Raw genomic sequence first — 56,774 nt, 5'->3', positions numbered from 1 at the left:
GAGCTCGCGGACGGCCGCCTCGAGCCCCCGGTCGGACAGCACCGTGGGGTGGATGCCGGAGACCGTCTCGCGCAGGGCGGCGAGCGCCCGGTCGGCGTCGTCCTGCGCGGCGGACAGCAGCCGGGCCGCCTCCGCGAGGCGGTCGGCACCGGGCGTGGCGGCGTCGTCGTCGGGGGCGTGGTCGTGACCCGGAGAGGTACCGGCCTGCTGCTCGACGAGCATCGCCGCCTCCCCCAGCTTCATGCCGGCGGTGACGAGGTGCTGCTGGGCTCCGTCGTGGAGGTCGCGCTCGATGCGGCGCCGCTCGAGCTCGAAGGCCGCGACGATCTCCCGGCGCGAGGTGCGCAGGTCGGCAACGCGCTGCGCCCACTCCGGCACGTCCGGGACGTCCTCCGCGAACGGCTTGCGGCGCTCGAGGGCGAGCAGCGCACCGACGAGGACGCCGAGGCAGACCAGCGCAAGGACGGCCGCGTAGGCCCACCACGGGCCGGCGCTGAGAGAGGCGAGGACCGTGCCGAACAGGACGATCCCACCGACGAGGCCGACGCCGACCTGCAGCCAGAACAGGCGACGCGCGCGGCGCTCGGGCCTGCTCAGGGACGACACCCCGCTACCGTACCGAGGCCCGGCCCACCGGCCCGGAGTGCCGGCGCCCGCACGGCGGTGGTGCCAGCACCACCCCAGGTCGGCACCGGGCACCATGGGAAACCCGTCCGGCACGCAGTGAGGTGGAGGCATGACACAGAGCAACGGCCCAGCAGCCCTCATCGCCAGCGACCTCACCACCACGTACGGGCAGGTCCGCGCCCTGGCCGGCGTCAGTCTCGCCGTCCCGGCCGGCCAGTCCCTCGCCGTCATGGGGCCCTCCGGCTCCGGCAAGACCACCCTCCTGCACTGCCTCGCCGGCATCCGCGTGCCGGACTCCGGCGAGGTCCGCCTCGGCGACGTCCCCGTCTCCTCTCTCGGCGACGCCGCCCGGTCCCGGCTGCGGCGCGAGCGCCTCGGCTTCGTCTTCCAGGACGGCCAGCTCGTCCCCGAGCTCTCGGCGCGGGAGAACGTGGCACTGCCGCTCATGCTGGGCGGCACCTCGCGCGGCCCCGCGCTCAAGGAGGCCGAGTCCTGGCTCGAGCGCCTCGGCATCGGGCACGCCGCCGGGCGCCGGCCGGGCGAGATGTCCGGGGGGCAGGCGCAGCGCGTGGCGGTGGCGCGGGCGATGGTCCACGGCCCGTCGGTCGTGTTCGCCGACGAGCCCACGGGGGCGCTCGACCAGGCCACCGGCCACGAGGTCATGCAGGTGCTGACGACGACGACACGCATGACCGGCGCGACCCTCGTCGTCGTCACCCACGACACGCAGGTGGCCAGCTGGTGCGAGCGGCTCGTCGAGCTCCGCGACGCCATGATCCACGCCGACACGAAGATGGAGGCCGCGCGATGAACCAGGTCCTCTCGCTCGCCCCCAGGCTCGCCCTGGCCCGCATGCGCGGCGGGAAGGCCGGCGCGACGCTCGACGTGCTCGCCGTCATCACCTTCGCCGTCAGCTCCTTCCTCACGCTCACGGTGGTCGGCGGCACGTGGATGTTCGTCACCCGCTTCCGGGAGACACCGCAGTCCGTCGTCACCGCCATGGGGTTCGACAGCCCCGACGTCCCCGCCGCCATGGTCGACGGGCAGATGCAGATGTACGTGGTGCTCGCCGCCATCGCGTGTGCGCTCCTCGTCCTGCCGGTCCTCGGTCTCGGGGCCGCGGCCTCCCGGCTCGGAGCGCGGGGCCGGTCCCGCCGGCTCGCCTCGCTGCGCCTCGTCGGCATGACCGGCGGCGAGATCGTCACCCTGTCCGTGCTCGAGACGCTCGTCCAGGCCGCGCTCGGCACGCTGGCCGGCGGCGTCCTGTGGCTGCTCTCCCTCCCGCTGTGGCAGGCCGTGTCCTTCCAGGGCGTCCCGATCGGCGCGACGGAGATGCTCGTGCCGATCTGGCTCGGGCTCGCCACCGTGGTGGTCCTCATCGCGCTCGCCGCGCTGTCCACCGTGGTCGGCCTGCAGCGCGTGCGGATCAGCCCGCTCGGCGTGGCCGCGCAGCAGGTCCCACCGCGGCTCAAGATGTGGCGGCTCGTCATCATGGTCGCCGCCGTGCTCGCGTTCGGCCTGGTCTCCCAGTCGTTCACCGACCTCATCCAGATCTCGGAACTCATCGGCTACGCGTTCCTCGTCGGCATGATGCTGCTGGTCATCGGGGCGCTCAACCTCGTGGGCCCGTGGGTCCTCCAGCTCGTGGCCCGCCCGCTCGCCCACACCTCCTCGGTGCCGCAGCTGCTCGCGGCGCGCCGGATCGTCGACGACCCGCGGGCCGCCTGGCGCAACGTCTCGAGCGTGGCCCTGCTCGGCATGATCGCCACGTTCACCGCGCTGCTGCCCTCGGACGCCGACACCCTCGGGTCGCAGCCGAGCGACATCATCATGGCGACCGACATGCGCACCGGCGTGGTCATCACCCTGGCCGTCGGACTGGTGGTGGCCGCGACGTCGACGCTCGTCAACCAGGCCTCCACCGTGGTCGACCGGGCTGACGAGTCGGTGGCGATGGACCGCGCGGGGACGCCTCGGACGATGTTCGCGGCGCTGCGCCGGCACCAGGTGCTCGTGCCGCTCGTCGTCACGCTCGCCATCTCGATCGGCGTGGGGCTGCTGCTCTCGGTGCCGTTCCTCGCGTTCGCCACGCCGAGCACGACCGGGATCCTCGTCATGGCGGCGACCGTGGCGCTGGGGCTGGTCCTCACGCTGCTGGCCGCGGAGGCCTGCCGGCCGCTGCAGTCGACGGTGCTCGGCGATCAGCGCCGCCGCAACGACTGACCGCTCCCCCACCTGACCGGATCGCCGAGTGTGCGGTTCGGGATCGTCGAGAGTGCGGTCGGGGCCCTCCCCGACCGCACTCTCGGCGTGGGGTCTGCAGAACAGATGAGCGACACCTGATCTGCGCACCTGCACCCTCAGTCTCGGGGTTCGACCGACTTCCGTTCTGGGGCCAGGGGCGGGTCCTGACGGGACCGGGCGGCGATCCGCTCGGCCTCGTCGGCCACGTGAGGATGCAGCTCGCGCAGCACCGCGAGGACCTCGACGGGCAGCGGCTCCCTGGCCAGCACTGCGGACGCGAAGTACATCGAGTCGTCCCGAGCGATCTCGAGGAGACGGGCAAGGGGCGTGGCCGGGTCCACCACTTCCTTGTGCAGACGATTCATGTGCCAGTTCTCGTCCTGCATGGCGCGATGCCTCGCGGTGGCCGCGCGGTGCGCGACCTCGTCGCGCTCATGCCGGATCCGATACTCGCGAGTGATCTCACCGAGCGGGGGGCCACCGGTCGGCGGGTGCGCGCGCTGGGCGGAAACGAATCGACGCCACAGGTCGTCGTCGGCCCCGATCCGCCACATGTAGTTGACGATCGCCGCACCGATGCGGTTCACCGGCTGTGCCTCGATCACCTCCAGCGGCGCATTCTTCTTCCTCGCGATCGACTCGGCCATGTCCGGGCGCGCCTCAACGAGACTGCGGAGCACGGCTTCGCTGAGACTCGGGTTCATGAGGACGGAGACGACGACGTTCATCGAGTCGGACCGGGTGAGCTCCAGGAGACGCCACTCGGGCGTCTCCCCGCTGCTCGCCTCCAGGGCATCGCGGTCGCTATCGGAAATCCTCATCATCTCAACGACAGGAGTGTCGTTGCCAACGCGTAGTCATAAGTTCTCGAGGTTACCTCTCGCGATCGCGCAGGGAGGCCGTCAGACCCACGAGGTAGGTGGACAGCGCGGGCGGCAGCCCTGCCTCGGCGGCCTCCAGGGCCTGCCCGAGCAGGGCGTCGACCTGCTCGAGGACGGCGGCCCGCGCGCCGGTGGAGACGATGATCGTGCGCAAGACCTCTGCCCCGTCGTCATCGAGGTCGGGATCGCCCAGCAGCCGGTCGAGGTCCCTGCGCTGGTCCGGGTCCGCCCGCTGAGCCGCCAGCCGGACGTGCTCGGTGCGCTTGCCGTCGCGCAGGTCGGAGACGACGGACTTGCCCGTCGTCGCCGGCTCGCCGAACAGCCCGAGGTCGTCGTCCCTCAGCTGGTAGGCCACGCCGAGCGGCTCGCCCACCTCGGCGAGGACCGCTCGGACGGGCTGGTCGTCCATGCCGGCGGCCACCGCACCCAGCACGAGCGGCAGCGTGATGCTGTACGACGCCGTCTTCAGCGCCGCCACCACGAGCGGCCGGGACGTCGCGGGCTCCGCGGTCTCGGACCAGACGTCGAGCGTCTCGCCGGCGATCGCCTGCTCGAGCGCCGCCAGCGCGGCCTCCGCGAGCCGCAGCCGGACAGCCGTCGGCGCAGGGGCCGAGACGAGCGCCGAGACGGCCGTGCTCATCGCGAGGTCCCCGGCCAGCACGCCGGCCGCCATGCCCCGGCGCCCCGCGTCGCCGGTGTCCTCGCCCGCCTCGCGGGCCGCGTCCTCCACCCGGGCGACGACGCCGACGCGGCCATGGCGCACGCGGTCACCGTCGATGAGGTCGTCGTGGACGCAGAGCCCGACGTGCAGGAGCTGCTGGGCGGCCGCGACCCGGCGCAGCAGCTCCGGGCCCGTCCCGCCGAACGCGTAGTAGGCCGCGGCCACGAGCCGAGGCCGGAGGTACTTGCCGCCGTCGGCGGCGCGTGCGGCCTCGACCAGCTCGGTGAGGGCGTCCGACGCCGAGGGGCCGCCCGCCACGCCGGCCCACAGCTCGTCGGTCAAGGTGTGCGCGCCGGTCATGAACTCCTCGACGCGCGCCATCACCTCCTCGAGGCCGATGACAGTCTCCGGCGACGCCGGCGCCGTCGCGGGCGAGGCGGCGCTACCCATGTGCGGGCCGCACGCCTCGGGCACGCATCTGCTCGACCTGCAGCACCGACCACGGGCTGAACACCATCGGCGCGGCCCCGATCGCCGTCACGAGCTCGTCGACCTCGAGCCAGGCCCACTCCTCGACCTCGTCGGGCGCGGGCGCCGGGTCCCCGGCCACCTCGCCGACGAACACAGGGCAGATCTCGTTCTCGACGATCCCGTCCGCCGCGACCGCCCGGTAGCGGAAGTCCGGCAGCACCGGCCGGATCCCCGTGACCTCGAGCCCGAGCTCGTCGCGCATCCGTCGGGCGATCGCGTCCTCGACCCGCTCCCCCGGCGCCGGGTGCCCGCAGCACGCGTTCGTCCACACGCCCGGCCACGTCTGCTTGGACAGCGCGCGCCGGGTGATGAGCGTCCGCCCCCGCGCGTCGAGCACGTAGCAGGAGAACGCCAGGTGCAGCGGCGTCTCGGTCGTATGCACCTCGGCCTTCGGCGCGCTGCCCACGGGCGTCCCGTCCTCGTCGAGCAGCACGACCAGCTCGGGGGCCGTCACCGCGCCCCTTCCGGCGTGCCGAGGGCGGTGAGCACGAGGTCCCGCACGTCCGTCGCGGCGACCGAATCCACCGCGTCCCCGAGCAGCGACGCGTCCGACGTCAGCAGCATCGGCGCATCGGCCCTCGAGTCCGGGATCCGCCCGTGGGTCCCGCCCACGAGTCTCGGGTCGAGCGGCACCGTGCTCATCGCGTACCGCAGCCCGGCCTTCTTCTTCACGAGATTGAGCCCGGCCTTGGCCTTGGCGAGCCGGTCGGCGGGGTTGAAGAACAGCTCGGCCGGGTCGTAGCCGGGCTTGCGGTGGATGTCGACGCCGCGCGCGTACTCGGGCGCGCGATCGTCGTCGAGCCAGAAGTAGTACGTGAACCAGGAGCCGGGCTCGGCGACCGCCACGAGGTCGCCGGCGCGCTCGTGGTCGATGCCGTAGCGGGCCTGCTCGGTCCGGTCGAGCACCTCGTCCACCCCCGCGAGCCCCTGCACGATCGCCTTGACGCGCGGCAGATCCGCCGGGTCCGGCACGTACACGTGCGCCACCTGGTGGTCCGCGACGGCGAACGCCCGCGACGTCCACGGGTCGAGCTGCTCGAGCCCCTGCTGGACGTAGACCTCGAGGAGGCCCTCACGGCGCAGCGCCCGGTTGAGGTCGACGGGCCGGTCGGCGTTCTCGATCCCGTACTCGCTGAGCACGATGACCGAGTACCCCAGCTCGAGCGCGTCGTCGAGCAGCGGGGCGAGCTCCCGGTCGAGCTCGGCGGCGGCCGCATCGGCCTCGGGCGCATCGGGACCGAAGCGCTGGAGGTCGTAGTCGAGGTGCGGCAGGTAGGTCATCACCAGGTCCGACTCCGGCTGACCGAACCGGCCCCGCAGCTGCCCGCGCGTGGCGTCGATGAGCCAGCGCGAGGAGACGATCGACGCGGTCGGCCCCCAGTACTGGAACAGCGGGAACTCCCCCAGCTCGCCGACGAGCCGGTCGTGCAGCTCGGGCGGGCGCACGTAGGCGTCGGGGCTCTTGCGGCCGTCGGCGTGGTAGATCGGGCGCGGCGTGACAGTGATGTCCGAGGTCGCGCCCATGGCGTACCACCAGCCCATGTTGGCCACGTGGAGATCGGGCGCGCTCCGCCGCGCGGTCTCCCACACCTTCTCCGCCTCGACGAGCCGGTTGTGCTGGCGCCACAGGAGCGGGTCGCCGATGCCGCGGAAGTACCAGCCGTTGCCGACGATCCCGTGCTCGCGCGGCAGGCGGCCGGTGAGGATCGTCGACTGCACGGAGCACGTGACGGCGGGCAGGATCGTCTCCAGCCCCACGGCCCGGCCCTGCTCGCCGAGGGCGCGCAGTCGGGGCATGGCGGCCAGGGTCTTCGGGGTGAGTCCGACGACGTCGAGGAGCAGGACGCGGTTCATCGGGCCACCTCCTCTCTCATGCGGGTGGTGCCGGCGGCCGCGAGATCGGCCGCATCGGCGGTCGGGTGGACGGCGGTCGGGTGGACGGCGGCGCCGAGGTGCTCGGTCGCCCAGCGGAGCTCGGCGGCGATGCCCTCGACCAGCGAGGTCGGCTGCAGCTGGTCCGGGAGGACGTGCCACGTGTACGTCTCGACGTCGAGGTGCGCCGCGTCGCCGTACGGGGCGTCGAGGACGGCAGCGACGGCGGCGGTGAGCACCTCGCTGGTCGCGCGCAGGGGCTCGTCCGGCCGGGCGTGCAGGGGGATGTGGACGTGGACGCGCCACGGGCGGTCGACGGGCCACGGCGGATCGGCGCGCAGGACGTCGACCAGGTCGTCGGCAGCAAGCGGCCGCTCGGCGTCGGCCGCGTCTCCCGCGTCCGGCCACACGCCGGCGGCCTGGGGCACGTCGCCGAAGTCCTCGGCGCCCGCGCCCGCACCTCCCACCGGCTGCGCCCGCACCTGGTGGACGTAGCGTGCCTCGGCGAACGGCTCGAGCGCGGCCGTCGCCCCTGGCGCGCCCGGGTCCGGCACCTCGAGCGCGACGGAGGCCTGGACCTTGACGACCCGCACGCCCGCCGCCGTCGCCTCGGCCACCGCACCGGCGGGGTCCGCGAACGAGACCGCGAGGTGGCAGGTGTCGAGACACAGCCCCACGTATCCGTCCTCGACGAGCGAGGGTCGGGCGCCGAGCCAGGCGACGACGTCGGACACGTTGTCGAGGATGCAGCCCGGCTCGGGCTCGATCGCGACTCGCACCGTCCGCCCGGTCCGGGCCTCGAGGTCACGCAGGTGCCCGACGACGGCGCGCAGGTTCTCCTCCGCGGCCTGATCGGCACTCGAGTCCCAGCCGGTGCGCCAGCCGAGCGGCAGCGTGGAGATGCTCCCCGTCCCGCCCTCCGGCAGGAGCTCCGCGAGCGCCGTCGCACAGTCCGTCGTGTAGGCCAGCCGCTCGGGCGTGGTCCAGTCGGGGCGGTAGACGGCGAGCTTGACGACGTCGTCGTGGAAGCCCGTGTACGGGAACGCGTTGACGGTGCGCAGGGTGAGCCCCTCGCTCGTGAGCGCGTCCCTCAGCCGGTCGCGCGCCGCGGCGTCGCCGGCGAGCTCGGCCGCCGCGCCGACGGGCAGCCAGAGCCCGACCCCGAGCGTGTCGAGCCCGGCGGCCTCCCGCACCGGGCCGGCATGAAGGTGGAGCTGGTCGATGATCCCGTCGAGGTCCTCGGCGGGGTGGACGTTGGTGCAGTAGGAGAGCTCCATCAGTCCTCCCGCCGCGACTTCATGCCGCGTAGCACCGAGTTGCCCTCGAACAGGTCGGGGCCCTGCTTCTCCGGCTCGAACCCGGGGATCGGCTCGAGCTCGAGGCGCCCGGACTGGCCGTAGAACTCGACGGGGTTGCGCCACAGCACGCGGTCGACGTCGTCGTCCGTGAACCCGGCCGCGAGCATCGCGCGGCCGGTCTTGACGGTCTTCAGCGGGTCGGAGCGGCCCCAGTCGGCGGCGGAGTTGACGATGACGCGCTCGATGCCGATGCGCTGCATGATCGCCACCACGCGGTCCTCGTCCATCTTCGTGTCCGGGTAGATGGAGAAGCCCATCCACGCCCCGGAGTCGGCCACCATGTCGACGCAGGTCTCGTTGAGGTGGTCGACGAGCACCCGGTCGACCCCGATCCCCGCGTCCGCCACGGCGTCGAGCGTGCGGCGCGTGCCGGGCGCCTTGTCGCGGTGCGGCGTGTGGACGAGGGCGGGGAGCTCGAACTCGATGGCGAGGGCGAGGTGCCGGGCGAGGATGTCGTCCTCCTCGGGCGTCATCGAGTCGTACCCGGTCTCCCCGACGGCGACGACCCCGTCCTTGCCGAGGTAGCGCGGCAGCACGTCCATGACCTCGGCCAGGCGCGGGTCGCCGGCCTCCTTCGGGTTGAGGGCGATCGTGCAGTGGTGGCGGATCCCGAACTGGGCGGCGCGGAACCGCTCCCAGCCGATGAGCGAGTCGAAGTAGTCGACGAAGGACCCGACGTTGCTGCGAGGCTGGCCGAGCCAGAACGCCGGCTCGACGAGCGCCCGCACGCCCGCCGCGTACATCGCCTCGTAGTCGTCGGTGGTCCGCGACGTCATGTGGATGTGGGGGTCGAAGATGCGCATGTCACGCCTCCTGGCGGGTCTCGTCGATGAGGTGCAGGTCGTCGGGGACGGTGCGGCCGGCGGCGCGGCGCTCCTCGGCGAACCGGGAGGCCATCGCGGCGAGCTCGGCGTCCCTTCGTCGGTCGAGGTCGGTGACGACGGCGAGCGGGACGCCCATGAACACGAGCTTGAGCACGCCGTGGCGCCACGCGTGGTCGTCGAGGCAGGCGGCGGCGAACGGGCCCATCGCGGCGGCGACGAGTCGGGGGTCGTTCGTGCGCAGCGCGTCGGCGGTGAGGTCGAGGCCGGTGGCGCGCCAGTCCTCGGGCAGCTCGCCGGCCGCCGTCACGGCGCCGAGGCCGCGGATCACCCCGCGTCGTTCGGCGTCGTCGCCGTGCTCGTAGAGGGCACGCAGATGCCCGACGTCGGCGCCTGCGGCGCGCAGTGCGCGGACGAGCGCGGCGCGGGCGGCGTCGTCGGCGGTGCCGGCGAACCCGCCCGTGTCGGCCTCGTCGAGCGGTACCCGGCCCACCTTGCGGCCGGCCTCGGCGAAGAAGCGGGTCACGCGCGCGGGGTCCGCGGTGACCGCCGCGACGGCGTCCGCCGTCCAGGGGTGCTGCCCGGCCGCCGAGCGGGGGTCGCCGGCCCCGGAATCGGATCGCATTCCCGCGCCGGACGGACCACTGCTCCCGGACCGGTCGGTCGCGCCGCCGGCGCGGTCAGCCCCTGCCGCCGGCGCTCCACCCGCCTCGGCCGCCGCGGCCCGCCACGCGTCGGCGGACGTGCGCGCGAGGCGCGGGGCGTCGTGGGAGTGCCGCGGGAGCTCGACCGCCGCGACGCCCGCGTAGCCGATCTCCCGCAGGGTCGCGATCGCGGCCGTGAGGTCGAGCTCGCCGTCGCCGAGCTCGAGGTGCTCGTGGACGCCGGGGAGCATGTCGTCGACCTGGACGTTGCGCAGCAGGTCGCCGGCCGCGCGCAGGGCGCCGACCACGCCCTCGGGCTCGACGGCGACGCAGTGCCCGAGGTCGACCGTGATCCCGACCCCGGGCGGGTTCCCGAGGTCGGCGCGCAGGCGCAGGGCGTCCGCGACGGTCTCGACGAGCATGCCCGGCTCCGGCTCGACGGACAGGACGACGCCGCGCTCGGCGGCGAACCCGACGAGGTCGGCGAGCCGCCCCACCATGAGGTCCCACCCCTCGGCCGCGTCGACGTCGCCCGGCAGGACCCCGCTCCACAGCGAGACGCAGTCGGAGCCGAGGATCTCGGCGATATCGACCGCGCGGCGCAGGAACGCCACGCGCGTGTCCGCCTCGCGGTCCACGAGGGTCGGGCGGTGCTTGACGCGGGGGTCGAGGAGGTAGCGGGTACCGGTCTCGACGACGGAGCGGAAGCCCCGGCGCTCGAGGTCCGCGGCGAGCGCCTCGGTGGCCGCCCGCCAGTCGTCGGCGAACGGGTCGAGGTGGGGGTGGCCGATCGTCAGGGCGACGGCGCCGTAGCCGGCCTCCGCCATGACGTCGAGCGCGTCGGACAGGCGGTGGTCGACGAACCCGTTGGTCCCGTAGCCGAGCACGAACGCGTCGGTGGTCATGTCACGTCTCCCTTGGTGCGTGCGCGGGCGATGAGGCGGCTCACGCCCTGGACGGCGAGGAGCACGGCGGTCGCGGCGGCGTGGCCCGTGCGTGCGACGAGCGCGGTCTGCAGCGGGACCATCCCGCGGATCCCCTGCCGGGTGGCCGTGCGGGCGTTGGCGGCGGTCGGCTCGCGGGCGGCGTCGAGCTGCGGGGGCAGGACGGAGCCGGCGTAGACGGCGGCGCCGACGATCGCCCCGGCGGTGGCGCCCTCGCGCGCGCCGAACGGGATCGTCGCGGCCGTGCCGACCGTGACGGCCGCGGCACCCGACGCGAGCGCGCTGGTCGTGCCGTGCACCTCCCCCATCGACACAGTGGTGACGGCCCCGGTGTGGACGGCGAGGAGACCGGCCGGCAGCAGGGCGCGGCGCCAGCCCGGACCCGCGGCCCCCATGAGGACGTCGAGCCCGCGGCACACCGCCATGACCGGCGGACCGGCGGGCGTCGACTTCGCGAGCAGGCCGTACGCCCACACCGAGGCGGCGAGCGCGAGCGAGACGCGGCCGTGCGCGCGGCCGGCGCCGAACGCCAGGCCGATCCCCGCGGCCGTCAGCCCCGCGCCCACGCCCAGCGCCGTCTCCCGGCTCACTCGCCCGGACGGGATGGGCCGCTCGGGCCGCTCGACGGTGTCGAGGTCGGCGTCGGCGTAGTCGTTGAGCGCCATCCCGGCCAGGTAGATGCAGGCCGAGGACGCCGATAGCGCGACCCCCCGCGCGCCCACGGTCCCGCGGGCCGACGCCGCGCCGACGAGGGTGTCGCCGAGCACCGTGAGCGCGGCAGGCGCCCGGACGAGCTCGGCCAGGTCCCCCGGGGTCGTCATCGCCCGGCGGAGACGCGGGAGTCGTCGGCCGGCTCGCCCGTGCCGTTCGCGGAGTCGGCAGCCGGTGAGCCGGCCGCGTCGCCGGTCGGGGCCGAGCCACTCGCCACCCGGTTGGCCGCGAACAGCGAGGTCTGCTCGACCCATGCGGCGTACCGCCGGGTCTGCTCGGCGAACGCGTGGACGTCGCTGCCCCACGGGTCCTTGAAGAAGCAGCCGAGCTCGGGGACCACGCCGGACAGGCCGGCGTCGGAGGCGAGGGAGAGCGAGCGGACGAGGTCGATGACGAGCGGGGCCGCGAGCGCCGAGTCGTGAGCACTCCACGTGGTCTGCAGCGTGATCCGGCTGCCGAGGAACCCGACGGCGTGCACGTGGTCCCACGCCGTCTTGAGGTTGCCCATGTCCGGCACGTTGTCGATGTGCAGCGGGGTGGCCACGTCCTCGCCGACGAGCGAGTGGAGGCCACGGGTCTTCGAGGCGAGCTTGGAGCGCACGGCCTGCGGGTCCGCGAGGGTGGCGCCGTCGCCGCCGCCGAGGATGTTCGTCCCGGCCCAGGACAGCACCTTGAGGTTGCGGCCCGTGAACATCGGCGCGAGGACGGTGCGCAGCAGCGTCTCGCCGGTCTTGCCGTCCTGTCCGGCGAACGGGATGCCGGCCGCCTCGGCCCGGGCGCGCAGCACCGGGAGGCTCAGGCCGGCCGACGGCGTGAAGCAGGCGTAGGGCGCGCCCGCCTGGATCGCCGCGGCGGCGCCGATCGCGCTCGACGGCAGGACCGCGCCGCCCGGGGTGTCGAGTGCCTCGCGCAGCGCCTCCTCGGAGTGGAACGCCGGGTGGTCCTCGGGCAGCGCCTCGGTCGAGGAGATGTCGACGACGACGACCGTGCGCAGCCCGTTGTTCGTCCGGAAGGCCGCGATGTCGGCGGCCATCTGGTCGATGTCGTGCTGCTGCGTGGGGCCGTCCGTCGGGGCGATCCGCACCTCGGGGTCGATGCGAGCGAGGTCCGAGGCGACCATCGAGACGATCTCGGCGGGGAAGACGCCCCCGGCGGCGATCTCGGCGGCCTTCTTCTCCAGGGGCGTCCCCTCGACGTCGTGCCCGCCGACGACGATGTCGTCGAAGTCGGGGAACGGGGCGTCGGCGAGGTCGGCCGCGGCGGTGGTGACGCCGTAGGGCTCGGCGAGGCCGCGGGCGAGGGCACGCAGGCCGACGGTGGCGGTGGTGGCCAGCGATCCGCGCGCACCGATGAACCAGGCACCGACCTTCGCCGGCTGCGTGGTGGATGACGTCCTGTCAGACATGGGAAATACCCTCTCGACGACCTACCTGAGCGTCTGCACCGGGGGGAGGTACGGGAGCGCTCGTTGATCCCGTTCCTCGCACCCTATGTCAGTCGATCGGCGAATCAAATCCAGGACGGCGCACTTATGTTCACGTCGATAAGAAGGTTCTCAGCGGCGCTCGTCCCGGACCGATAAGAGGGCTCTCACCTGGTCCTACTCCGACCTCTCACGTCCCGGCCGCACCATGGAGCCATGACGACGAACCGACTCACCACCGCCATCTCCACGACGACCGTGGCCCTCGCCCTCGTGCTCGCCGGGTGCTCCTCCTCGACCGAGGACGACGCGACCACCGACGACCAGGGCACGACCTCCGACTCCGACACCGGGGCCGGTTCCGACGACCAGAACGACGACGCGGACGACGCCGGCGAGACCGGGTCCGACGACGCCGACGACCAGGGCGAGACCGGTTCCGATGCCGCAGGTGCGGGCTCCGGCTCGGGCGACGACGACGCGGACGACGCCGGCGAGACCGGGACCGACGACGCAGACGACGCCGACGACCAGGACGACGACGCGGGCGCGGCCGCCGACCTGCCCGGCGTGGCCGACCTGGCCGCCGCCATCACCGCGGCCCTCGAGCTCGCCCCCGAGGGCGACGTCGTCATGATCGAGCGCGACGACGACGGCTTCGAGGTCGACGTCGTCGACGGCCAGACCCTCATCGAGGTCTCGCTGCGCCCCGACCACTCGATCGTCGAGCAGGAGTCCGACGACGTGGACGACGACACGATCGCCGAGCTCGAGTCCGCCGAGCTGACGATGATCGACGCCATCACGGCCGCCGCCGAGGAGGGTGCGATCAGCGACGACCCGATGGTCGAGGAGATCGAGCTCGACACCGAGGACGGCACCGTCTACTGGGAGTTCGACTTCGACGAGGACGACGACGTGGACGTGTACGTCGACGCCGCCACCGGCGAGGTCCGCGTCGGCTGACACTGATCGGCCGACACCGATCGACCGACACCGACGGGCACGGCTCCCCAGGCACCACGTCCCGGGGAGCCGTGCCCGTCCTGCTCCACACCCCTGGCCCACCCGCAGGCCGGTCACTCCCCGGACGCCCACGCCGGGCAGGACCCCCCCCGCCCGACCCGATCACGACCGATACGGTCCTCAATACCCTGGGCGGCATGCGCCCCCGCACGCGATCCCTTGCCCTCCCACTCACCCTCCTGGCTCTCGGACTCGGCGCCGCGGCGTGCGCCGGCGACGAGGTCGCCCCGTCCGCCGAGAACCCGAGCACCACCGCCCCGGCACCCGAGCCCGACGCCTTGCCGGACGAGCCGACCGAGGACTCGACGGAGGAGTCGCCCGAGCAGGGGTCCGAGGAGGCACCCGAGGAGTCCCCGGAGCCGGACACGACTCCGGAGAGCGACCCGGGCACCGACGCCGCACGGACCGAGGACCTCCCGGTCACGGACGACGTGCTCGACATCCCGGGCAGCCCGTTCAGCGACGACGTCCAGACCGACCTCGTCGCGCCGCTCACACTCGACCAGGTCGAACAGCTCGAGGCGGCCGCGCTGGCGGACCCGGAGGCCGAGGGGCAGCTCGCCGTCGTCGTCGGGATCTCGACCGTGACGACCGAGACCACGGAGAACGGGACCACCGTCGAGACCGTCTCCCACCGGCGCACGGTCGGCACCACGGACGGCGTCGGCCTCGTGTGGGTCTCGTTCGACGACGTCGCAGCGCCGCCCGTCGGCACCGCCGCCTTCCCCGTCGGGCCGGACCACATCTGGGCCGCCGCGCTCCCGGAGCTCGAGATCGGCGCGTCCGAGGCCGCCGCGAGCGCGCTCGAGCACCGCGACGGCGGGATACACACGATCACCCCCGCGGAGGGCGCCCCGCTCCTCGGCGTCATCGTCGAGGAGGCCGACGGCGGCCACGTCCGCGTGACCGTCGACGGCGTCACCGGGGAGGTGCTCAATGCGGTCGACCTCTGACATGCGACAGCGCCCGACGACGCACCCCCTCCGCGCTCGGGCCCTGCCCGCCGTGGCGGTGCTCTCCGCCGCCCTCGCGCTGGGTGCCTGCGGCGGTGACCCGACCATCCCGACCACGGAGCCGGACACGGGGTCCGCCCCCGCCCCCGCCCCTGCCCCCGACGTGCCGACCACCGACGCGGACGCCGGCCTCGATCCCGCCGACTTCACCAACATCGACCGCGACACGGCAGGCGCCCCCGCGGACGCGCCGAGCCTGACGGCCGAGGAGGTCGCCGAGCTCGAGGCGAGCGCGCTCGAGGAGACCGGTCACGACGTCGTGATGTCGATGTACCCGACGACCGTCTCCGTCAGCGACGTCGACACGTTCGCCTGGGAGATCTCGACGTTCGGGGCGGACGAGGTCGCCTTCGCCCACGTCGAGGGGCCGGGCGAGGCGCCGCTCGGCTCGCAGTCGGGTCCGATGTCGAACGCGTCGGAGGGCCTCCAGGGCGCGACGCAGCGGTGGACGGTCGGCATCTCGGAGGCCGTGACCAGCGCCCTCGAGGTGCGACCGGGGGAGGTCCTCGGCACCGGCACGACGAACGACATCGTGGACCCGCTCATGGCGATCGGCATCCGCCAGGACGACGGCACGCTCGTCCGGGTGACCGTCGACGGCGAGTCGGGCGACGTCCTCAACGCCGTCGAGCTCGGCGGGACCGCGCAGGCCGAGGGCGGCAGCGAGGGGCCGCTCGACGGCTCCGACATCCCGACCGACCAGCACGACTCCTGACGAACGCGCGGCGGGTCCGCCCACCCCGCGCAGGACACCCCGCCGGGGACCTCTGACCGGGGAGCCGTGCCCCGTTCGTGCCGCCCCGCGGCACCGCTCGCACGCCTACCTTGACGCCATGTCCCCCACGACCCGCCTCAGCCGTAGCGCCCCCGCCCTCCTCCTCGTCGCCGCGCTCGCCGGGGCCTGCGCCGGCGGGGACCCCGTCGGCACCGTCCCGCCGGACGCCCCGACCGCGGGCCCCGACGGTCCGACGCAGTCGTACCCCGACACCGACGACGTCCTCGACCTCGGCCCCACCGCGCTCGACACGATCGACGCGCTGCTCCTCGAGACCGAGGAGACCGTCCCGTCCCTGACGCTCGACGAGCTCCGGGCGATCGAGGAGCAGGTGCTCGACCACACCGGGCACGACATCCACCTCGGCATCAACCCTGACGACACGGGCTCCCACGATGCCTTCGACGCCTGGACCGCGTCCGACGACGAGATGGGCCTGACCGCGATCGTCGACGGACGGGTCGACCCCGCCGACGCGGAGACCTACCCGCTGACCGAGGAGGAGGCCGGTGGGACCGAGGCCCTCGACGTCGTCCAGGGCTGGCGGGTCCAGGCCTCCGAGGCGGCCGAGACCGCGCTCGCCATCCACCCGGGCGAGGTGCTCGTCGTCATGCCGCCGGAGGAGCCCGCGTCGGTCGTTCTCGTCGGCATCCACGCCGACGACGGCAGCGTCGTGCGCGTGGGGATCGACGCGGTGACCGGCGAGGTCCTCAACGTCGTCACCCCCGAGCACGACCCGGGGCAGGTGCACCCCGACGGGCCGGTGGACGGGGAGCAGGACAAGGGCGCTGTCCCGGCCCCGCACGCGCCGGACGACGCCCCCGACGCTCCGACGGCCTGACCTCGGCGCCCTGACCGGGCTGCTCCGTTCCGACCTGCGAACACACGGGCTGAAGTACCCGTTCGACGATGGTGACCCCCGACACCGTTCTTTCTACCGTCGTCGCATGAGCTCGTCGACGCGCACCCGCGTGACCACCCGCCCGATCCGGACATTGACCGCGCTCGTCCTCGCCTCCGCCCTCGGCGTCGCCGCCTGCTCCGGGGGCGAGGACGACCCGATCGCGGCCGAGCCCGACGCCCCCGAGTCGACACCGATGGCGCCCGCCGAGCCCGAGGGGTCACCGTCCGCGGACGCACCCGAGGACGGAGGTGCGGCCGGCAGCACGGAGGAGGACGCCCCGGGTGCCACGGACGGGTCCGAGGACGGCGACGACGGGGGCACCGACGACGGCGCCGCGGATGATGCACCGTCCGCCGAGGAGCCCGACGACACCGGCGGCGACCCGGCCGCCGAGCTCGGCATCGACCCGAGCACCCTGTCGGCCATCGACCTCGCGCTGGGCCAGGCGGGCAGCCGCCCCCTCTCGGTCGACGACGTCGCCTCCATCGAAGCATCCGCGCTCGAGGCGACCGGCCAGGTCGCCGTCCTGACGATCGCGCCGCAGGCCGGCGAGCCGCCGACGTGGTACGTCCGCACCGTCGGCGACCCCGCGGCCGGGCAGCTCGAGATCGGCGTGCTTCACCTGTCGGAGTCGCACGAGCCTTCATGGGGGCCGGAGATCGAGCCGAGCGACGACGCGATCCTCGCCGGGTGGGGCCTGACCGCCACGGATGCCGCGACCACCGCGACCGAGACGGTCCCGGGCCAGATCTCGGGCATCGAGCAGGTCATCGCCGACCGACCGATCCTCGCCGTCGGCGTCCTGCGGGAGGACGGCGGCCTGTGGCGCGTGCTCCTGGACGGGACGACCGGCGAGGTGCTCGCGTCCAACCCCATCGAGCCGGACCTGTCGCCGACGCAGTGATCGGACCCGCTCAGAGCTCCCGGTGCACGAGCGTGTGGGTCGCCTGCGCGCGCGGCCGGATGACGATCGAGTCGAGGTTGACGTGCGCCGGCCGGGTGAGGGCGAACGTGATGACGTCGGCGACGTCGTCGGCGGTGAGCGGCTCGGCCACACCCTCGTAGACCTTGGCGGCGGCCGCCGCGTCGCCCCGGTAACGGTTGACGGAGAACTCCGGAGTGGCGACCATCCCCGGCTGGATGTCGAGGACGCGGATCGGCTCGCCCATGAGCTCGAGCCGGAGCGTGTCGACGATCATCCGGGCCGCGTGCTTGGCGCCGGTGTACCCGGCGCCGCCGGGGTAGGTGCCGGTCGCGGCCGTCGAGGTGACGACGAGGACGTCCCCGCCGCCGTCCGCGCGCAGGTGCGGCAGCAGCGCCCGGGTCACCCGCAGGGTGGTGAGCACGTTGAGGTCGTACATCCGCGCCCAGTCCGCCGGGTCGCCGTCCTCGACCCGGTCGGCGCCGACGGCCCCGCCGGCGTTGTTGACGAGCGAGGTGAGCGGGCCGCCGGCGATGACGTGGGCGGCGAGCGCGTCGACGTCGGCCTGGACGGTGAGGTCGGCGACGAACGTGTCGCAGCCGATCTCCTCGGCGAGGGCGGCGAGGCGGTCGGCGCGGCGGGCGGTGGCGACCACGCGGTAGCCGGCGCGTGCGAGGTGGACGGCCGTGGCCCGGCCGATGCCGGAGGAGGCCCCGGTGACGAGGGCGCGCGGGCTGTCGGGGGTGGTCGGCGCTGAGATCGGCGTGCTCATGGGTCCATCATGGAGCCCTCGGCAGCGCGCGGGGACCAGCGAAGGAGAGACGGACATGCGGATCGGTTTCATCGGCTCGGGGGCCATGGCCTCGGCCATCGCCCACGGGGTCGCCGCATCGGGCGGCGAGCGGGACATCGTCGTCACCGACGTGGTCCCCGCCGCGGCGGAACGCCTCGCCTCCGGGGTGGGCGGCACGGCCGTGCCCGACGCCGCAGCCCTCGTTCGCGAGGTCGGTCCCGGCGGGCTCGTGGTCGTCTCGGTCAAGCCGCACGTCGTCCTCGGTGTGCTCGACCAGGTCCGCGAGGCACTGGCCGAGACGGGGGCTCCGGTCGTCTCGATCGCGGCCGGCCTCCAGCTGTCCACCCTCACCGCCGCCGTCCCGGACGGCCACCCGGTGGTGCGCGTGATGCCGAACGTCGCGGCCCAGGTCGGGGTCGGCGCCGCGGCCGTCTGCGGGAACGAGGCGACCACCGAGGAGCAGGTGTCCGCCGTCGTCGACCTGTTCGAGGCCGTCGGCACCGCCGAGGTGCTCGAGGAGCACCTGTTCGGCGCGTTCACCGCGATCGCCGGGTCCTCCCCCGCGTTCGTGTTCCAGCTGATCGACTCCCTCGCCCGCGCGGCGGTGGCGGCCGGGATGCCGAAGGCCCAGGCCGTGCGGATCGCCGCCCAGGCCGCCGCGGGCGCCGGCACGCTGGCGCGCGAGCTCGCCGCCGAGGGCACGAGCCCGCAGGACCTCGTCGACCGGGTGTGCTCGCCCGGCGGCACGACGGTCGCCGGGATGGTCGCACTCGACGCCGCCGGCTTCCCCGCCGCCGTCGTGTCCGGCGCGAACGCGGTGATGACCCGCGACGCCGAGCTGTCCGGGGACTGACCCTCAGGCCTCGACCAGCTCCTGCTGGGCGCCCGCGAGCGCCGCGAACGCGCCGCCGGCGGAGACGAGCTCGGCGTGTGTGCCGCGCTCGACGACCCGCCCGTGGTCGAGCACGGCGATCTGGTCGGCGTCGGCGATCGTCGAGAGCCGGTGGGCGATCGTGATCGTCGTCCGTCCCTGCGCGAGCATGTCGAGCGCCTCCTGGACGGCCCGCTCCGTGCCCGTGTCGAGCGCGGAGGTCGCCTCGTCGAGGACGAGGACGCGGGGATCGCGCAGGATCGTGCGGGCGATCGCGATGCGCTGCTTCTCGCCGCCGGAGAACCGGTGGCCGCGCGAGCCGACCACGGTGTCGTAGCCGTCGGGCAGCCCGGCGATGAGGTCATGGACCTGGGCGGCGCGGGCGGCGGACTCGATCTCGGAATCCGTGGCGTCCGGACGGGCGTAGCGCAGGTTCTCGCGGATCGTCGTGTGCAGGAGGTAGGTCTCCTGCGAGACGACGCCGACCACGGAGGCGAGGTCGGCGAGCGCCATGTCCCTCAGGTCCACGCCGTCGATGGTCACGCGGCCCTCGCTCGGGTCCGCGAGGCGCGCGACGAGCGAGCCGAGTGTCGACTTGCCGGAGCCCGTGTGCCCGACCAGGGCGAGGGACGACCCGGCGGGCACGTCGAGGTCGATGCCCGTGAGCGCCGGGGTCTCGGAGCCGGGGTACCGGTACTCGACGCCCTCGAGGCGGACGTGGCCCGCGACGGCGCCGGGGTCGATCTCGACCGGCTCGGCGGGGTCGTCGATCTCGACGACGAGGTCGAGGTACTCGAACACGCGGCTGAACAGCGCGAGCGAGGTGACGACCTGGACGCCGACGTTGAGCACGCCCATGAGCGGGCGGAACAGCTGCGACTGCAGGGCCGTGAAGGCGACGAGCGTACCGATCGTCATCCCGCCCGACGTGGCCGGGAGACCCGCGACGAGGTAGATGAGCGCGGGGATCGCGGCGAAGACGACGCTCAGGCTCGCCATGCGCCAGCGGCCCGCGAGCTGCGAGCGCACCTCGAGGTCCGCGAGCTGCTGCGACGTGGTCGCGAAGGTCGCCGACGCGGCCGGGCCGGTGCCGAGGATCTTGCCGAGCGTGATGCCGCTGACGGACAGCGACTCGTCGACCTGGCTCTGCAGGTCGGCCATCGCCCGCTGGCGACGCGTGGTGATCTCGCGGCGCAGGATCGCGACCCGGCGCGTGAGCCAGATCGCGGGCGGGAGCACCGCGAGCGAGAGGAGCGAGAGCTGCCAGGACAGGGCGACCATCGCGACGGCGGTGCCGATCGCGGTCGTCACGTTGGTCGCCATCGACGTGGCGGTCGAGGTGACGACGGACTGCATGCCCTGGATGTCCTGGGTGAGCCGGGCCTGGACCTCGCCGCCGCGCGTGCGGGTGAAGAAGTCGACCGACTGCCGCTGCAGGTGGCTGAAGACGTCCGTGCGCAGCCCGTGCATCACTCGCTGCCCCACCGTGGTGGACATCCAGGTCTGCACGACGCCGAGGATCGCGGTGACGACCGTGACCGCCAGGAGCCCGCCCACCAGCCAGAGCAGGAGGGGGACGTCCTGGTGCGGGATCGCGTCGTCGATGAGGCTCCGGGTGATGAACGGGGTCGCGAGGCCCACGAGCGAGGTCGCGACGATGAGCACCATGACCGTGGCGATCGTGCCGCGGTAGGGCGAGAAGAGGGCGCCGATGCGGCGCAGGCTGACCGGGTGCTCGTCGAGCTGGGCCTTGTCGGCGGGGTCGAGCTGGGCGACCCTGCCCCCGGGGCCACCGAGCCCGGTCGAGCCGCCGGGCGCACCGTGGCCGCCGGGGCCGCCCGGGCCACCGGGCATCTCGGGGCCGTCGGCGCCGCGGGATCCGCGGGTGCCGCCGCGGCGGCCGGTCGAGGTGGACGTGGACGTATGGGTGGAGAAGTTCTGGGGTGCTGCCATGGCGCACCACCTCCTGTGCTGTAGGAGACGTCGGGCTCGACGGCGGGGTGACGGCCACGCCGGAGCCATATGGTGAGGTTACCTCACGATGAGGGTAACTCGCCAGGGGGCTACGATATTCCCGTGAACCGCCGAACGTCCCCCAAGGAGCCCGCGAGCCCGGCTGAGCGAGCACCTGGTGGGCACGCGCACCCGCCCGCCCACAAGCACCCGGGCGGCCACACCCACGATGCCGAGCACGGGCACGGCGCCGGCCACGCGCACTCCCACGAGCCCGACACCTACGAGCTCATCGTCCGGGCCGCCCGCCAGGTCCGCCGCCGGTGGATGGAGACGCTCGAGCCGCACGGCCCCTCGCCCCACGAGTTCCGTGCGCTGAGGGCCGCGATCTCCGCCGACGGGGGCGCCCGCCTCGCCGACGTCGCTGCCCGGCTGCGCATCGCCCCGCGCTCGGCGACCGAGGTCGTCGACTCCCTCGAGGACAAGGGCCTCGTCCGCCGCACGCCGAGCCCGACCGACCGTCGCGCGATCCTCGTCGTGCCCACCGACGCCGGGCTGAGTCTCGCCGACGAGGTCGCCGCCGCACGTGCCACGCACGGCGCCGAGCTGCTCGCCCCCCTCGACGAGGCGGAGTCAGCCCAGCTGCACGCGCTGCTCGCCAAGGTCGTCGACGCGGCCGGCGCCTGAGCCGCACGCTCGACCAGTAGTGACCGGCGCCTGAGCCGCACTCTCGACAGATGGCGGCCGTCGCCGCGGGGCACACCGGGGACCTCTGACCGGGGAGGGAGGCCCACCGGGACCCGGGCGCCGCGCACCGCCTCGTCGCTAGGTTGCGGGCATGGACACCGACCTCGCGCTCGCGGCCCTCGGGGCGCTGTCCACGTTCCTCGCCTGCACCCTGCTCCTGACGGCGATCCTCTCGATCGGGAAGGACCCGTCGCACGACGGGCTCGCACGGCTCGGCGTCCCCGGCTGGGCGCGTCGCCGGTCCGTCACCGAGCTCCGTGCCGCGGCGGCCGTGGCGCTCGCCGCAGGAATCCTCCTCGCCTCCGGTTGGGGCCTCGCCCTCGCGGGTGGGATCAGCACCGTCGTCTCCCTCGCCGCGCTGTGCGCCGTCGTCCGCGCGCGCCGCGCGCCCGAGCTGGGAGCCGCCTACCTCGTGGGCTGGAGGGACGACCGCCCGGCCGACCGGCGCCACATGCTCCTCGCGGTGGCCATGCTGATCTGCTCGGTCGCGACCGTCGCGGCGGGGATCGGCGGATGGTCGTTCACCGCGGACTCCTCCGTGCGCTGGGGGTTCGTCATGTTCCTCGTCGCCGGAGAGGTCGCCGTCCTCGTCCACCGGGGCCGCCTTCCCGCGATGGCCGCCGCGAGCGGCCGGACGTACCGGCGCTGGGAGAACCCCGTCGGCGCGCCCACCATCGACGGCCGGCCCGCCACGATCGACGGCAAGGAGATCGATCCGGGCGACCTCCTCCGCGGCCGCGACGTCCTCCTCGTCCAGGCGCCCCGCGACCCGGAGAACCAGCGCCACCTGAGCCGGGTCCTCCCCGAGTGGCGCACCCGGCTCCCGCATCTCGACATCCACGTCCTCGACGAGCCCCGGCCCTCGCGCCTCGGGCTGCCTCGCCGGGACCGCCCGTTCGCCGTCGTCCTCGGAACCGACGGACGCACGGCCGGCGGACCGGTGCGCGGCCCGCGCGAGATCGCACAGCTCGTCGAGGACCTCGCGGCCGCCGCACCCTCCCCGTACGCGCCCGCCCCGCCGAACTAGGGTGCCCCCATGCCCGCGGCCGCCGTCGACCACCTCCTCGGGGCCGCGGTCGTCGTGCTCGCGGTCGTCCTGCTCGCGGCCGGCACCGGCAAGGTCGCCCGTCCTCCGGCGCCCGCCCAGCTGGCGGCACTGAGCCTTCCCCGCTGGACCCACCGCCCGGCGACGATCCGGCTGCACGCCGTCGCCGAGATCGTCGTCGGCCTCGCCCTCGTCACCGTCCCCGGTCCGTGGCTGGTCGTCCCGGCGCTCGCCGCCGCGGTCCTCACGGCCACCTACCTCGTCGTCTCGTGGCGCGCCTGGCGCTCCCCGGAGCCGCTCGGCTGCCACTGCTTCGGCTGGGACGACGACCGCGTCGTCGGGCCGGCGCACCTCACCCTCAACGTCGCGCTAGTCGTCGCGGCGGTGGTCGCCGTCGGCGCGGGGGTCCGCGGGTGGTGGGCCATCGACGACCTCCCACCGATCGTGCTGGGCATGGCCGGCGCCGTCGCCCTCGTGGCCCACCTGTGGGGTCTGTCCGGCAACGGCGGGGACACCGACCGCGGCGGGCGCCCCTACCTGCGCCGCCCGATCCCCAAGGGTCAGATCGTCGTCGACGGCCGCGCCGTCGAGCTGACCGACCTCGCGCGCGAGCGCGCCCAGCTCCTCGTACGGATGCCACTGATCGGCCGGGAGCGCGAGTACCTGCTCGCCGCGCTGCCCGAGTGGCGCCGGCGACTCCCCCACGTCGACGTCCGCGTCACCGAGGGTGACGCCCGCGGCGGGTACCGCCGACTCGGGATCCTCGGCGCGCCGTCGGCGGTGGTCCTCGGCGCCGACGGGCTGCTAGCGGGAGGACCGGTCTCCGGCGGGGATCGGATCCGGGAGCTGGTCGAGGAGCTCGCGGGTATCGCGCCCACCACCTCCTGACCCACCCGGGCACGGCTCGCCGCGTGGAACAATCGACCACCATGAGCACTGCGTCCGCCACCCCGCCGCCTGCCCGCCTTCCCGCACCCGTGGCGCCGGACAAGGTACGGACGGACGGCCTGGAGGAGCGGCACGACGCCCGGTGGAGCGAGCTGGGCACCTACCAGTTCGACCGCACCGCCGAGCGGGCGAACGTGTTCTCGATCGACACCCCGCCGCCCACGGCGTCCGGCTCCCTGCACGTCGGCCATGTCTTCAGCTACACGCAGACCGACGTGCTCGCCCGCTACCAGCGCATGCGCGGACGGTCGGTCTTCTACCCGATGGGCTGGGACGACAACGGCCTGCCGACCGAGCGGCGCGTCCAGAACTACTACGGCGTGCGCTGCGACCCCTCGCTGCCCTACGTCGAGGGCTTCGTCCCCCCGCACGAGGGCACCGACGGCAAGTCGATCAAGGCCGCCGACCAGGTCCCGGTGAGCCGGAAGAACTTCGTCGAGCTGTGCCTGCGCCTGGCCTCTCAGGACGAGGAGGCGTTCGAGCAGGTCTTCCGCCGCCTCGGCCTGTCCGTGGACTGGCGCCAGACGTACCAGACCATCGGGGCCGACGCCCAGCGCGCCTCGCAGACCGCGTTCCTGCGCAACCTCGCCCGTGGCGAGGCCTACCAGTCAGAGGCGCCGGGCCTGTGGGACGTCACGTTCCAGACCGCCGTCGCCCAGGCCGAGCTCGAGGCCCGCGACTACCCCGGGCACTACCACAAGCTCGCCTTCCACACCGAGGAGGGCGCCGACGTCGTCATCGAGACCACACGCCCCGAGCTGCTGCCGGCCTGCGTCGCCCTCGTCGCGCACCCCGACGACGAGCGCTACCGCTTCCTGTTCGGCCGGACCGTGCGCACCCCGCTCTTCGACGTCGAGGTCCCCGTCCTCGCCCACCCGACCGCCGAGGCGGACAAGGGCACGGGCATCGCCATGGTCTGCACCTTCGGCGACCTCACCGACGTCATCTGGTGGCGCGAGCTCGACCTCGCCACGCGCGCCGTGGTGGGGCGCGACGGCCGCCTGCTGCGCGCCACCCCCGAGTGGCTGACCGGCTCCGGCGCCGAGCTCTACGCCGAGCAGCTCGCCGGAAAGACCACGTTCTCCGCCCGCGAGGCCGTGGCCACCGCCGCGAAGGAGTCCGGCGAGCTCCTCGACGAGCCGACGCCGACCCAGCGCAAGGCGAACTTCTACGAGCGGGGCGACAAGCCGCTCGAGATCGTCACCTCCCGCCAGTGGTACATCCGCAACGGCGGGCGCGCGCACGAGGACACGAACGGGGTCGACCTCCGGAAGAACCTCCTCGAGCGGGGCCGTGACCTCGACTTCCACCCCGGCTTCATGCACTCGCGCTACGAGAACTGGGTCGACGGCCTCAACTCCGACTGGCTCGTGAGCCGCCAGCGGTTCTTCGGCGTGCCGATCCCCCTGTGGTACCCGCTCGACGAGCACGGCGAGGTCCGCCACGAGTCCCCGATCGTCCCGGACGAGGCGTCCCTGCCGGTGGACCCGACCTCCGACGCCGCGCCGGGATACGAGGAGTCGCAGCGTGGCGTGCCCGGCGGGTTCGTCGGCGAGCCGGACATCCTCGACACCTGGGCGACCTCGTCGCTCACCCCCCAGATCGCCGCCGGCTGGCTGCGTGACCAGGACCTCTTCGAGCGCGTGTACCCGATGGACCTGCGCCCGCAGGGGCACGACATCATCCGGACCTGGCTGTTCTCGTCGGTCGTGCGCGCGCACCTCGAGTTCGGCGGGCTGCCGTGGACCGACGCCGCGATCTCGGGCTGGATCCTCGACCCGGACCGCAAGAAGATGAGCAAGTCCAAGGGCAACGTCGTCACGCCGATGGGGCTGCTCGAGGAGCACGGCTCCGACGCGGTGCGCTACTGGGCGACCTCCGCGAAGCTCGGGGTCGACACGGCGTTCGAGGTCTCCCAGATGAAGATCGGCCGTCGCCTGGCGATCAAGGTCCTCAACGCCTCGAAGTTCGCCCTGACCATGGGCGGGGACGCGGACCTCGATCTCGACCCGGCGCTCGTCACCCACGACGTCGACCAGGCGATGCTCGCCGGTCTCGCCGACGTGGTGGCCGCCGCGACGCGGGCGCTGGACGCCTACGACTACGCGAAGGCGCTCGAGCTCACCGAGTCGTCCTTCTGGACGTTCTGCGACGACTACCTCGAGCTCGTCAAGGAGCGCGCCTACGACCGGGAGGGCACCGCCGAGCCGGGTGCCAAGGAGTCCGCCCGCGCGGCCCTCGCGCTCGCCGTCGACACGTACGTGCGCCTCCTCGCCCCCTTCCTGCCCTTCGCGACCGACGAGGTGTGGACCTGGTACCGCGACGGGTCCGTGCACGGGGCCGACTGGCCCACCGGCGACGCGCTGCGCGCCGCCGCCGGGGACGCCGACGCGGGCCTCGTGGCCGCCGCCGGCCGCGCGCTGGCCGCGCTTCGCAAGGTGAAGTCGGAGGCCAAGGTCTCCCAGAAGGTGCCGTTCGCCGCGGTCACCCTCGCGGTGCCGACCGCGGACGCGGACTTCGTCCGGTCCGTCGCGGGCGACCTGCGCGACGCCGCCAAGGTGCGCGGCGAACTGACGATCACCGACGGCGCCGACACCACGGCCGTCACCGACCACTCCCTCGAACCTGCGGCCTGAGCACGTACCCTCGGCCGAGGCGGGACGGCTCGCACCGCCTCGGCCACCGTCGGCCCCTGCCCCCACTGCGACCACGGAGGACGCGATGACCCTGACCATGTCCAGCACGGAGGCTCGCGGCCAGTTCGACGCGTCGACGACGATCCCGCACCTGCTCGAGGCGCGGCTCGCGGCCAACGGCTCCGCCACGCTGTTCGAGGTTGCCGGAGCCGACGGGAGCTGGGACCCGGTGACGGTCGCCGAGTTCCACGGGCAGGTCCTCGAGGTGGCGAAGGGGCTCGTCGCCTCGGGTGTCGAGCTCGGCGACCGACTCGCCATCATGTCCCCCACCCGGTACGAGTGGACGCTGCTGGACTTCGCGGCCTGGACCGCGGGCGCCGTTCCCGTGCCGATCTACGAGACGTCCTCGGCGGAGCAGTGCGAGTGGATCCTCACCGATGCCGGCGTGAGCATGGCGTTCGTCGACGACGCCGAGCGCGGCGCCGTCCTCGCCGAGGGCGCCGAGAGCGCGACCGCGCTGCGCGAGACGCTTGTCCTCGCCGACGGTGCGATCGACGAGCTCGTCCGCCGCGGCGCCGACGTCCCCGACGAGGAGGTGTCTGCCCGCACGGCGGCACGCACGGGTGCGGACCTCGCCACGATCATCTACACCTCCGGCACCACGGGGCGCCCCAAGGGCGTCGAGCTGACCCACGGCAACTTCGTCGCGCTGGTGTCCAACGGCGTGGCGGACCCCAACCTCCGGCACGTGGTGGCGGGCGACGACGCGCGCACCCTCCTGTTCATCCCCCTCGCGCACGTGTTCGGCCGGTTCGTCTCGATCCTGTGCGTGCACTCCGGGGCGGTGCTCGGCCACAGCCCGGACATCAAGCAGCTCGTACCCAACCTGCAGAGCTTCTCCCCCACCTTCCTCCTCGCCGTCCCGCGCGTGTTCGAGAAGGTCTACAACTCCGCCGACGCCAAGGCGTCCGCCTCCACCGTGAGGCGCCGGATCTTCCGGTGGGCCGCGAAGGTCGCCGAGCGGGCGTCGCGCGCGGAGGAGTCGGGCCAGGGTCTCGGGCGGGTGCTCACCGCCCAGCGCAAGGTCGCCGACCGGCTCGTGTTCTCCACGCTGCGCGAGGTCATGGGCGGCCGGCTGGAGTACGCGGTCTCGGGCGGCGGGCCGCTCGGCACACGGCTCGGCCACTTCTACCGCGGCATGGGACTCGTCGTCCTCGAGGGCTACGGCCTGACCGAGACGGGCGCACCCACCTCGGTCAACCTGCCCGGACGCATCAAGATCGGGACCGTGGGCCCCGCCTACCCCGGCACGTCGGTGCGGATCTCGGAGACGAACGAGATCGAGATCAGCGGCCCGCACGTGTTCCGCGGGTACCACGAGAACGAGGAGGCCACCCGGGAGGCCTTCACCGAGGACGGCTGGTTCCGCACGGGAGACCTCGGCGCCATCGACGACGACGGATACCTCTCGATCACCGGCCGCGCCAAGGAGATCATCGTGACTGCCGGCGGCAAGAACGTGGCCCCCGCCGTGCTCGAGGACCGGCTGCGCGGCCACCCGATCGTCTCGCAGGTGGTCGTCGTCGGTGAGGGGCGGCCGTTCATCGGCGCACTCGTCACCCTCGACGCCGAGATGCTCCCGCAGTGGTTGACCAACCACGACCTTCCGGAGATGACCGTGGCCGAGGCCGCGAAGCACCCAGACGTGGTCGCTGCCATCGACCGCGCCGTCGAGCGGACGAACCGGGCCGTGAGCCGGGCCGAGTCGATCCGCAAGGTGACGATCCTCGACACCGACTTCACGCTCGAGAACGACCTGCTCACGCCGTCGTCGAAGGTCAAGCGCGCGCCCGTGCACGAGAAGTTCGCCGACGAGATCGAGAAGATCTACGCCAAGTAGTGGGGCGGCGGGGGCGTGCTTCGCGGCGCGCCCCTGCCGTCAGCTCCCCAGGGGTGTCGGTGCGGTCCGAACTCGGCGCGGATCGCGGCGACCTCGTCCGTGTTCCACCAGGGGCCCCAGCTCTCGAGCTGCGTCCCGTCCGGGAGGTACCACAGGCCCTTCTCGTCGGCGAGGAGGTCGCTGCCCGAACGGATCGGGTATCTCCTCGTGAGCATCGACGTCGGTACGGGGCGCACCCGCACCTCGCCCGGGACGATGACGAGCGGCTTGGCGACCGCGTAGGCGGTACCGAGGACGGCGACACCGAGCCCGATCGCCCACACCAGCTTCTCGCCGAGCACGAGCCCGACGACGACGGTCACGATCCCGACGACGACGGTCACGATCCCGACGGCGGCGACGATCCGCGTGACGACGCGGTGGTACGTCAACGCCAGCATGCGCACCATCGTAGGGACGCTCCTCGGCCCGCCACGGCCGTACGCCGGGTGACCGCGCCCCTGCGGGCCGAGGCGACGCGGTCAGTCCGCGCCGGCTCAACCCTGCTGCGGCGGACCCGGCTGCCAGTAGCCGCCCTGCTCGCCGGCCTGCGGCTGCTGGGGCGCGCCGCCCTGCTGCGGCTGCTGCGGTGCGCCCTGCGGGGGCATGCCGCCCTGCTGCGGCTGGCCGTACGGCTGCTGGCCCGGCACGCCGTACGCCTGCTGCGGTGCACCCTGGGGCTGGCCGTAGGCCTGCTGCGGGGCACCCTGCGGGGGCATGCCCTGCTGCGGCTGTCCGTAGCCCTGCTGCGGGCCTCCCTGAGCGCCCTGACCGTACTGCTGCTGCGCCTGAGCTCCCTGCAGGGGCATCCCCGGCTGGCCGCCGCCGTACCGCGCGCGGATCGCGGCGACGTCCTCCTTGTTCGACATGAAGCCGATGGATGCCACCTTCTTGCCGGTCGGCACGTGCACGAGGTACTTCTCCTCGGCGCGCAGGTCGGCCGGGCCCCGCAGCGGGAACCGCTTGGTCACGATGCCAATGGGGCTCCTCTGTTGGGCCTCGTGCGGCTCGATGCGCGCCATCGGGTTGATGAGCATGAAGATCCCGAGGATCGGCATGACGATGCCGGGGAACAGCGAGATCCACCGTTCGCCGAGCACGCCGGTGAGGATGAGCAGCGCACCGATCACGATGAAGGCGATCGGGAAACCCTTGCCGTAGCGGAGGTTGAGAGCGTCCATACGGACGATCGTAGGCGCGTTCGCGGCCCGGCCCCGTCGCGACTCGGCGTGACGGACCGGGTCAGGGTCGCCCGTGCTCGTCCGCGATGCTCTCGTGGTGCTGGATCACCTCGGCGATGATGAAGTCGAGGAACTTCTGGGCGAACACCGGGTCGAGCCCGGCCTCCTCGGCCTTCGCGCGCAGGCGGGCCACCTGGCGCTCCTCACGTCCGGGGTCCGAGGGCGGGAGCCCCTGCTCCGCCTTGAGCCGCCCGACGGCCTGCGTGCAGCGGAACCGCTCGGCCAGCAGGTGGATGAGGGCGGCGTCGATGTTGTCGATCGTCGCGCGGGCTGAGCGCAGCCCTTCGGGCAGGTCGTCCGGCTCGGGGGTGCGCTCGTCGCTCATGCCCGTCACGGTAGACCGACAACCCTCGAGCGCGCAGACGGTGCCCGGGCCCCGGACCTCGAGCACCGGACCGTCGCCGAGACCTACATCGCGGCGGCCGCCCCTCGAGCGTGCAGCGCAGCGTCGGGCGGTCGACCCCGTCGTCGAGCGCCACCGCGACCTCTCCGTCCCGCAGGAGCGCGAGCAGGAGGTGCCGGTCGGTGATCTCCTTGTCACCGAGGCGCACCGCCTCACGGAGTGCCGCCCGGAGCGCGTCCTTCGCGGCCGGCGCGAACGGCATGTGCCCGCGTCGCCTGACACGGATCCGGGCGACGTGGTCGGCACGGTCGAGCGAGCCGTCCCCGAAGACCTCGTCAGTCGCCCCGCGCACCGCGTCCAGGTCGATGCCCACCGAGGCGAGCGCCTCGGGGTCCACGCCGGGCGGCCGACCGATCAGCGCGGACCTGCACGCCGCGACGTCGACGCCGAGACCGGACAACGCGCGGGCGGCGTCGCCGTCGGCCTCCAGCACGCCGACGGCGACGTGCCTGGTCTCGATGCGCTCCGCACCGGTCTCCCGCGCCACCTCCTGCGCGCGCGTCACGGCGGCCTTGGTGTCCGTGGTCAATCGTTCGAACATGTCCGGTCCTCCTCAGCGTCCGCGGCCGTGCTTCTTGTGGGCGGCCTGGCGGCTCACACCGAGCTCGTCGGCGATCTCCTGCCACGACCACCCGAGATCCCGTGCGCGATCCACCTGCAGGATCTCGAGCCGGTCCGCCAGCTCGCGCATGGCACGCACACCCCTCAGCCCCGTCCTTGGGTCCGGGTCCTGCGCCGCAACGGTCGTGTCGTGTCGACTCATGCTGTCAACTTACGTTGACAGCCGCCCCTCTGTCAACCGGGGTTGACAGAAACTGGCTGTCGCCGAAGTCGGCGGCGAGGTGCACGCGAGCATTCACGCGTGCCGACGCAGCGTCCCGGGTCTGGTCCAGATCGGCGTCCGCCGCCTCGATCGGCGTCTCCTCAAGTACGCCGAGGCCGCTGGACCTGGGCGCCGTCAAGGGACGCGAAGCTCGACGAGGGGTTCGCGTCTCGAGGCGACGATTGCTGGTGCAATCGCTCCGACGACGCACACAGCGATCGCGAGCACCATGAGGGCGACGACGAACGAGAGTCCCGGCGCGGGATCGCCGAGTGCCCGTGTCACGCCCAGCCCGGTCGTGGCTCCGAGCAGGGCTCCGACACCGGCGCACAGCATCGTCCTGAGCAGGAGCAGGCCTACGATGAGCCGCCGGGACGCACCGAGCGCGCGGCGCCGACCGAAGTCCTTCCGCCGGATCATTACGACCCCGTACTGCAACCCTGCGACGAGGACGCCGAGCGCGAGGAGGATTCCCAGTACGAGGCTTCGGCCGAAGCCGCCGAGCTGTCCGCCGATGACAGCCTGTACCTGCGCGAACGCCTCGGACGTCGTGACGTTGACAGATCCGGGCTGCTGCGTCATCAGGGCTGCCTGCACGACCGGGACGAGCTGGTCGACGGCGTCGACGGCGTCGGCGATCACCACGACGATGGCGAGTGGGCCAGGCTCATCGGTCACGACATAGGCCGTCGAGCCCAGAGCGTCGAGGAACTCGGGGCGATCGACGGTGCCGACCACGGCCGCGATGGTCCCGTTCGCGGTCGTGACCGGGCCGACGCCGTCGGCCAGGCCCAGTGTCTGGGCGCCCCGGCCGGTGAGCAGGATCGATCCGGGCACCGCGTCGGCGCGATGGCCGAGGATGTCCGAGAGATCTGAGGCATGCACCGTCCGCGAGGCGACGGCGGGACCGCCAGTGATGGTCGCGCTACGGACGTCCTGGGCCGGACCGAAGCCCACCACCTGCTCGACGGTTCCGATTGCCGCGATCCGCTCGACCGCGTCTGAGGTCACGGCGGCTTCGGGCTCGGCCCGCACCACGATCGTCCGGGTGCCCGCGGCATCGATGGTCGCGAGAACCTGCTGCTCCACGCCGACCGTCCGTCCAGACGTCATGAGCACGGAGAGGCACAGTCCGGCCACGAGGACCACCGTCAATATGCTGCCGATCCGTTCGGCTCGCGCCCAGGCCCACGCCTCGCGGAGCAGCACGATCGCCCGCACGGTCACAGCGCGTGCTCCCGGTCGCAGTGCTCCCGTGCTCGGTCGTCGTGCGTCGAGACGACGACGGCCGCCCCCCGTTCCGCCTGGGAGCGCAGCGTGCGCAGCACGGTGTCCGAGGACTCGTCGTCGAGGTTGCCGGTCGGTTCGTCCGCGAGCACGATCGACGGCCTGTGCAACAGTGCCCGAGCGAGCGCAATTCGCTGCGCCTGTCCGCCGGAGACCTGACCTGGCACGCGGTCCACCGGCACGTCGACGCCGAGCTCGTCGAGCAGGTCGCCGGCAGCATCGCGAACAGCACGCGGATCGTGCCCTCGGTAAAGGGCGGGCTCAACGACGTTGTCCAGGACGGTCCGCGTCGGGTCGAGCGCCGCGTCCTGGAAGACGAACCCGAATCGTTCGGCTCGCAGCCGGGCCCGGGCTGCGTCATTCAGGCCGCTGGCTACCTTGCCGTCGACGACGATCCGCCCCTCCGTCGGCGTCACCATCAACCCCAACATGTAGAGAAGGGTTGACTTGCCCGTCCCCGACCGACCGGTGAGCGCCACCATCGCACCGCCCGGCACCCGGAGATCGAGTCCGTCGAACAGGAGAGCGGATCGCGGGTAGGCAAAGCCGATGTCATCAGCCACCAGCATCATCCGGGGACCCGTACCTCGGCACCGGGCTCGATGCCGTCGACGACCGCGTAGCCGCTGCCCTGCGCGAGCACGTCGACCGGTACTTCGGTCCCACCCGCGTCGACGACGACGTAGGAACCGTCCGCCCGAGTGGCAAGCGCGGCCGCCGGCACCATCGGGCCGGGCGTCGACGGGACGAGCTCGACCGACGCGGGGTACGTGGTGAACCCCTCGACGGGAATCTCACCGCAGGTCGTCCCGCAAGCCGGCCCGCCGTCGGGAGCGGCCAGCACCGCGACAAGGCCGCCCGCCTCGTCCTCCGTCACCGCGTCGACGACCATGGACCACGAGCTCGGTCCGTCCACCACGACCGTCGAGCCGACGGACACGAGGTCGGCCTGGTTCCCCGCAATCGCGACCTCGATCCGCGGTGCGTCCTCGAACCGTTCGAGGACGGACTCACCTCCGGCAAGGCGCACTCCGACGTCGATGCCCTCGGCTGCGCGGACACGTGCCGGCAGGCCCGGGACGAACATGACAGACCCCTCCGCCACCTCGCCGGTCACGGTGGTGCCGAGCTCGCGCTGCCACGCGCGTACCGCTGCGGCGGTCGTGGGGCCGTAGGTGCCGTCCGGGTCGCCGGTCAGGTACCCGGCGCGGACCAGGAAGACCTGCAGCTGGCGTACGTCCTCCCCCGTGGCCCCGGCCGCCAACAGGCGGTATGCAGGCACCGCGCCGTCAAGGACGACCACGGGCCGCTCGTCGACCCGGATCACCACATCTCCGCTCTCGACGCGTGCCCCGGGGTCGGCCGCGACCGCCGTGACAGTTCCTGTGGCGGCGGGCGTGGCGAGTGGAGTGGTGGGCCACCAGGCGCTCGCCGTCAGCGACAGTGTGGAACCGACGTCGCCGTAAACGACCTCGACGACCGTGTGGTCCTCCACCTCTTCGTCGGAGCTGGCCGGTGCCACCACTTCCCGCAACGCCCAGCCGACGACGGCGCCAGCGGCCAGGCACAGCGTCGCGAGCAGGACGATGACAACCAGCCGCGGCCTACGACGGGCTTCCTCGCTCAGATCGACCACCCGTCCCCCTCTAGCGACGCCGGGCCGTCCCACCCGCGTTCACTCATGCATTCATCACACTCACCGATGCCAGAATTCAACAAGAGGGAGCGGATGCTGCCATCGCCGCGAAACTGCCGCCATCAGTAGAGCCACTGGTCCGGGTCGACCGGACACGCCTCTGCGGCTCGCATTGCCTCCCCCACGGAAAGCCCGGACACCGGCTCCCACGCCCGCGACTCGCCCATCCCGGACTCGACGAAGGTCTCGATCGACGGAGGTGGATCGGGCTGGAAGTCCGCATCAACCATGCACTCGTACCGTTCGACACGGATCGGATAGATCTCTCTGTAGCGTTCGGGCGAGTCGAGTACGGGTGCCGCCGCCAACGTCCCTGTGCATGCGAACGTGTCGTCCGAGAGTGCCGCGTCCGAGCGCCCGCGACCGGGATCCGTTGCCATAATTCGGCCATACTGGGGATCGATCTCCACGCGGGAGTCCCAGCCGCGGTCTGCCATGCATTCGACCAACTCACCGTAGTACTCGGCAACGGTGCCAGAGTATTCGGTGGCCACCTCGGTTCCGTTCCCTGATTCGTCCTGCTCAGACGCACACGCCGTGGCCCCGGCGAGTAGGAAAACGAGCGATGCCCCGAGCACGCCCCGAGTAGCTGGCCTGATCACGGTGGCGAGCAGTATCCGTAGGTGCCGGGCACGTCGAGAGAGTATTGCCCCGAAACGTACCAATAGCCTCCGGAACCAATGCCCTGGCGCGCCGAACTCCACCACTCGCTTGCAGGACGTCCGGAGCGGACAAAGTACGTTGTTGCGTTGCCCGGCGGGCGTACGTTTGCGTTGCCCCGCACCTCGTACCGCACGTACGCGTCCGGACGAGCCCCCGGGTTGCAGTGTGTAGTCCCGTCCTTTGCCACCGCAGCACTAGCAGGTGTCGCGACCGCGAATACTCCTCCCGCGCCAACTGCGGCGGCGATTGCGGCTCGAATGATGCTTCTTCGCCACTTGACCCTACCGTCGCTATGCGTTGAACAGTTCCTGTCGCCGTTGACATGCATCTGACAGTTCCCCCTTACTAGGCATCGTCGCTGTTGCCTACGACGGCAGCATAACAGCGACCAAGCCGGTCGGTCAACGGTGATATGGAACTGTGGGTCCGCCTCGTTGAATGTCCTGGTCCCGTCAACGAGGGCGGGCAGGAACTCTCAGGCGGAGCGCTGCTGGCGACGCCGCTTCGAGCGCAGCACGAGGGTCGGCGCCTGGCCGCTGCGGACGGACTCGCCGGTGAGGACGACCTTCTCGACGTCCTCCCGTGAGGGGACGTCGAACATCGTCTCGCGCAACGCGCTCTCCATGATCGCCCGCAGGCCGCGCGCGCCTGTCCCCCGCTCGAGCGCGAGCTCGGCGACGGCCTCGACCGCCTCGTCGGTGAGCTCGAGCTGGACGCCGTCGAGGTCGAAGATGCGCTGGTACTGCTTGACGAGGGCGTTCTTCGGCTCGGTCAGGATCGTCACGAGGTCGGACTGCGTGAGCGCGTTGACGGTCGCGGTGACGGGGAGGCGCCCGACGAGCTCGGGGATGAGCCCGAACTTGTGCAGGTCCTCGGGCGAGACCTTGCTCAGCAGGTCCGCCTCGGACTCGGTCCCCTTGAGCGCGGCTCCGAACCCGATGCCGTGCCGTCCCACGCGCGAGCTGACGATGTCCTCGAGCCCCGCGAACGCACCGGCGACGATGAACAGCACGTTGGTCGTGTCGATCTGGAGGAACTCCTGGTGCGGGTGCTTCCGCCCGCCCTGCGGCGGCACTGCCGCAGACGTCCCCTCGATGATCTTCAGCAGCGCCTGCTGGACGCCCTCGCCGGAGACGTCGCGCGTGATCGACGGGTTCTCGGCCTTGCGGGCCACCTTGTCGATCTCGTCGATGTAGATGATGCCGCCCTCGGCCTTCTTCACGTCGAAGTCGGCGGCCTGGATGAGCTTGAGGAGGATGTTCTCCACGTCCTCGCCCACGTAGCCGGCCTCGGTCAGCGCGGTGGCGTCGGCGATCGCGAACGGGACGTCGAGCATCTTCGCGAGCGACTGGGCGAGGTAGGTCTTGCCGGTCCCGGTGGGGCCGATCATGAGGATGTTGGACTTCTGGATCTCGACCGCGTCCGGCGCCGGCTTCTCGTCGAGCGAGCGGATCCGCTTGTAGTGGTTGTAGACCGCGACCGCCAGCCCGCGCTTCGCGTCCTCCTGACCCACCACGTACTCGCCGAGGAAGTCGAAGATCTCGCGCGGCTTGGGGAGGTTCTCGAGCGTCGACTCGCCGAGCTCGGCCAGCTCCTCGTCGATGATCTCGTTGCACAGCTCGACGCACTCGTCGCAGATGTAGACGCCCGGGCCACCGATGAGCTTCTTGACCTGCTTCTGGCTCTTCCCGCAGAACGAACAGGTGAGGAGGTCCGCCGTGGCAGGTCCAGTTCGCACCATCGGGTCCTCCTGTCTCGTTCGCGGTCCGGGGCCGCTCGCCGCTGGGTACGGCTCTCGGCTCAACCTTCGCACACGCTTGCCCAGGTAGGCATCTGCGATTGCCCGGCGCGCCTCGTCGCGCACGCCACCGCGGCCTGCGATCCCGGGTGCCCGACGCCGGAGGGAAGCCTCCGTACGAACGCTCGCGACGGCGTCGGGCGGGCTTCCGTGCGCACGTGCCCGACGCCGAAGGGCAGCCTCCGTACGCACCCTCGCGACGGCGTCGGGCAGGGCTCCGTACGCACGACGGCGCCCCCGGACCGACGGGTCCGGGGGCGCCGCGCGGGACTACTTCTGGATGGTCACCGGCTCGGTGTTCTTGCGGGACTCGAGCACCTGGTCGACGATCCCGTACTCCAGCGCCTGCTGGGCGGTGAGGATCTTGTCGCGCTCGATGTCGCGCGAGATGGTCTCGATGTCCTGCGAGGTGTGGTGCGCGAGCGTCTGCTCGAGCCACTGACGCATGCGCTGGACCTCGTTGGCGTGGATCTCGATGTCCGAGGCCTGCGCGTAGCCGCCGCCCTCGAGCGCGGGCTGGTGGATCATCACGCGCGCGTTCGGCAGTGCGAGACGACGCCCGGGCGAGCCCGCGGCGAGCAGCACGGCGGCGGCCGAGGCGGCCTGACCGAGGCAGACCGTCTGGATCTCCGGCTTGATGTACTGCATCGTGTCGTAGATCGCCGTCAGCGCCGTGAACGAGCCGCCGGGGCTGTTGATGTACATGGTGATGACGCCGTCCGGGTCCTGCGACTCGAGGACGAGGAGCTGGGCCATGACGTCGTCCGCGGAGGCGTCGTCCACCTGCACGCCGAGGAAGATGATCCGGTCCTCGAAGAGCTTGGCGTACGGGTCCTGCCGCTTGTAGCCGTAGGCGGTGCGCTCCTCGAACGACGGGAGGATGTAGCGCGAGGACGGTCCCTGGGGTGCGGTCCCGCCGGGCATCTGCGTGGTGGAGCCGTTCGGGGCGAAGCCGGCGCGGCCCATGATGGGGAGGTTCATTCGGACTCCTTTGGTGGTCGCGGGGCTCAGGACTTGTCGGACGAGTCGTCGTCGGACGCGGTGCCGCCGGACCCGGTGACGGACGCGGCGCTGTCGACCACGTGGTCGATGAAGCCGTACTCGAGCGCCTCGGCGGCGGTGAACCAGCGGTCGCGGTCAGCGTCGGAGTTGATGCGCTCCAGCGGCTGGCCGGTCTGCTCGGCCGTGAGCTCGGCGAGGACCTTCTTCATGTGGAGGATGAGCTCCGCATTGATCTTGATCTCGGTGGCCGTGCCGCCGATACCGCCCGAGGGCTGGTGCATCATCACGCGGGCGTGCGGGGTGGCGTAGCGCTTGCCCTTGGTGCCCGAGGTGAGCAGGAACTGGCCCATCGAGGCCGCGAGGCCCATGCCGACCGTGGCGACGTCCGGCTTGACGTACTGCATCGTGTCGTAGATGGCCATGCCCGCGGTGATCGAGCCGCCGGGGCTGTTGATGTAGAGGAAGATGTCCTCGTCGGGGTCCTCGGCGGCGAGGAGGAGCATCTGCGCGCAGATGGCGTTCGCGTTCTCGTCGCGCACCTCCGAGCCGAGCCAGATGATGCGCTCCTTGAGCAGCCGGTTGTAGATGCTGTCGTTCAGGCCGAGGCCGCTGGCCTCGGTGCGCGCGATCGGTTCGCTCACGTGCAGCTCCTTGATCGAAGGTGGGGGCGGCGGTGCGGATGCGCCGACCGCGGGTCGTCACTGGACCCTAACCGCGCGGGGGCGGCGATCCTGCCCCTGTCCGAGGCCTTTTCGCTGTCGGCGCACGGGCGGGGCACGGGCGGACCCGCCGCGTCCCAGGGAGGACGCGACGAGAGCGCCGACCGCCGCGGCGGGTGGGATCAGCGGTGCGGCTCAGACCCGGAAACCACGGTGCCGGCGCAGGAGCCGGACGAGCATCTCCACCGACTGCAGCGCGGCGACCACGGCCAGTGCCGGCCAGGAGATCCACAGCACGACCTCCTGGGCGAGCAGCGGGAGCTGCATCCATCCGACGACGAGGAGCGCGAGCAGCACGACGCCGTAGACGACGGGGCGCAGGTAGTCGTTGTTGGCCCTGCCCGACTCGGCTGCGGCTTGCGCACCCCAGTTGTCGACCTCCTGCCTGGAGAGGAACTTCGTCCACGCACGGACGAAGTGGCCGATCCGGATCCACATGTAGATCTCGCCCGGCACGAACAGCAGGGCGAACAGCAGGTCCTTCACCGTCCGGTCCTTCATGGTCAGGGCGATGCGCACGTTGAGCAGGATCGAGACCGCGGGCGGCAGGAGCCACCACCAGTAGAAGGTGAACGCGCCGATGCTCAGCGAGGCGGCGAGCAGCAGGACGAACCCGACGCGCACCAGCAGGTTGAACAGCATCTGCCAGTTCTCGAGCCACCGCAGGCGCAGGTTGGGATGGAACGGGTGCCCCGTGGTGTTTCCGCGCTGGCCCGGCCACATGAGGTCGATCGCGCCGTAGTTCCACTTGACCTGCTGCGCGTCCAGGGACTTGAGGCTGAGCATGGGACCGACGTCGGCACGTGCGGACGCGCTGATCTTCGTCGAGAATCCCGTGCTCTTGAGCTGGAGCGAGAGCAGGGAGTCCTCGACCTCGGAGTCGGAGACCCAGGGCCCGCCCTGCCGGTACGTGTCACGGACGGTCGTCAGCGCCTCGACGGAGAAGATCGAGCACTGACCACCGATGACGGCCATGTTCCGGCCGCGCAGGAGGTTGAGGAGGTTGAAGCCGGCGAACTGCTGCCGCTGCCCCGCGATGAGGAACTTCTCGTCGAGCCCCGCACCCTCGTCGAAGTCGATCGAGTAGACCGCGCTGATGCCGCCGATCCGCCGGTCGGACCGGATCTCGGCGAGCAGGCGCTCGAGCGTGCGACGGTGCAGGATCGTGTCGCCGTCGACACCGAGGAAGTAGTCGCAGTCCTGGACGAACCGGAAGCCGGTGTTGAGCGCGCCCACCTTCCGGTCCGCGAGCCGGCCGACGTCGTGGACGTGCACGTCGCAGGTCATCGTCTCGCCGCGGTAGCGCCGCTCGTGCCGTCCCGCGAACTCGCGGGCGACCCAGAACGTGTCGTCGGTCGTGTTGTTGATGATCACGTGCACGACGTCCGGCAGCCGGGTCTGCGCCAGCAGCGCCTCGAGCACGCGTGCGATCGACCCTTCCTCGTTGTACGCGGGGATCACGCAGCCCACGACAGGACGCCGCTCGGCGCCGGGGTCCGGCGCGGTGCCGTACAGCTCGAGCGCTGCACCGGCGTACTGCTGCCCCGGTCGAGAGCGCAGGATCTCCTCGACGTCGGCACGGGGGCCGGCATCGGCGTCGAGGTCGACGTCGACGACGGGGGTGATTGAGGCGTAGGAGGTCGTTGGGGCATACGTGGTCGTGCCGAGGCGGGCGGCGGGGGCGGTCGCGGCGTCTCGGGCGGCTCGCGCGGCGGGGGGAGCCGGGGCGAGCAGCGGTTCTGCGGTCATGGCGGGGGCCTTCCAGCGTGGGGGACGGCCTCGATCCTGCGCCCCGACGCGTGTGGTGACCAGGTGCGCGACCACCAGTTCCTTCCGCCGGACCACGTGAATCCCTCGTCGACGACCACCGGTGCCGTACGGGTCTGCCCCAGGTGCGGTACGGGGTCGGGGCTCGCCGCCACCGGGATCCGGAGACTGGTGGCCCGAGGTCTAGGCCGGGACGCCCGGACACCGCAGAGTGGCTCCGACCGGGCGCCGCAGGCCGCGCCCGCACGGAGAAGGATGTGGACGACATGACGCGACGGCGACGGCGGGCCCCCGCCCTGGCACTGATCGCCCTCGGCGCGGCGGTTGCTCTCGGCGGGTGCGGCACGCCTCCCTGGGAGGCGAGTGCGGCGGCCGAGGAGGGCACCACCACGGGCGAGTCGGCCTCGGAGGCAGGCACCGTCGTGGACGAGGCGGACGACGGCGACCTGCCGGTCGTCGGCCCGTCGAGCACGGCCGGGTCCGACGACGGCGCCGCGAGCGAGGGCTCGGACTCGGACTCGGACTCGGACTCGGAGGAGGCGAGCTCCCCGGCGCCCGTCGCGGGGCCGGGCGTGCCCACCGTCGTGGACGACCTCGCGACCGGCTCGGCGGAACGGCAGCTCGTCGCCGGTGCGGCCGTGCTGGAGGTGGACTACTGGTCCACGCTCCCGCGCGACGAGTGGTCGCCGTCGGGCACCAAGCCGCTCACGCTCGTCGTCGGGGCCGACGCGCCCGGCGCGACCCTGCTCGCCTCCCTGACGGTCGAGGTCGACCGGCTCACCGTCGACGGGTGGCAGTCGGTCCCCGACGACGCCGTCACCCAGCCCTTCGTCACGGCGTCCGGGGCCGACGTGCTGCTGCCTTCCACGGCCGGTGCCTCGGTGCTGGTCGGGGACGTCGAGGACGACACCCGCGCCCTGAGGTACACGTTCGTGTACACGGTGACGAGCACCGACCACCCGCTTCCCGTCCAGGCCGTCGCGACGGACACGCTCGTCGTCACCCTGCCGGACAGGTAAGCCGGCGGGAAGGCTCAGCCGTCGGCGGCCAGGACGGTGCGACGCAGCTCCTGCCGGGACTCCAGCCCGAGCTTCGCGAGGATGTTGCCCACGTGGTACTCGGCCGTGCGGACGGTGACGAAGAGTGTCGTCGCGATCTGCCTGTTGCTCAGGCCGTCCGACACGAGTCCGGCCACCTCGCGCTCGCGCACGGTCAGGGTCGACCAGGCATCGGCCACCCCCCGGACGGAGGGCGACTCCGTCAGCCGCTCGCGCACCCGCTCGAGGCGCGCCTGCCACTCCCCCGCACCCGCGGTCGCCAGGAGCACGCACGTCGCGCCGAGCAGCTGCCGCAGCTCGTCCGGTGGGCAGAGGTCGCCGGCATCGCCTGCCCCGGATCCGGCCGGGTCGCCGTCGGCAACGCTCGCGAGGACCGCGAGCCCCCAGTCCTCGGCGAGCACGGCACCGAGAAGGTGGGGGCCGCTCGGTCCCTGGTCGTCGAGGTGCGCGGCGAGTCGCCGGGCGACCTCGGCGAAGTCCGCGCGGGCGACGACGGGCTGCTCCGCCTCGGCCGCCGCGATGAGCGCATCGGCGTGGGTGAGCGCATAGTCCTTGCCCAGCGCCGTGTAGGACGCGGCGGCCAGGTCGGTCCGGGCAGCCCGTGCGGCCTCGAGGTCTCCGGCCGCGACGTGGGCACGCACCCGCAGGACGCCCGTGAGGTAGGCGCCCGCACGATCAAAGGTTCCGGCCGCCCACAGTCGGTCGAGCACACGGCCGGTCGCGCTCGGGTCGCCGTCGTGGGCCACGCCCTTCCACGCGCTGACGACGTCGCGCAGCGCCTCGCCCAGCGGACCGGCCACCGCCTGATGGCTCAGCTCGACCTCCGGGACCGTCGGCGTCGTCCCCTGCACCACCGGGACGAGGCGCGCCAGGTCGGAGGCTCGCTGCCAGTGGTCGAGCATGAGGCGGTCGAGCGCGAGCCCCGACGCCTGCTCGGCCACCCGCTGGGCGGCGGCCCAGTCGCCGGCGAGGAACCAGGTGTAGGCGGCACCGAGGCCGGCCTCCAGCCTCAACGTGGGGTTCATGGTCGCAGGGACGGCGGTCAGCCGGTCGACGCTCCCGGCCGTGTCCCCGGCCGCGTTGCGCACGAGGTCGATGATGATGCCGGCCTCCGGCACCCCGTCGGCGAGCCCGTCTGCCGCCGCCGTGGCGCGCAGAGCCTCCATGCGCGGGATCCGGTCGATCAACGGCACCTCTCCGTCGAACAGGTGCTCGAGCGTCAGATCGAGGAGCAGGGCGTCACCGAGGAACCGCTCGCCGAACCGAAGCTGGCCATCGGCGACCAGCTTGCGCCCGCGCACCCGGAGCTCACGCAGAACAGGTCGGGTCGCGACGGCGAGCTCGGCGAGCGAGACGGCGCCACGTCGGGCAGCGACGTGGAGCACCCAGTAGCCCAGGAGGAACAGCTGCCGGTCGGAGGTGCGGGAGGAGATCTCCACACTCTCCAGGAGCTGCGCGGTGCCGCTGATGTCGAGGTCCACGGCGCCGAGGAAGCTCATGCCGACAAGGCGCTCGGCCGACCACGGAAGGTTCTCGATCGCGTCCTCGTGATCGGCCAGCCGGGACGGCTGGTTGGACCAGATCGCAGCGAAGACGAGGTCCGGGACCCGTTCGGGATCGAGGGAGGCGGCGAGGACGGCCCGCTCGTACATGGTCTCGCGGTCACCGCGGCGGAAGGCGTCCTCCAGGTCTGCGCCGAGCTCCGCGACCAGCTCGGGGACGTCGGAGCGGTCCGCGCCCGCCACCCGGTGCTCGAGCCCACGCGGCCCACGGAGGAGGCTGCCGAGCACGCGGTGCGTGGCCGCGATGTCGTCGGGCGAGAAGTGGTCGACGATCACCGACTCGGTCATCCGGTACCGCAGCCGCAGCTGATCGACGCCGACGACCTCGACGAGCCCCGTCGCCACGAGCTCCGCGGTCGAGACGGACGACGCGCCACGCTCCCGGGTCACGTGCGCGACCTGGCGGATCGTCAGCTGCCGGCCCAGCCCGAGCGCGAGCAGGCCGGTGCGCAGGGCCGGCGTGGTGTCGGTCAGGACCCGCGTGGCGTGCCGTCGCAGCAGGCCGCTGCCTGCGGCCTGCTCACCGAGGGACCGCAGGACCGTGCGGATTCCGGCGATGGACTCGGCGCGCCTCAGCTGATCGACGAGCGACATCACCAGGGCCGGGTACCCACCGGTCACCGCCACGATCCGGTCGAGAGTCCACCCGGTGACCGCGGTTCCGAGGCCCGAGTTCACGAGCTCGGCGACGGCGGCCCGGCCGAGCGGCTCGACGGCCACGACCCTGCCGCGCTCCGGCAGCCTGAGCAGGAGGCGCAGTCCGTCGAAGAGGACACCGTCGTCCTCGTCGTCGAGACTCGTGATCAGGAGCAGGACGGGCAGGTCGAGCAGCCGTCGGACGAGCTGCCAGAGGATCGCTCGCGACTCGTCGTCGAGCCACTGCGCGTCCTCGATCCGGATGCAGACCGGTCCGCGGGACGCGAGCGCGCGCAGGATGCTCTCGACCGGGTCGGACGCGCCCCGTCCCTCGGCCTGCGGGGCGCTACCGAGGTCGATGTCGATCAGGGCTGCCATCGCCTCGACGGCGTAGCGCCGGTTGTGCCGGTCCTCGGGGAACAGGTCGACCCGGAGCACCGGACGGCCGGCCAGCTCCGCGGTGCGCTCGGCGAGCGCAGACTTTCCCACTCCTTCGGGGCCGAGGAACCAGACCACCCGGGAGGACGCCAGTGCGTCCTGGGCGAGGTGGTGCAGGGCATCGAGCTCGGACGCGCGTCCGACGAGCATGTGGTCCTCCGAGTGCTCCGGACGTGGTGCCGGTGCTCTGGGGGAGAGCCTTGGCGGTGGCGGCCGTGTCCTGGTCGGACATTAGAACCGAACGCTGACATGGAGCGGTGCGGAATGGGCAATCTCACACCCGCGGGTTCGCATCCGTGCGCAGCGCTGCACATGGACGGTCCACGACACGCCTCGCCGATCGACGAGATGCCGAGGGGCGGCCGGCCGCGATGGCCGGCCGCCCCTCGGCGGTCGATGTCGACCTCGGCACCTGCGTTGCGCAGGGGCCCCGACGCTACTCGGAGGCGGACTCCTCGTCGGCGGCCGCCTTGGTGGCGGTCGGCTTCTTGGCCGCCGGCTTCTTCGCGGCAGGCTTCTTCGCGGCGGGCTTCTTGGCCGCCGGCTTCTCGTCCGCGGGCTCGTCGTCGGAGCTCTCGTCGTCGTCGGACTCCTCGGCCTCGTCCGCGCTGTCGGCGGAGTCGGGGCTGTCCGGGGAGTCCGCCGAGTCGGCGCTGTCGGCCGAGTCCGCCGAGTCGCCGGAGTCCGCGCTGTCGGCCGACTCCTCGGACTCCTTGCCCTCGGCCTCGGCCTTGTCGGTCTCCTCGGAGCCGAGGTACTCGCTGAGGTCGAGCTCGGTGCCGGAGCCGTCGACGACGGTGACGTCGCGGAGCACGACCGCGAGGGCCTTGTTGCGCGCGACCTCGCCCATGAAGGCGGGCAGCTGGCCGGTCTGGCCGGCGGCCTGGATGAAGTTGTTCGGGTCCATGCCGTACTGCTGGGCCTGCTGGACGAGGAACTCGAGCAGCTCGTTCTGCGAGACCTGGACGTCGACCTGGTCGGAGATCGTGTCGAGGATGATCTGGTCGCGGAGCAGCTCCTCGGTCTCGCCGCGGATCTCCTCGCCGTGCGGGTCGCCCTCGGGCTTGCCCTCGGCCTCGAGGTGGCGCGCGATCTCGGCGTCGACCACGCCGGACGGGATCGGGACCTCGAGGTTCTCGCGCAGGTGGGCGAGCAGGAGGTCGCGGGCCTCGACGGCCTGGTTGCCCGCGCGGTCCGAGGCCACCTGGGTGCGCAGGTCGGCGCGCAGCTCCTCGAGCGTGTCGAACTCGGAGGCGAGCTGGGCGAAGTCGTCGTCGGCCTCGGGGAGCTCGCGCACCTTGACGGCGGTCGGCGTCACGGAGACGTCGGCCTCCTTGCCGGCGTGGTCGCCGCCGGCGAGCGTCGTGGTGAACGTGCCCTCCTTGCCGGCGGTGAGGCCGACGAGGGCCTCGTCCTGGCCGGGGAGCATCGAGCCGGAACCGACCTCGTAGGAGATGCCGGAGGCGGTGTCGACCTCCTCGCCGTCGACCATGGCGGACAGGTCGAGGGTGACGAAGTCACCGGTCTCGACGGCGCGGTCCACGCCGGTCAGCGTGCCGAAGCGCTCGCGCAGCGCGGTGAGGCGCTCCTCGACGTCCTCGTCCGAGACCTCGGAGTCGGCCACCGTCAGGGTGATCGTCGAGAAGTCGGGGAGTTCGAGCTCGGGGCGCACGTCCATCGTGGCGGTGAAGACGAGCTGGCCGCCGAGGGGGCCGGTGACGGCCGGGAGCTCGGTGACCTCGATCTCCGGGCGGCCGAGCGGGTTGATGCCGGCCTCGCCGACGGCCTCGCGGTACAGGGAGTCGATCTGGCTGTTGATCGCCTGGTCGAGGACCACGGCGCGGCCGACGCGCTGGTCGATGATCCGGGCCGGGACCTTGCCCTTGCGGAAGCCGGGGATGCTCACCTGCTGGGAGACCGTGGCGTAGGCGGAGTCGATCGCCGAGCTGAGGTCCTCGTACGGGACCGTCACGGTCAGCCTGGCCTTGGTGGCCTCGAGGTTCTCCACGTCCGTCTTCACTGCGGGGTACTCCAACTCGTCGGTAGATGACTTGAGCACGGGGCAGCGCGCACGGCGGCGCGGTGGGACCCGTGGGGTGGCGCCGCACGCCTCGTCGAGCAGGCGTGGGCACGCACGATCCTCACGATCCTACGGCACGACGCGCCTCGCGTAGAGGGTGCTCGGCCTCACGCGGGCGTCATCCGGGCCACACCTCTCCTCGCGTCGACATTGCGGTTGGTGCACGTCGAGACTGCGGTTCGTCGCGGCCGAGAGTGCGGCTCACACCGACGAGGGTGCGGTTCGTCGTCGAGGTTGCGGTTCGTGCGTGCCGCCCGGGCCGCCGTGCCCGGAGACGGACGACGCGACGAGCGCAACGGGAGGAGGACCCATCGGCGTCCCCGACTCGCGCCCCGGCCGCCCACTACTCTCACCTCGACACTCTCGGGCACGACGACGGAGACGCCATGACCGACGGACCCCGCTCCACCGATCTCCACCGCGACGTGCGGGTGCTCGAGGAACGCGTGCGCACGCTCGAGAACGCCCTGGTCCGCCTCGTCCTGGGCGCGGCGGGCGCCCTGCTCGTGGCGGGCCTGGTCCTGCCGTTCCTCGGGTACACGGTCGATGGCGAGCCGACGTCGTTCGCCCTGGGCTGGGCGGGGATCAAGGCGGTCGCCGACGGGGTCGTCGAGGACCAGGGTGGCCCCGGTGTGGTCGTGGCGGTCGTCGTCACCCTGCCGTTGCTCCTCTCGATCCTCGCGCTCGTCTCGCTGGGGTTCCACGCCGCGCAGCGGGACTCCGGCATGCGCCGCGGGATCGACGTGGCACTCGGGGGGCTCCTCGTGCTCTCCGCGATCGGCGTCTTCTTTCTCGCCACCCTCGGGTACGGGCAGGCCGAGGAGGGCGCCGAGATCGGCCCCGCGGTCTGGTTCTACATCCCCGGCGCGATCGCGGTGGCCTGGCTGCTCGGCGAGGAGTCGGCGCGCTCCTGGTGGAACGCGAGGCGCTGAGCCGGCCCGACGGTGCTCCGGCGCCCCGGCCCGGCGGCGTCAGGCCACGTCGACGGGCACAGCGCGGGCGCGGATCTCCTGCAGCGCCCCGGCGATGAGCTCGACCTCGCGCTCGGCGAACATGTAGTCGGGCCCGGTGGGCGCCTGGTCGGTGAACGGCGACTCGAACAGCCGGCCCGGTGACATCACCCCGTTGCGCGTCACCTCGTCGACGATGAGCTGGACGAACCGGATCTGGGAGACCGTGTAGGTCCCGGAGTCGAGGAACCGCGCGAACGCCTCGACCGCGGCGTCCCGCTCGAGCCCGACGAGCGAGCGGACGAACAGCCCCAGTCCCCCGCTCTGCTCCGCGGCCGCGGCGAGCTGGCCACCGTCGGCTCCCGCCTCGGCGAGGATGCGTTCGAGGGCGGAGAGGTCCGCGGCGGTGAGCTGCTTGTTCCGGCGAAGCTTCTGCACGGCGACCTGGTCGGCGTGCGCGCGCAGGTACGCCTGGGTCGCCGCGCGGAACCGCTCGGGGTCGAGGCCGGGGGTGACGGGGCCGAGCTCGATCTCGGTCGCCTCCCCGAGGGTGTCCTCGAAGTCCGAGTAGACCGGGCTGCGCCGCGTACGGCCGACGAACTGGACCAGACCGCGCACGGTCACGCGCAGCTCCTCCAGCAACGGGAGCGTGGCCCCCTCCCACCAGGCATCACCGGCGACGGCCTCGAGGAGGCGGGCCTGCTCGGCGACCGACGGGATCGAGGTCCGGGTGAGCAGGTCGGCGGCGATCTCCTGGACGGCCGCTCGAACCTTCTCTGCCGTGCCCGGGTCGCACTCGACCTGGGCGAGCTGTCGGCGCAGGACCAGCAGGTCGAACCGCCTCGCCTCGACCTCTCCCCCACCCCGCGCGGTGTCCGCGGACGGCAGTCCGGCGATGGAGAGGGCGTCCTCGACGTCGGCCGGGGTGAGGTGGTCCCACTGCTCGCGCCGGGCGAGGCGTTCGACGACCCGGCGGTGCGGGCGGACGAGCACGTTGTCCGGGGTCATCCCCGCCGTGAAGCGGTGCAGGGCGTCGGCGAGTCCGCGACGGAAGCCGGCCTCGGCGTCGGACGTCCCGGCGGAGCCGGTCAGGGCGGCCAGAAGCGCCACCCGCGACTCCACGAGGCGCTGGGTGAGCGACTTCGCGGTCGTTGACTCGACGCCGGGCAGGTCCTGTTCGAAGTACTCGAGGTTTCCGCAGAAGTCGAGCACGAGGAAGTCGGTCTTGTCCCGCCCCGGTCCGTACAGGTCGGGGCGCAACCGTGTGCCGCGGCCGATCATCTGCCAGAACTTCGTCCGCGAGTGGATCGTCTTGAACAGGACGAGGTTGACCACCTCGGGGACGTCGATGCCCGTGTCGAGCATGTCCACGCTGATGGCGATGTGCGGGGCCTTGTCCGGCTGGGAGAAGTCATCGACGAGGCTCTGTGCGTAGGCCGAGGACGAGGTGATCACGCGTGCGAGGTGGCCGGCGTGCTCGGGCCAGCCGGCGTCGAAGCGCCGGGCGATGAACTCCGCGTGGGCCTGGTTCTTCGCAAAGATGATCGTCTTGCCGATCCGCTCCCCGCCGGCCACCTTGTGGCCCTCGGACATGAGCGTGCCGAGAACCTTGTCCACGGTGTCGGCGTTGAAGAGGAACTTGTTGAGCGCCTCGGCGTCGATCTCGTCCGGCGTCTCGTCGCCCCACTCGAGGGCGTCCCACTCGTCGCGCTCCTCCTCGGTCAGGTCGTCGTAGCGGATGCCCTGGCGCAGAAACCGGGTGCTCACCGAGACGGCCCGCGGCGGCACGAGGAAGCCGTCCTTCACGGCGTCGGCGAGGTCGTAGGCGTCCGTCGGGACCCCGTCCTCAAGATGGAAGAGGCGGTACGTGTTGTGGTCGACCTCGTCCTTGGGCGTGGCGGTCAGCCCGACGAGGAGGGCGTCGAAGTGCTCGAAGATCGCGCCGTAGCGGGCGTAGACGGAGCGGTGGGCCTCGTCGACCACGACGAGGTCGAAGAAGCCGGGCCCCAACCGGAGCCGGCCGGAGTCGTCGCGCTCCTGCATGCGGTTGAGCATCGTGGGGTAGGTCGAGACGTAGATGCGGCCGCCTGCGAGCTCCGCGGTGTTCGCGCCGAGGACGTTGACTGTGGTGGCCGTGGGCAGGTGCGCCTTGAAGGCGTTGGTGGCCTGGTTGACCAGCGCGGTGCGGTCGGCGAGGAAGAGGATGCGCTTGACCCAGCCGGCGCGCATGAGCTGGTCGACCAGGGCGATGACCGTGCGGGTCTTGCCCGAGCCGGTGGCCATGACGAGCAGTGCCGCGCGGCGCCGGGCCTCGAAGGCGTCCCCGACCGCCCGGATGGCCCGAGTCTGGTAGTGCCGGTCGACGATCTCGGTGGAGATCGAAACCGACGACGTCGACACACGAGTGCGGCGGCGCTGGATCATCAGCTCGAGCTCGTCACGCGTGGCGAATCCGCTCACCTTGCGGGGCGGATAGCCGGCGGCGTCGTCCCACAGCCAGACCTCGAACCCGTTCGAGTAGTAGATGACCGGGCGGCGCCCGTGCCGGTCCTCGAATGAGTCGGCGTAGAGCTTCGCCTGCTGCTGCCCGGCTGCGGGGCTGGCAGACGTCCGCTTGGCCTCGACCACCGCGAGCGGCAACCCGTCGTTGCCCCACAGGACGTAGTCCGCGCGACCGGTGCCGGAGGCGGTCGGCATGCCCTCGACAACGACCTCGCGTACGCCCGGCACTGACGGGTCCCAGCCGGCGGCCCGGAGGTCGTTGTCGATGAGGTCGGTGCGGGTCTGTGCCTCGCCGTAGTCGCGGTCGTCCTGCACGCCGTCCGCGGCCGCCTTCTCCTGGGCGGCGGCGATCTCCTCGCGCAGGCGGGCGATCTCGGCCTCATGGGCCGCGAGCGCCTCGTCGCGGGCGGCGACCTCGCGGGCGTGCGCCTCGTCCTGCTCGGTGAACTTCTCAGCCAGGCGCACGAGCTCGGCGCGGGACAGCGGGGCGGCCTTCGCGGCGTGCTCGGGGTCGAACCGGGCCTGCGTGGGGGCCAGCTCCGGGCGTGGCGAGTGGTGAAACGCGGCCCACACCATGACGTGGAGGAGCTCGCGCAGCACCGCGAGGGCCACGTCGGGGCGAACCGGTCGGTTGTCGTGGACCGCGCGGTTGGCGTTCTTCCGGATGAGGTCGAGCTTGGCGACGATGCCGACGCCGGCTCCCGTCCGCGTCCGGAACGCCGACTCGTGGATTCGGGCGGCGAGGTCGTCCCGGTACGGCTCGGGGATGTCATGCAGATCGTACAGGTGGAGGACGAGCTGCTCGATCGCCCGGCGCGCGTAGAAGCAGGCCGACCGCGGGTCGGTGGTGAGGTAAGACTCGGCGCGGGCACAACTCTCGTGCAGGTGCGGCAGCGCCTCACGCACGAAGTCGAAGTTGCCCATGGCTCCTCATCATCGACACTGTCAGAGGCTTGTTCTCGTGAAACATACACATGGACAACCCACAAACTGCATGTTTGTGGACTGTGTATGTTTCCAGGTCACGAAGGTTGATCGTCCCCGCGGCTGACTTCGAAACATGCACTACTCGAAGAAGTCCTCGTCGACCTCGACCACGTCGTACGACTTCTTCACCTGCACTCCCACGCCGTAGGCGACCATGAGGCGTGCGAGGCGGGCTCCGTCGACAAGGACGACGCGCGTCGCGACGGACTCGGCATAGACCACCGCACCGTGCGTGAACCGCCCGGTTGTGATGAACACCCCCTGGCTGGCCTGCTTGCCGTGCAGCGCGCCGACGAAGCCCTGAACCTCTGGACGTTCGACCGACGAGGTCGTCTTGTACCGCTTGGCCTGGACGTACACGCGGCTGAGTCCGAGCGGGTCCTGGTCGATGATCCCGTCGATGCCGGCGTCGTTGGACAGCTGCGTCCGAGTCGCTGTTCCGTCCGCTCCCCCGTAACCCATGGCCATGAGCACCTCGAGGACGGCCTGCTCGAAGAACGCCGGGTCCTGCGCATGCAGGCGCTCCAGGAGGTCGAGCTCGACGTCGGCGTGGATGCGGCCGATCCCTTCCTCGACCTGCTCGAGCGGCGAGAGGACCGACTCGGCTTCCTTCGTCTGCGCCGTCGACGCTGATACCGACCCCTCCGACGACGACACCCCGTTCGCCTTGTTCGAGCGCACCTGCGGCGAGACGTACCCGGGCAGCTGACGAAGGTCCTTCTCGGTGATGCCGTTGGGGTGCACGGCGAGCAGCTGTCGTCCAGCGTCCGTGATCCGGTAGTGGGCGCGCTGGGGACGGACGGCGGCGTCCGCCCGGACGAGGTAGGACAGCGCCCACATCGCACGGTTGCGGTAGCGGGGCTCTCCCGAGGCGGTCAGTTGGAGGCGCTCCTCCGCCGTGACGCCGAGAAGGTCCGCGGCCGCCTCGACCGCCTGCCGGACGAGGTGCACCTCACCGTCGGACAGCACCCGCAGAGCGGGCGCCATGTACTCCTCCCAGGTCGGGACCGGCCCGGTGCTCATAGTTCTCCCGTGAACGCGCGGGACTGCAGGGATGCGAAGAGTTCGTCGTCGAGTGCGAGCGCACGCTCGACGCTGTCACGACGCGTGTTGATCGCCTCGATCTTGGTGGCGAACTCGCGCTGAACCTCCAGAAGGGGCAATTCGATCGGAAGCGAACGAAGGCGTCCCTGAGAGATGTTTGACATGCTTGCAGCTGCGCCACCCGCTAGTGCCCGAACCTCCTTGCGCTTCCCGGAACTCATCATCAACGCCTGGAAGTACGTCGCATCGATCTGAGCCGAATCTAGTTCAAGACGGAAGACCAAGTCGGGCAGCAAGAGTCGTTCACGGACATCGCCAACCAGGGCAACTGCGCCGACCAGTTCAGGAGTGTTCTTTCGAGTCATCAGGACGTCGCCTGGCTTCACCTCGTGCGCCTTGAACGACTCCACGTCCCCGAGAAACGCCTTGTTCTCTTCGGGATTGAACACGCCGTAGGTCACCGCACCGAGTTTCAGCACACCCCACTCGTCGGCAGATGCTGGCCGACTCTCGCACACCGGGCTCGACCCCGTTGAAATCCGATGGACAACTTCGTGCACCGGAACACGCCGAGCACCTGATGTTTGCAACGGACCAAACATCGCGTGGAAGACGGCCTGCGAGAGCCGACGGCACTGCCCGACAAGCGAGGCCCGTCTCGCACGGACCGCATCGGCAGCGTCGAGGATTGCGGCAATTCGACGCTGCTCGTCGATAGCTGGTAGAGGCACCGGCATCGCGTCGAAATCTGCTCTGGGTAACGCACGCCTCCGCTGCGTACTTCCACGCAACTTCTCTCGGTAGTATTCTAACGCCCGGTCGGATCGCAAGAAGCGCCCCAGGTAATCAACATCTATCAGTTCCGGCGAACGGAGATTCCACACCCCATAGGCAGGGCTCACTATCGCTGCGGCATGCTCCGTCTGGAAATCCAGAACTCCTTCATCGATGGGGAAAGAGACTACGAGCTGATTTCGCTCAACAATCTTGTAGGTCGAAGTATTTAGGCTGGCAATCCGTTTACGAAACCGCGCCGATTGCGCCACGAGCCCGTCGTGCCGCGTCATCGACAGGATCGGCAGGTCAGAGTCACCAGCACGCCTCAACTTCGCTGGCTCTACTAGATCACCAAGGCGGACAGTATTCACGCCAGAAGCTCCTTCAGCTCGGCGATGCCGACCTCGATCTCGGCGTCGAGCTTCTCGATGTCCGCGAGGATCTCGGCGGGGCTGCGATGCTCGACCTCCTCGTGGACCACCTCCTTGTACCGGTTGATCGACAAGTCGTAGCCCTGCTCGACGATCTCCTCCTTGGGGACCACGAACGATTGGTCGGTCCGCGCCCGGTCGCGCTCCGTCGTCGTGCGGTTGACCCACCGCGCGCGGACGTCGTCGAGGTCGCTGGCCTCGATCTCCTGGCGCTTGTCGTCGAGGGAAAACCCGTCGGCCTGGACGTCGTAGAACCACACGCCGTTGGTCCCGTCGGAGCCGGTCTTGGTGAACAGTAGGATCGCCGTCGAGACCCCGGCGTAGGGCCTGAAGACGCCGGACGGGAGCTTGACCACGCCGTCGAGCTTCTGGTCTTCCACGATCGTCCGGCGCAGCTCCTTGTGGGCCTTCGTCGAGCCGAACAGCACGCCGTCGGGCACGATGACCGCCGCACGCCCGCCCGGCTGCAGCAGCCGAAGGAACAGCGCGAGGAACAGCAGCTCGGTCTTCTTCGTCCGGGCCACCTGTTGGAGGTTCTTCGCCGTCGACTCGTGGTCGAGCGAGCCGGCGAACGGCGGGTTCGCGAGGATGAGCGTGTACTTGTCCTTCTCGTCGGACGCCTCCTCGGACAGGGAGTCACGGTAGGAGATGTCCGGCGACTCCACGCCGTGCAGGAGCATGTTCATCGCCCCGATGCGCAGCATCGTCGAGTCAAAGTCGTGCCCGTGGAACATCCGTCGGTGGAAGTGCCGGCGCTGGTCGGGATCGCTCAGCGAGGCCGGGTGGTGCTCGCGGACGTACTCGCTCGCGGACACGAGGAACCCGGCGGTGCCCGCGGCCGGGTCGCCGATGACGTCCTTCGGCCCGGGCGCCATGAGGTCGACCATCAGCTGGATGATGTGCCGCGGCGTGCGGAACTGGCCGTTCTTCCCCGCGGTGGAGAGCTGCGAGAGCAGGTACTCGTACAGGTCGCCGTTCGTGTCCCGGTCGTCCAGCGGGATCTCGTTGACGAGGTCGACGACCTTCGCGAGAAGCGCGGCGCTCGGGATCGTGAAGCGGGCGTCCCGCATGTGGGTGCCGTAGGTGGAGTCCTCGCCGCCGACCCGGGCGCCGAGCCGGCGCAGCCACGGGAACACCTCCTCGGAGACCACGCGGAACATGACCTCGGGAGCGTCGTTCCTGAAGCGCGACCAGCGCATGTGCTCCTGCTCGGGCTCGTACACGGCGTCGACGAGCTCACCCGTCAGCCGCTGCCGCCTCTCCGCGAGCACCTGGCGGTCGTCGAGGCGCCGCAGGAAGAGCAGGTAGGTGATCTGCTCGACCACCTCGAGGGGGTTGCTGATCCCGCCCGACCAGAACGCGTCCCAGACGCGATCGATCCTGCTCCTGAGGTCTCCTGTGATCACCGATCGACCATAACCGCTGGCGGGGACATCACCTGGGTGCCCACTCCGCCGTCATAGCGGCCGCGTGGCGTTCGCGACCTCTTGGTCATCACGTAGAGGCGCCAGGCATGCCCGCAGGCCGTCCAGCCAGCAGGTTCGTGACGAAGCCGGCAATGTCGTCGTGGAGACGCGGGTGCGCGCCATCGTGCGGCTCCTCGTTCGCCACCACCTCCAGAACGGCCTCGAGCGTCGTCGTCATCAGGCCTTCAGCGCCTCGCGCACCCCACGATCGGCCCTCGCCGAGCAGATGCTCGCCGGTGACGGCGGCGTGCCAGTACTCCCCCGCGACCGACAGCGCGAGCTCGCCGTCGGTGGGCTGGTGTGCCTGTGGAACGACGTCGTAGGCCGGCGCGAGACGCATCGACCCGTCTGGGGGATGCAGGAGCGAGACGTTCTTGGCGTGCATGTCGAGATTGCCGACGGCGACGCTGAGAACCAGGAGCCGGAACAGCTCGTCGACGGACTCGCGGCCCGCCGCAGCACCGAGGGCGGCGGCGATCCTCGCGAGACTCACCCTGCCGCCGTGCCGCTGGTACTTCTCGTCCCCTGACGCCCCGAGGACCTGGTTGAAGTCCTCCTGATGCAGGCGCCCCTCGGACAGGTCGGGAGACCGGTCGTAGCGCTCGATCACGAGCGCCGGCACACCGTCGAAGTCGTCGATCCAGGTCGCGTGCGACGCGAGCCCCAGTGCCCGCGCGATCCGAGAGCCGTACTCCTCGTCGTAGATCGTCGTCGGCGCATCGACGGGGACGGGCTTGAGGATGTGCGTGGACGGCCATCCGTCGAGCACCTGCGCCCACACGCCACCGACACGGGCGAGGACGATCTTGTCCTGCACACCGGCGAGGGACGTCTTCCCCCGGACGGGCGCGTTGCCCAGTGGTCGCCCCCCGACCTCACGCAGCATCTGGGCCACCTCAGCCGCATCTCGCGGTTCCACGGCGGGAGTGCGGGGCTCGCCGGGCTGCTCGGGGTCCCAGATCTGGAGCGCACCCGCGATGTCGCGACCGTGCGCGCGCAGGAGCCCGAGCACATCGGTCTCGGGCACGCGCGCCTGTTGCGCGAGCCCGGTGAGCATGCGCCCCTCCGGCAGCAGCTCGGCGAAGTAGTTCTGCCGCTGCGCCCGGCGCGCGCGAACGGGCACGGCGGACAGCGGGATCGCGACCGACAGCACCTGACTGTCGAGCCCGAACCTCGCCACGGCACCCGGGTCCGGCACGAGGTCGAAGGTCCGGCGATCGCCGGTCAGCCGTCCGATGCGGGTGCCGTACAGGTCGACGGCGAGGTCACCCATCGTCGTCGGGAGGTGTGATCGTGGCGCTCAGCTCCATCCCGGTCGCGCGCATGAAGGCGAAGAGACGGTCGACGAGGATCGACGGCTTGCCGGCCTCGAGCTCCCAGACGTACTTCTGGGTGGTGCCCAGCTGCTCGGCCAGCTCACGTTGTGTGAGCCCCGAGAGCAGCCGGGCCTGCTGAAGGATCCTGCCTAGGGACTCGGGACCCGTCACCGTTCCGGTGTATGCCATCCGAACCTCCGACGTCGATAATGACGTCAAAGTACGTGACTACCTTTTCGACGTCAAGCATCGTCACTGCGATATCGAAGTCAACCGACGGCCGCGGCTCCTGGGCGAGACTCGGTCCGGCAGCCCGGTGTCAGTCGACCTCGGAGAGGATCGCGCAAGAGAAGCTCGCCAGCCATTTACGCAACATAGGCGATAAACAAAACGGGCTCTTCACATTCGAGGGTGTAGTTGGGGTCGGAATCCGCCCGTCTCGAGTAGTGATCGGGCGATGTAGTTGGTCAGGTTGCGGAAGCCGAGGGCCGAGCCGCGCAGGTGCTCGAGCCTGCCGTTCATGGCCTCGGTGGGGCCGTTGGACGTGCCGGGCCGGTCGAAGTAGGCGAGCACGTCGGCGGCGCGGCGCTTCAGGGTCCTGCCCAGCTTGCGCAGCTCGGTCAGGGCGGCTGGCACGGTGGAGCTGACGGAGGCGATGAGCTGGGCCATGAGCTGGCGACCATGTGCGCGGTCGGGGACGCGGTAGGCGGCGATCATGCGCTGGTAGACGGCCCAGGCGGCCTCGACCGCTACGTGGGTGTCGCCGTCGAACAGGCCCTCCAGGCGCTGGGACTGCTTCTCGGTGAGCAGGTCGGCGCCGGTGTGCAGGGTCCGGCGGGCGGCGTAGAGCGGATCGCCCTTGCGGCCCCGGTGCCCGCAGGTGTCCTGCTGGACACGGCGCCGGCAGTCATCGAGCGCGTCGCCAGCGAGGCGGACCACGTGAAAAGGATCCATGATGGCGACCGCGTCGGGCAGCTCTTCGGCGGCGGCGGTCTTGAACCCGGTGAAGCCGTCCATCGCGACGATCTCGACCCCGTCGCGCCAGTCCTGCGGCCGGCCCGCGAGCCACTGCTTGAAGGCGTGTTTCGAGCGGCCCTCGACCATGTCCAGCAGCCGGGACGGGCCGGTCCCCTCGCGAACAGCGGTGAGGTCGATGATCACGGTCACGAACCTGTCGCCGCGGCGGGTGTGGCGCCAGACATGCTCGTCGACACCGATGGCGCTGACGCCGTCGAACCGGGTCGGATCATCGATGAGGACGCGGCGTCCTTCGGTCAGGACCGCGGCGTTGGCGGTGTTCCACGAGACCCCCAGCCCCTCGGCGACACGAGCGACACTCAAGTGCTGGCACACGATCCCTTCCAGCGCCCACCGCAACCCGCGGCGGGAGAGCCGAGCGCGCGGCTCGGCCGCGGCGGTCGTGTCCTGACGCCACACGTGCCCGCAGCCCGTGCACCGGTACCGACGCACCCTCACCTCCAGCGTCGTGGGACGCCACCCCAAAGGCTCGTGAGCGAGCTCGCGCGTGACGGTGTCCCGCGCGACGCCCTCGCACCCGCACCGCCGGCACCAGCTGTCCGGTTCGACGACCCTGCAGGCCAGGACCGCCCGACCAGGCTCGATGCGCTGGCCGACGACCTCCAAGCCGAGCTCGTCCAGACGAGCGAACGTGGTCAGATCAGGGCGGGCGAAGGTAGCGTCAGGCACGTCGAGGTCTTCCCGGTGGGTGGCGTGAGAACCCCCATCATCGGAAGACCTCGACCCCTATCTGGACGCTGACACGCCGGCACCTCGCTCACCACCGCGCCAGGCCGTCTACACCCTCAATCCGGAAGAGCC

The 56,774-nt window shown here is 71.9% G+C and carries 48 protein-coding genes and 1 pseudogene (1 of these 49 running past the window's edge); 15 read left to right on the top strand and 34 right to left on the bottom strand.

Going from position 1 to position 56,774, the window contains the following annotated elements; all coding sequences use genetic code 11:
• Positions 1-606, bottom strand: partial view of a sensor histidine kinase gene (locus ACZLMO_RS08530; protein ID WP_463653489.1) — the 5' portion only. 381 nt of this gene lie to the left of the window's left edge; only the first 606 of its 987 coding nucleotides appear in the window; the start codon lies at positions 604-606; its stop codon lies beyond the left edge, outside the window.
• A 130-nt stretch (positions 607-736) separates the two neighbouring features.
• On the opposite strand from ACZLMO_RS08530, the gene ACZLMO_RS08525 reads away from it, so the two are divergent.
• Together ACZLMO_RS08525 and ACZLMO_RS08520 are read left to right on the top strand one after the other, a co-directional pair.
• Positions 737-1,438 carry an ABC transporter ATP-binding protein gene (locus tag ACZLMO_RS08525; RefSeq protein ID WP_425714856.1) on the top strand — a complete coding sequence of 234 codons (702 nt, stop codon included), beginning with the start codon at positions 737-739 and terminating at the stop codon, positions 1,436-1,438.
• Positions 1,435-2,850 carry an FtsX-like permease family protein gene (locus ACZLMO_RS08520; RefSeq protein ID WP_463653488.1) on the top strand — a complete coding sequence of 472 codons (1,416 nt, stop codon included), beginning with the start codon at positions 1,435-1,437 and terminating at the stop codon, positions 2,848-2,850. The genes ACZLMO_RS08525 and ACZLMO_RS08520 overlap by 4 nt, the downstream gene beginning before the upstream one ends.
• Before the next feature lie 137 nt (positions 2,851-2,987).
• On the opposite strand, the gene ACZLMO_RS08515 is transcribed toward ACZLMO_RS08520, so the two are convergent.
• From ACZLMO_RS08515 to ACZLMO_RS08475, 9 genes are all read right to left on the bottom strand, one after another.
• A complete protein-coding gene (locus ACZLMO_RS08515; protein WP_425714858.1) occupies positions 2,988-3,599 on the bottom strand; it encodes a hypothetical protein in 612 nt (203 codons plus the stop codon).
• 145 nt (positions 3,600-3,744) lie between these two features.
• The gene (locus tag ACZLMO_RS08510; protein WP_463653487.1) at positions 3,745-4,863 is read right to left on the bottom strand and encodes a polyprenyl synthetase family protein; all 1,119 of its coding nucleotides are present in this window, start codon (positions 4,861-4,863) and stop codon (positions 3,745-3,747) included.
• Positions 4,856-5,398 carry an isopentenyl-diphosphate Delta-isomerase gene (gene idi / locus ACZLMO_RS08505; RefSeq protein ID WP_463653486.1) on the bottom strand — a complete coding sequence of 181 codons (543 nt, stop codon included), beginning with the start codon at positions 5,396-5,398 and terminating at the stop codon, positions 4,856-4,858. The genes ACZLMO_RS08510 and idi overlap by 8 nt, the downstream gene beginning before the upstream one ends.
• Positions 5,395-6,798: a nucleotide pyrophosphatase/phosphodiesterase family protein gene (locus tag ACZLMO_RS08500; RefSeq protein WP_463653485.1), complete on the bottom strand. Its 1,404-nt coding sequence runs from the start codon at positions 6,796-6,798 to the stop codon at positions 5,395-5,397. The genes idi and ACZLMO_RS08500 overlap by 4 nt, the downstream gene beginning before the upstream one ends.
• Positions 6,795-8,093 carry a metabolite traffic protein EboE gene (eboE, locus tag ACZLMO_RS08495; protein ID WP_463653484.1) on the bottom strand — a complete coding sequence of 433 codons (1,299 nt, stop codon included), beginning with the start codon at positions 8,091-8,093 and terminating at the stop codon, positions 6,795-6,797. Before eboE ends, ACZLMO_RS08500 begins: the two co-directional genes overlap by 4 nt.
• Positions 8,093-8,977 carry a TatD family hydrolase gene (locus tag ACZLMO_RS08490; RefSeq protein ID WP_463653483.1) on the bottom strand — a complete coding sequence of 295 codons (885 nt, stop codon included), beginning with the start codon at positions 8,975-8,977 and terminating at the stop codon, positions 8,093-8,095. The genes eboE and ACZLMO_RS08490 overlap by 1 nt, the downstream gene beginning before the upstream one ends.
• A 1-nt stretch (position 8,978) precedes the next feature.
• On the bottom strand, positions 8,979-10,544 hold the full coding sequence (locus ACZLMO_RS08485) for an EboA domain-containing protein (RefSeq protein ID WP_463653482.1): 1,566 nt from the start codon (positions 10,542-10,544) through the stop codon (positions 8,979-8,981).
• Positions 10,541-11,404 carry an SCO3242 family prenyltransferase gene (locus ACZLMO_RS08480; protein ID WP_463653481.1) on the bottom strand — a complete coding sequence of 288 codons (864 nt, stop codon included), beginning with the start codon at positions 11,402-11,404 and terminating at the stop codon, positions 10,541-10,543. Before ACZLMO_RS08480 ends, ACZLMO_RS08485 begins: the two co-directional genes overlap by 4 nt.
• A complete protein-coding gene (locus tag ACZLMO_RS08475; RefSeq protein ID WP_463653480.1) occupies positions 11,401-12,699 on the bottom strand; it encodes an inositol-3-phosphate synthase in 1,299 nt (432 codons plus the stop codon). Before ACZLMO_RS08475 ends, ACZLMO_RS08480 begins: the two co-directional genes overlap by 4 nt.
• A 234-nt stretch (positions 12,700-12,933) precedes the next feature.
• Here ACZLMO_RS08475 and ACZLMO_RS08470 point away from each other — a divergent pair, with 234 nt between their 5' ends.
• From ACZLMO_RS08470 to ACZLMO_RS08450, 5 genes are all read left to right on the top strand, one after another.
• A complete protein-coding gene (locus ACZLMO_RS08470; RefSeq protein ID WP_463653479.1) occupies positions 12,934-13,683 on the top strand; it encodes a PepSY domain-containing protein in 750 nt (249 codons plus the stop codon).
• A gap of 197 nt (positions 13,684-13,880) precedes the next feature.
• Positions 13,881-14,696, top strand: a complete 816-nt coding sequence (locus tag ACZLMO_RS08465) for a hypothetical protein (RefSeq protein WP_463653478.1) — start codon at positions 13,881-13,883, stop codon at positions 14,694-14,696.
• A gap of 1 nt (position 14,697) precedes the next feature.
• Positions 14,698-15,471 (top strand): hypothetical protein, encoded by a 774-nt coding sequence (locus ACZLMO_RS08460; RefSeq protein ID WP_463653477.1) that lies wholly within the window; start codon positions 14,698-14,700, stop codon positions 15,469-15,471.
• Positions 15,472-15,589: 118 nt separating this feature from the next.
• Positions 15,590-16,372 (top strand): hypothetical protein, encoded by a 783-nt coding sequence (locus tag ACZLMO_RS08455; protein WP_463653476.1) that lies wholly within the window; start codon positions 15,590-15,592, stop codon positions 16,370-16,372.
• 106 nt (positions 16,373-16,478) lie between these two features.
• Positions 16,479-17,339 (top strand): hypothetical protein, encoded by an 861-nt coding sequence (locus ACZLMO_RS08450; RefSeq protein ID WP_463653475.1) that lies wholly within the window; start codon positions 16,479-16,481, stop codon positions 17,337-17,339.
• A 10-nt stretch (positions 17,340-17,349) separates the two neighbouring features.
• On the opposite strand, the gene ACZLMO_RS08445 is transcribed toward ACZLMO_RS08450, so the two are convergent.
• On the bottom strand, positions 17,350-18,129 hold the full coding sequence (locus ACZLMO_RS08445; RefSeq protein ID WP_425714873.1) for an SDR family NAD(P)-dependent oxidoreductase: 780 nt from the start codon (positions 18,127-18,129) through the stop codon (positions 17,350-17,352).
• A 55-nt stretch (positions 18,130-18,184) separates the two neighbouring features.
• Between ACZLMO_RS08445 and proC the strand changes: the two genes are divergently transcribed.
• Positions 18,185-19,003, top strand: a complete 819-nt coding sequence (proC, locus tag ACZLMO_RS08440; RefSeq protein WP_463653474.1) for a pyrroline-5-carboxylate reductase — start codon at positions 18,185-18,187, stop codon at positions 19,001-19,003.
• A 3-nt stretch (positions 19,004-19,006) separates the two neighbouring features.
• Here proC and ACZLMO_RS08435 read toward each other — a convergent pair whose 3' ends face one another.
• A complete protein-coding gene (locus tag ACZLMO_RS08435) occupies positions 19,007-20,875 on the bottom strand; it encodes an ABC transporter ATP-binding protein (protein ID WP_463653554.1) in 1,869 nt (622 codons plus the stop codon).
• 222 nt (positions 20,876-21,097) lie between these two features.
• On the opposite strand from ACZLMO_RS08435, the gene ACZLMO_RS08430 reads away from it, so the two are divergent.
• The 5 genes from ACZLMO_RS08430 to ACZLMO_RS08410 all read left to right on the top strand — a co-directional run bounded on the left by ACZLMO_RS08430 (position 21,098) and on the right by ACZLMO_RS08410 (position 28,250).
• The gene (locus ACZLMO_RS08430) at positions 21,098-21,661 is read left to right on the top strand and encodes a MarR family winged helix-turn-helix transcriptional regulator (RefSeq protein WP_463653473.1); all 564 of its coding nucleotides are present in this window, start codon (positions 21,098-21,100) and stop codon (positions 21,659-21,661) included.
• Between the two features lie 151 nt (positions 21,662-21,812).
• Positions 21,813-22,748 carry a hypothetical protein gene (locus tag ACZLMO_RS08425; protein ID WP_463653472.1) on the top strand — a complete coding sequence of 312 codons (936 nt, stop codon included), beginning with the start codon at positions 21,813-21,815 and terminating at the stop codon, positions 22,746-22,748.
• Positions 22,749-22,757: 9 nt separating this feature from the next.
• Entirely contained in the window at positions 22,758-23,654 is an 897-nt protein-coding gene (locus ACZLMO_RS08420) for a MauE/DoxX family redox-associated membrane protein (protein WP_463653471.1), read from the top strand.
• Between the two features lie 41 nt (positions 23,655-23,695).
• Complete coding sequence (valS, locus tag ACZLMO_RS08415; RefSeq protein WP_463653470.1) at positions 23,696-26,350, top strand: valine--tRNA ligase; 2,655 nt, start codon at positions 23,696-23,698, stop codon at positions 26,348-26,350.
• 85 nt (positions 26,351-26,435) lie between these two features.
• Entirely contained in the window at positions 26,436-28,250 is a 1,815-nt protein-coding gene (locus tag ACZLMO_RS08410; RefSeq protein ID WP_425714879.1) for an AMP-dependent synthetase/ligase, read from the top strand.
• On the opposite strand, the gene ACZLMO_RS08405 is transcribed toward ACZLMO_RS08410, so the two are convergent.
• The 13 genes and pseudogenes from ACZLMO_RS08405 to ACZLMO_RS08345 all read right to left on the bottom strand — a co-directional run bounded on the left by ACZLMO_RS08405 (position 28,238) and on the right by ACZLMO_RS08345 (position 39,670).
• A complete protein-coding gene (locus ACZLMO_RS08405; protein WP_425714880.1) occupies positions 28,238-28,690 on the bottom strand; it encodes a hypothetical protein in 453 nt (150 codons plus the stop codon). The two genes, ACZLMO_RS08410 and ACZLMO_RS08405, sit on opposite strands and share 13 nt — an antisense overlap.
• A 96-nt stretch (positions 28,691-28,786) precedes the next feature.
• The gene (locus ACZLMO_RS08400) at positions 28,787-29,470 is read right to left on the bottom strand and encodes a hypothetical protein (RefSeq protein WP_425714881.1); all 684 of its coding nucleotides are present in this window, start codon (positions 29,468-29,470) and stop codon (positions 28,787-28,789) included.
• Between the two features lie 61 nt (positions 29,471-29,531).
• On the bottom strand, positions 29,532-29,855 hold the full coding sequence (locus ACZLMO_RS08395) for a chorismate mutase (RefSeq protein WP_425714882.1): 324 nt from the start codon (positions 29,853-29,855) through the stop codon (positions 29,532-29,534).
• A gap of 172 nt (positions 29,856-30,027) precedes the next feature.
• A pseudogene (locus ACZLMO_RS08390) lies at positions 30,028-30,474 on the bottom strand (Clp protease N-terminal domain-containing protein); the annotation flags it as partial.
• Positions 30,475-30,486: 12 nt separating this feature from the next.
• On the bottom strand, positions 30,487-30,696 hold the full coding sequence (locus ACZLMO_RS08385) for an RNA polymerase subunit sigma-70 (RefSeq protein ID WP_425714883.1): 210 nt from the start codon (positions 30,694-30,696) through the stop codon (positions 30,487-30,489).
• Between the two features lie 195 nt (positions 30,697-30,891).
• A complete protein-coding gene (locus tag ACZLMO_RS08380) occupies positions 30,892-31,983 on the bottom strand; it encodes an ABC transporter permease (RefSeq protein ID WP_425714884.1) in 1,092 nt (363 codons plus the stop codon).
• Positions 31,980-32,612, bottom strand: a complete 633-nt coding sequence (locus tag ACZLMO_RS08375) for an ABC transporter ATP-binding protein (RefSeq protein ID WP_463653553.1) — start codon at positions 32,610-32,612, stop codon at positions 31,980-31,982. The genes ACZLMO_RS08380 and ACZLMO_RS08375 overlap by 4 nt, the downstream gene beginning before the upstream one ends.
• Positions 32,612-33,679, bottom strand: a complete 1,068-nt coding sequence (locus ACZLMO_RS08370; RefSeq protein WP_425714886.1) for a peptidoglycan-binding domain-containing protein — start codon at positions 33,677-33,679, stop codon at positions 32,612-32,614. The genes ACZLMO_RS08375 and ACZLMO_RS08370 overlap by 1 nt, the downstream gene beginning before the upstream one ends.
• A gap of 122 nt (positions 33,680-33,801) precedes the next feature.
• Positions 33,802-34,233, bottom strand: coding sequence for a hypothetical protein (locus ACZLMO_RS08365; RefSeq protein WP_463653469.1), 432 nt, complete (start codon positions 34,231-34,233; stop codon positions 33,802-33,804).
• A gap of 644 nt (positions 34,234-34,877) precedes the next feature.
• Complete coding sequence (gene clpX / locus ACZLMO_RS08360) at positions 34,878-36,143, bottom strand: ATP-dependent Clp protease ATP-binding subunit ClpX (RefSeq protein ID WP_463653468.1); 1,266 nt, start codon at positions 36,141-36,143, stop codon at positions 34,878-34,880.
• A 327-nt stretch (positions 36,144-36,470) separates the two neighbouring features.
• Positions 36,471-37,124 (bottom strand): ATP-dependent Clp protease proteolytic subunit, encoded by a 654-nt coding sequence (locus ACZLMO_RS08355; protein WP_463653552.1) that lies wholly within the window; start codon positions 37,122-37,124, stop codon positions 36,471-36,473.
• Positions 37,125-37,207: 83 nt separating this feature from the next.
• Complete coding sequence (locus ACZLMO_RS08350) at positions 37,208-37,843, bottom strand: ATP-dependent Clp protease proteolytic subunit (RefSeq protein ID WP_463653467.1); 636 nt, start codon at positions 37,841-37,843, stop codon at positions 37,208-37,210.
• 213 nt (positions 37,844-38,056) lie between these two features.
• On the bottom strand, positions 38,057-39,670 hold the full coding sequence (locus ACZLMO_RS08345; RefSeq protein ID WP_463653466.1) for a glycosyltransferase family 2 protein: 1,614 nt from the start codon (positions 39,668-39,670) through the stop codon (positions 38,057-38,059).
• 284 nt (positions 39,671-39,954) lie between these two features.
• Here ACZLMO_RS08345 and ACZLMO_RS08340 point away from each other — a divergent pair, with 284 nt between their 5' ends.
• Positions 39,955-40,707, top strand: coding sequence for a hypothetical protein (locus ACZLMO_RS08340; protein WP_425714892.1), 753 nt, complete (start codon positions 39,955-39,957; stop codon positions 40,705-40,707).
• Positions 40,708-40,721: 14 nt separating this feature from the next.
• Here the strand turns inward: ACZLMO_RS08340 and ACZLMO_RS08335 are convergent, their stop codons facing one another.
• Positions 40,722-43,532 carry a helix-turn-helix transcriptional regulator gene (locus tag ACZLMO_RS08335; protein ID WP_463653465.1) on the bottom strand — a complete coding sequence of 937 codons (2,811 nt, stop codon included), beginning with the start codon at positions 43,530-43,532 and terminating at the stop codon, positions 40,722-40,724.
• Positions 43,533-43,818: 286 nt separating this feature from the next.
• Positions 43,819-45,402, bottom strand: coding sequence for a trigger factor (gene tig / locus ACZLMO_RS08330; RefSeq protein WP_463653464.1), 1,584 nt, complete (start codon positions 45,400-45,402; stop codon positions 43,819-43,821).
• A gap of 446 nt (positions 45,403-45,848) precedes the next feature.
• On the opposite strand from tig, the gene ACZLMO_RS08325 reads away from it, so the two are divergent.
• On the top strand, positions 45,849-46,394 hold the full coding sequence (locus tag ACZLMO_RS08325; RefSeq protein ID WP_463653463.1) for a hypothetical protein: 546 nt from the start codon (positions 45,849-45,851) through the stop codon (positions 46,392-46,394).
• A 39-nt stretch (positions 46,395-46,433) separates the two neighbouring features.
• Here the strand turns inward: ACZLMO_RS08325 and ACZLMO_RS08320 are convergent, their stop codons facing one another.
• The 7 genes from ACZLMO_RS08320 to ACZLMO_RS08290 all read right to left on the bottom strand — a co-directional run bounded on the left by ACZLMO_RS08320 (position 46,434) and on the right by ACZLMO_RS08290 (position 56,642).
• On the bottom strand, positions 46,434-49,838 hold the full coding sequence (locus ACZLMO_RS08320) for a DEAD/DEAH box helicase family protein (protein ID WP_463653462.1): 3,405 nt from the start codon (positions 49,836-49,838) through the stop codon (positions 46,434-46,436).
• 141 nt (positions 49,839-49,979) lie between these two features.
• Entirely contained in the window at positions 49,980-50,924 is a 945-nt protein-coding gene (locus ACZLMO_RS08315) for a restriction endonuclease (protein ID WP_463653461.1), read from the bottom strand.
• Entirely contained in the window at positions 50,921-52,093 is a 1,173-nt protein-coding gene (locus ACZLMO_RS08310) for a restriction endonuclease subunit S domain-containing protein (protein ID WP_463653460.1), read from the bottom strand. The genes ACZLMO_RS08315 and ACZLMO_RS08310 overlap by 4 nt, the downstream gene beginning before the upstream one ends.
• Positions 52,090-53,559, bottom strand: a complete 1,470-nt coding sequence (locus ACZLMO_RS08305; protein WP_463653459.1) for a type I restriction-modification system subunit M — start codon at positions 53,557-53,559, stop codon at positions 52,090-52,092. The genes ACZLMO_RS08310 and ACZLMO_RS08305 overlap by 4 nt, the downstream gene beginning before the upstream one ends.
• A gap of 88 nt (positions 53,560-53,647) precedes the next feature.
• On the bottom strand, positions 53,648-54,892 hold the full coding sequence (locus ACZLMO_RS08300) for a type II toxin-antitoxin system HipA family toxin (RefSeq protein ID WP_463653458.1): 1,245 nt from the start codon (positions 54,890-54,892) through the stop codon (positions 53,648-53,650).
• Positions 54,885-55,124, bottom strand: a complete 240-nt coding sequence (locus ACZLMO_RS08295) for a helix-turn-helix domain-containing protein (protein ID WP_425714897.1) — start codon at positions 55,122-55,124, stop codon at positions 54,885-54,887. The genes ACZLMO_RS08300 and ACZLMO_RS08295 overlap by 8 nt, the downstream gene beginning before the upstream one ends.
• A 210-nt stretch (positions 55,125-55,334) precedes the next feature.
• Positions 55,335-56,642, bottom strand: coding sequence for an ISL3 family transposase (locus ACZLMO_RS08290; protein WP_425713489.1), 1,308 nt, complete (start codon positions 56,640-56,642; stop codon positions 55,335-55,337).
• Positions 56,643-56,774: the final 132 nt, after the last annotated feature.

Source organism: Georgenia sp. G2120 (assembly GCF_055326485.1).
Note: the sequence above shows the minus strand (reverse complement) of the source record. Positions and strands in the feature narration are given on the sequence as shown.

Bases quoted from the DNA above. Each gene is read 5' to 3' on its own strand.
- ACZLMO_RS08500 (WP_463653485.1), bottom strand. From the start codon at position 6,798: ATGAACCGCGTCCTGCTCCTCGACGTCGTCGGACTCACCCCGAAGACC.
- ACZLMO_RS08455 (WP_463653476.1), top strand. From the start codon at position 15,590: ATGTCCCCCACGACCCGCCTCAGCCGTAGCGCCCCCGCCCTCCTCCTC.
- ACZLMO_RS08325 (WP_463653463.1), top strand. From the start codon at position 45,849: ATGACCGACGGACCCCGCTCCACCGATCTCCACCGCGACGTGCGGGTG.
- ACZLMO_RS08445 (WP_425714873.1), bottom strand. From the start codon at position 18,129: ATGAGCACGCCGATCTCAGCGCCGACCACCCCCGACAGCCCGCGCGCC.
- ACZLMO_RS08525 (WP_425714856.1), top strand. From the start codon at position 737: ATGACACAGAGCAACGGCCCAGCAGCCCTCATCGCCAGCGACCTCACC.
- eboE (WP_463653484.1), bottom strand. From the start codon at position 8,093: ATGGAGCTCTCCTACTGCACCAACGTCCACCCCGCCGAGGACCTCGAC.
- ACZLMO_RS08400 (WP_425714881.1), bottom strand. From the start codon at position 29,470: ATGGACGCTCTCAACCTCCGCTACGGCAAGGGTTTCCCGATCGCCTTC.
- clpX (WP_463653468.1), bottom strand. From the start codon at position 36,143: ATGGTGCGAACTGGACCTGCCACGGCGGACCTCCTCACCTGTTCGTTC.
- ACZLMO_RS08355 (WP_463653552.1), bottom strand. From the start codon at position 37,124: ATGCCCGGCGGGACCGCACCCCAGGGACCGTCCTCGCGCTACATCCTC.
- ACZLMO_RS08340 (WP_425714892.1), top strand. From the start codon at position 39,955: ATGACGCGACGGCGACGGCGGGCCCCCGCCCTGGCACTGATCGCCCTC.
- ACZLMO_RS08410 (WP_425714879.1), top strand. From the start codon at position 26,436: ATGACCCTGACCATGTCCAGCACGGAGGCTCGCGGCCAGTTCGACGCG.
- ACZLMO_RS08345 (WP_463653466.1), bottom strand. From the start codon at position 39,670: ATGACCGCAGAACCGCTGCTCGCCCCGGCTCCCCCCGCCGCGCGAGCC.
- ACZLMO_RS08315 (WP_463653461.1), bottom strand. From the start codon at position 50,924: ATGAGCACCGGGCCGGTCCCGACCTGGGAGGAGTACATGGCGCCCGCT.
- ACZLMO_RS08470 (WP_463653479.1), top strand. From the start codon at position 12,934: ATGACGACGAACCGACTCACCACCGCCATCTCCACGACGACCGTGGCC.
- ACZLMO_RS08420 (WP_463653471.1), top strand. From the start codon at position 22,758: ATGCCCGCGGCCGCCGTCGACCACCTCCTCGGGGCCGCGGTCGTCGTG.
- ACZLMO_RS08520 (WP_463653488.1), top strand. From the start codon at position 1,435: ATGAACCAGGTCCTCTCGCTCGCCCCCAGGCTCGCCCTGGCCCGCATG.
- ACZLMO_RS08405 (WP_425714880.1), bottom strand. From the start codon at position 28,690: ATGCTGGCGTTGACGTACCACCGCGTCGTCACGCGGATCGTCGCCGCC.
- ACZLMO_RS08300 (WP_463653458.1), bottom strand. From the start codon at position 54,892: ATGGGTGACCTCGCCGTCGACCTGTACGGCACCCGCATCGGACGGCTG.
- ACZLMO_RS08425 (WP_463653472.1), top strand. From the start codon at position 21,813: ATGGACACCGACCTCGCGCTCGCGGCCCTCGGGGCGCTGTCCACGTTC.
- ACZLMO_RS08510 (WP_463653487.1), bottom strand. From the start codon at position 4,863: ATGGGTAGCGCCGCCTCGCCCGCGACGGCGCCGGCGTCGCCGGAGACT.
- proC (WP_463653474.1), top strand. From the start codon at position 18,185: ATGCGGATCGGTTTCATCGGCTCGGGGGCCATGGCCTCGGCCATCGCC.
- ACZLMO_RS08320 (WP_463653462.1), bottom strand. From the start codon at position 49,838: ATGGGCAACTTCGACTTCGTGCGTGAGGCGCTGCCGCACCTGCACGAG.
- ACZLMO_RS08460 (WP_463653477.1), top strand. From the start codon at position 14,698: ATGCGACAGCGCCCGACGACGCACCCCCTCCGCGCTCGGGCCCTGCCC.
- ACZLMO_RS08295 (WP_425714897.1), bottom strand. From the start codon at position 55,124: ATGGCATACACCGGAACGGTGACGGGTCCCGAGTCCCTAGGCAGGATC.
- ACZLMO_RS08435 (WP_463653554.1), bottom strand. From the start codon at position 20,875: ATGCCCGGTGGCCCGGGCGGCCCCGGCGGCCACGGTGCGCCCGGCGGC.
- ACZLMO_RS08475 (WP_463653480.1), bottom strand. From the start codon at position 12,699: ATGTCTGACAGGACGTCATCCACCACGCAGCCGGCGAAGGTCGGTGCC.
- ACZLMO_RS08375 (WP_463653553.1), bottom strand. From the start codon at position 32,612: ATGCTGGTGGCTGATGACATCGGCTTTGCCTACCCGCGATCCGCTCTC.
- ACZLMO_RS08385 (WP_425714883.1), bottom strand. From the start codon at position 30,696: ATGAGTCGACACGACACGACCGTTGCGGCGCAGGACCCGGACCCAAGG.
- valS (WP_463653470.1), top strand. From the start codon at position 23,696: ATGAGCACTGCGTCCGCCACCCCGCCGCCTGCCCGCCTTCCCGCACCC.
- ACZLMO_RS08515 (WP_425714858.1), bottom strand. From the start codon at position 3,599: ATGAACGTCGTCGTCTCCGTCCTCATGAACCCGAGTCTCAGCGAAGCC.
- ACZLMO_RS08490 (WP_463653483.1), bottom strand. From the start codon at position 8,977: ATGCGCATCTTCGACCCCCACATCCACATGACGTCGCGGACCACCGAC.
- ACZLMO_RS08485 (WP_463653482.1), bottom strand. From the start codon at position 10,544: ATGACCACCGACGCGTTCGTGCTCGGCTACGGGACCAACGGGTTCGTC.
- ACZLMO_RS08480 (WP_463653481.1), bottom strand. From the start codon at position 11,404: ATGACGACCCCGGGGGACCTGGCCGAGCTCGTCCGGGCGCCTGCCGCG.
- ACZLMO_RS08465 (WP_463653478.1), top strand. From the start codon at position 13,881: ATGCGCCCCCGCACGCGATCCCTTGCCCTCCCACTCACCCTCCTGGCT.
- ACZLMO_RS08335 (WP_463653465.1), bottom strand. From the start codon at position 43,532: ATGCTCGTCGGACGCGCGTCCGAGCTCGATGCCCTGCACCACCTCGCC.
- ACZLMO_RS08395 (WP_425714882.1), bottom strand. From the start codon at position 29,855: ATGAGCGACGAGCGCACCCCCGAGCCGGACGACCTGCCCGAAGGGCTG.
- ACZLMO_RS08450 (WP_463653475.1), top strand. From the start codon at position 16,479: ATGAGCTCGTCGACGCGCACCCGCGTGACCACCCGCCCGATCCGGACA.